Annotated in this window: 43 protein-coding genes and 5 pseudogenes; 28 read left to right on the forward strand and 20 right to left on the reverse strand. The window is 66.4% G+C overall.

The window, feature by feature from the left end; all coding sequences use genetic code 11:
• The first annotated feature begins 292 nt into the window (after positions 1-292).
• The gene (locus tag ACFPQ9_RS43355) at positions 293-1,162 is read left to right on the forward strand and encodes an IS5 family transposase (protein WP_380865739.1); all 870 of its coding nucleotides are present in this window, start codon (positions 293-295) and stop codon (positions 1,160-1,162) included.
• 45 nt (positions 1,163-1,207) lie between these two features.
• On the opposite strand, the gene ACFPQ9_RS43360 is transcribed toward ACFPQ9_RS43355, so the two are convergent.
• Complete coding sequence (locus ACFPQ9_RS43360) at positions 1,208-2,053, reverse strand: IS5 family transposase (protein WP_380865742.1); 846 nt, start codon at positions 2,051-2,053, stop codon at positions 1,208-1,210.
• Positions 2,054-2,213: 160 nt separating this feature from the next.
• Between ACFPQ9_RS43360 and ACFPQ9_RS43365 the strand changes: the two are divergent.
• Positions 2,214-4,422: pseudogene (locus tag ACFPQ9_RS43365) on the forward strand (MMPL family transporter).
• Positions 4,419-4,652, forward strand: coding sequence for a ferredoxin (locus ACFPQ9_RS43370; protein ID WP_380865744.1), 234 nt, complete (start codon positions 4,419-4,421; stop codon positions 4,650-4,652). Before ACFPQ9_RS43365 ends, ACFPQ9_RS43370 begins: the two are co-directional and overlap by 4 nt.
• Before the next feature lie 136 nt (positions 4,653-4,788).
• Here ACFPQ9_RS43370 and ACFPQ9_RS43375 read toward each other — a convergent pair whose 3' ends face one another.
• From ACFPQ9_RS43375 to ACFPQ9_RS43395, 5 genes are all read right to left on the reverse strand, one after another.
• Complete coding sequence (locus ACFPQ9_RS43375; RefSeq protein WP_380865747.1) at positions 4,789-5,994, reverse strand: ROK family transcriptional regulator; 1,206 nt, start codon at positions 5,992-5,994, stop codon at positions 4,789-4,791.
• Between the two features lie 578 nt (positions 5,995-6,572).
• Positions 6,573-7,862 carry an alpha-L-fucosidase gene (locus ACFPQ9_RS43380; RefSeq protein WP_380865748.1) on the reverse strand — a complete coding sequence of 430 codons (1,290 nt, stop codon included), beginning with the start codon at positions 7,860-7,862 and terminating at the stop codon, positions 6,573-6,575.
• Positions 7,859-8,698, reverse strand: a complete 840-nt coding sequence (locus tag ACFPQ9_RS43385; protein WP_380865751.1) for a carbohydrate ABC transporter permease — start codon at positions 8,696-8,698, stop codon at positions 7,859-7,861. The genes ACFPQ9_RS43380 and ACFPQ9_RS43385 overlap by 4 nt, the downstream gene beginning before the upstream one ends.
• Positions 8,695-9,660 (reverse strand): carbohydrate ABC transporter permease, encoded by a 966-nt coding sequence (locus ACFPQ9_RS43390; protein WP_380865754.1) that lies wholly within the window; start codon positions 9,658-9,660, stop codon positions 8,695-8,697. Before ACFPQ9_RS43390 ends, ACFPQ9_RS43385 begins: the two co-directional genes overlap by 4 nt.
• Positions 9,657-11,003 (reverse strand): ABC transporter substrate-binding protein, encoded by a 1,347-nt coding sequence (locus ACFPQ9_RS43395; RefSeq protein ID WP_380865757.1) that lies wholly within the window; start codon positions 11,001-11,003, stop codon positions 9,657-9,659. The genes ACFPQ9_RS43390 and ACFPQ9_RS43395 overlap by 4 nt, the downstream gene beginning before the upstream one ends.
• Before the next feature lie 1,092 nt (positions 11,004-12,095).
• Between ACFPQ9_RS43395 and ACFPQ9_RS43400 the strand changes: the two genes are divergently transcribed.
• The 5 genes and pseudogenes from ACFPQ9_RS43400 to ACFPQ9_RS43420 all read left to right on the forward strand — a co-directional run bounded on the left by ACFPQ9_RS43400 (position 12,096) and on the right by ACFPQ9_RS43420 (position 16,895).
• Positions 12,096-14,345: an alpha-L-fucosidase gene (locus tag ACFPQ9_RS43400; protein ID WP_380865759.1), complete on the forward strand. Its 2,250-nt coding sequence runs from the start codon at positions 12,096-12,098 to the stop codon at positions 14,343-14,345.
• Between the two features lie 54 nt (positions 14,346-14,399).
• Positions 14,400-14,557, forward strand: a pseudogene (locus tag ACFPQ9_RS43405) (fumarylacetoacetate hydrolase family protein); the annotation flags it as partial.
• A 279-nt stretch (positions 14,558-14,836) separates the two neighbouring features.
• Positions 14,837-15,010, forward strand: coding sequence for a hypothetical protein (locus tag ACFPQ9_RS43410; protein WP_380865762.1), 174 nt, complete (start codon positions 14,837-14,839; stop codon positions 15,008-15,010).
• Between the two features lie 12 nt (positions 15,011-15,022).
• Positions 15,023-15,334: an L-rhamnose mutarotase gene (locus tag ACFPQ9_RS43415; RefSeq protein ID WP_380865764.1), complete on the forward strand. Its 312-nt coding sequence runs from the start codon at positions 15,023-15,025 to the stop codon at positions 15,332-15,334.
• Between the two features lie 853 nt (positions 15,335-16,187).
• Positions 16,188-16,895, forward strand: a complete 708-nt coding sequence (locus ACFPQ9_RS43420) for a FadR/GntR family transcriptional regulator (RefSeq protein WP_380865766.1) — start codon at positions 16,188-16,190, stop codon at positions 16,893-16,895.
• A 34-nt stretch (positions 16,896-16,929) separates the two neighbouring features.
• Here ACFPQ9_RS43420 and ACFPQ9_RS43425 read toward each other — a convergent pair whose 3' ends face one another.
• The 8 genes and pseudogenes from ACFPQ9_RS43425 to ACFPQ9_RS43460 form a co-directional block, all read right to left on the reverse strand.
• Positions 16,930-17,577, reverse strand: a complete 648-nt coding sequence (locus tag ACFPQ9_RS43425; RefSeq protein ID WP_380865769.1) for an RICIN domain-containing protein — start codon at positions 17,575-17,577, stop codon at positions 16,930-16,932.
• Positions 17,578-17,622: 45 nt separating this feature from the next.
• Positions 17,623-18,933: a Gfo/Idh/MocA family protein gene (locus ACFPQ9_RS43430; RefSeq protein ID WP_380865772.1), complete on the reverse strand. Its 1,311-nt coding sequence runs from the start codon at positions 18,931-18,933 to the stop codon at positions 17,623-17,625.
• Between the two features lie 75 nt (positions 18,934-19,008).
• Positions 19,009-19,176 (reverse strand): annotated as a pseudogene (locus ACFPQ9_RS43435) (carbohydrate ABC transporter permease); the annotation flags it as partial.
• Between the two features lie 200 nt (positions 19,177-19,376).
• Positions 19,377-21,545, reverse strand: coding sequence for a hypothetical protein (locus ACFPQ9_RS43440; protein WP_380865775.1), 2,169 nt, complete (start codon positions 21,543-21,545; stop codon positions 19,377-19,379).
• 255 nt (positions 21,546-21,800) lie between these two features.
• Positions 21,801-23,627: an alpha-L-fucosidase gene (locus ACFPQ9_RS43445; protein WP_380865834.1), complete on the reverse strand. Its 1,827-nt coding sequence runs from the start codon at positions 23,625-23,627 to the stop codon at positions 21,801-21,803.
• 1,555 nt (positions 23,628-25,182) lie between these two features.
• Positions 25,183-26,334, reverse strand: a complete 1,152-nt coding sequence (locus ACFPQ9_RS43450) for an ROK family transcriptional regulator (protein WP_380865778.1) — start codon at positions 26,332-26,334, stop codon at positions 25,183-25,185.
• Positions 26,335-26,636: 302 nt separating this feature from the next.
• Entirely contained in the window at positions 26,637-29,495 is a 2,859-nt protein-coding gene (locus ACFPQ9_RS43455; protein WP_380865780.1) for a glycoside hydrolase family 2 TIM barrel-domain containing protein, read from the reverse strand.
• A 350-nt stretch (positions 29,496-29,845) separates the two neighbouring features.
• A complete protein-coding gene (locus ACFPQ9_RS43460) occupies positions 29,846-31,756 on the reverse strand; it encodes an RICIN domain-containing protein (RefSeq protein ID WP_380865783.1) in 1,911 nt (636 codons plus the stop codon).
• 473 nt (positions 31,757-32,229) lie between these two features.
• Here ACFPQ9_RS43460 and ACFPQ9_RS43465 point away from each other — a divergent pair, with 473 nt between their 5' ends.
• The 6 genes from ACFPQ9_RS43465 (at position 32,230) to ACFPQ9_RS43490 (ending at position 38,954) form a co-directional block, all read left to right on the forward strand.
• Positions 32,230-32,991, forward strand: a complete 762-nt coding sequence (locus ACFPQ9_RS43465; protein WP_380865836.1) for a sugar isomerase domain-containing protein — start codon at positions 32,230-32,232, stop codon at positions 32,989-32,991.
• Positions 32,992-33,029: 38 nt separating this feature from the next.
• Positions 33,030-34,016 carry an N-acetylglucosamine kinase gene (locus ACFPQ9_RS43470; RefSeq protein WP_380865839.1) on the forward strand — a complete coding sequence of 329 codons (987 nt, stop codon included), beginning with the start codon at positions 33,030-33,032 and terminating at the stop codon, positions 34,014-34,016.
• 171 nt (positions 34,017-34,187) lie between these two features.
• The gene (locus ACFPQ9_RS43475) at positions 34,188-35,501 is read left to right on the forward strand and encodes an ABC transporter substrate-binding protein (protein WP_380865786.1); all 1,314 of its coding nucleotides are present in this window, start codon (positions 34,188-34,190) and stop codon (positions 35,499-35,501) included.
• 119 nt (positions 35,502-35,620) lie between these two features.
• The gene (locus ACFPQ9_RS43480) at positions 35,621-36,445 is read left to right on the forward strand and encodes a carbohydrate ABC transporter permease (protein WP_380865788.1); all 825 of its coding nucleotides are present in this window, start codon (positions 35,621-35,623) and stop codon (positions 36,443-36,445) included.
• Complete coding sequence (locus ACFPQ9_RS43485; protein ID WP_380865790.1) at positions 36,442-37,350, forward strand: carbohydrate ABC transporter permease; 909 nt, start codon at positions 36,442-36,444, stop codon at positions 37,348-37,350. Before ACFPQ9_RS43480 ends, ACFPQ9_RS43485 begins: the two co-directional genes overlap by 4 nt.
• A 290-nt stretch (positions 37,351-37,640) precedes the next feature.
• Entirely contained in the window at positions 37,641-38,954 is a 1,314-nt protein-coding gene (locus ACFPQ9_RS43490) for an alpha-L-fucosidase (RefSeq protein ID WP_380865792.1), read from the forward strand.
• A 77-nt stretch (positions 38,955-39,031) separates the two neighbouring features.
• Here the strand turns inward: ACFPQ9_RS43490 and ACFPQ9_RS43495 are convergent, their stop codons facing one another.
• Together ACFPQ9_RS43495 and ACFPQ9_RS43500 are read right to left on the reverse strand one after the other, a co-directional pair.
• Positions 39,032-39,169 carry a hypothetical protein gene (locus ACFPQ9_RS43495; protein WP_380865843.1) on the reverse strand — a complete coding sequence of 46 codons (138 nt, stop codon included), beginning with the start codon at positions 39,167-39,169 and terminating at the stop codon, positions 39,032-39,034.
• A gap of 95 nt (positions 39,170-39,264) precedes the next feature.
• Positions 39,265-39,447 (reverse strand): annotated as a pseudogene (locus tag ACFPQ9_RS43500) (LPXTG cell wall anchor domain-containing protein); the annotation flags it as partial.
• Between the two features lie 624 nt (positions 39,448-40,071).
• Here ACFPQ9_RS43500 and ACFPQ9_RS43505 point away from each other — a divergent pair.
• The 13 genes from ACFPQ9_RS43505 (at position 40,072) to ACFPQ9_RS43565 (ending at position 53,811) form a co-directional block, all read left to right on the forward strand.
• A complete protein-coding gene (locus ACFPQ9_RS43505; RefSeq protein ID WP_380865795.1) occupies positions 40,072-41,133 on the forward strand; it encodes a sugar ABC transporter substrate-binding protein in 1,062 nt (353 codons plus the stop codon).
• Positions 41,130-42,644: a sugar ABC transporter ATP-binding protein gene (locus ACFPQ9_RS43510; RefSeq protein ID WP_380865797.1), complete on the forward strand. Its 1,515-nt coding sequence runs from the start codon at positions 41,130-41,132 to the stop codon at positions 42,642-42,644. The genes ACFPQ9_RS43505 and ACFPQ9_RS43510 overlap by 4 nt, the downstream gene beginning before the upstream one ends.
• The gene (locus tag ACFPQ9_RS43515; RefSeq protein ID WP_380865799.1) at positions 42,637-43,677 is read left to right on the forward strand and encodes an ABC transporter permease; all 1,041 of its coding nucleotides are present in this window, start codon (positions 42,637-42,639) and stop codon (positions 43,675-43,677) included. The genes ACFPQ9_RS43510 and ACFPQ9_RS43515 overlap by 8 nt, the downstream gene beginning before the upstream one ends.
• A 113-nt stretch (positions 43,678-43,790) precedes the next feature.
• Positions 43,791-44,642 carry a fumarylacetoacetate hydrolase family protein gene (locus ACFPQ9_RS43520; protein ID WP_380865800.1) on the forward strand — a complete coding sequence of 284 codons (852 nt, stop codon included), beginning with the start codon at positions 43,791-43,793 and terminating at the stop codon, positions 44,640-44,642.
• 68 nt (positions 44,643-44,710) lie between these two features.
• Positions 44,711-46,054: an enolase C-terminal domain-like protein gene (locus ACFPQ9_RS43525; protein ID WP_380865802.1), complete on the forward strand. Its 1,344-nt coding sequence runs from the start codon at positions 44,711-44,713 to the stop codon at positions 46,052-46,054.
• Positions 46,051-46,839: an SDR family NAD(P)-dependent oxidoreductase gene (locus ACFPQ9_RS43530; RefSeq protein ID WP_380865804.1), complete on the forward strand. Its 789-nt coding sequence runs from the start codon at positions 46,051-46,053 to the stop codon at positions 46,837-46,839. Before ACFPQ9_RS43525 ends, ACFPQ9_RS43530 begins: the two co-directional genes overlap by 4 nt.
• Positions 46,840-46,900: 61 nt before the next feature.
• Positions 46,901-47,884 (forward strand): aldo/keto reductase, encoded by a 984-nt coding sequence (locus ACFPQ9_RS43535; protein WP_380865841.1) that lies wholly within the window; start codon positions 46,901-46,903, stop codon positions 47,882-47,884.
• 2 nt (positions 47,885-47,886) lie between these two features.
• Positions 47,887-48,627, forward strand: coding sequence for a (Fe-S)-binding protein (locus ACFPQ9_RS43540; RefSeq protein WP_380865806.1), 741 nt, complete (start codon positions 47,887-47,889; stop codon positions 48,625-48,627).
• Positions 48,624-50,081, forward strand: coding sequence for a lactate utilization protein B (locus ACFPQ9_RS43545; RefSeq protein WP_380865808.1), 1,458 nt, complete (start codon positions 48,624-48,626; stop codon positions 50,079-50,081). The genes ACFPQ9_RS43540 and ACFPQ9_RS43545 overlap by 4 nt, the downstream gene beginning before the upstream one ends.
• Positions 50,078-50,725, forward strand: a complete 648-nt coding sequence (locus ACFPQ9_RS43550) for a LutC/YkgG family protein (RefSeq protein WP_380865810.1) — start codon at positions 50,078-50,080, stop codon at positions 50,723-50,725. Before ACFPQ9_RS43545 ends, ACFPQ9_RS43550 begins: the two co-directional genes overlap by 4 nt.
• 40 nt (positions 50,726-50,765) lie before the next feature.
• A complete protein-coding gene (locus tag ACFPQ9_RS43555; RefSeq protein ID WP_380865813.1) occupies positions 50,766-51,077 on the forward strand; it encodes an L-rhamnose mutarotase in 312 nt (103 codons plus the stop codon).
• A gap of 5 nt (positions 51,078-51,082) precedes the next feature.
• Complete coding sequence (locus ACFPQ9_RS43560; protein ID WP_380865815.1) at positions 51,083-51,925, forward strand: amidohydrolase family protein; 843 nt, start codon at positions 51,083-51,085, stop codon at positions 51,923-51,925.
• Positions 51,926-52,431: 506 nt separating this feature from the next.
• Entirely contained in the window at positions 52,432-53,811 is a 1,380-nt protein-coding gene (locus ACFPQ9_RS43565; protein WP_380865818.1) for an alpha-L-fucosidase, read from the forward strand.
• A 382-nt stretch (positions 53,812-54,193) separates the two neighbouring features.
• Here ACFPQ9_RS43565 and ACFPQ9_RS43570 read toward each other — a convergent pair whose 3' ends face one another.
• Genes ACFPQ9_RS43570 through ACFPQ9_RS43580 form a run of 3 tightly spaced genes read right to left on the reverse strand, consistent with a single transcriptional unit; the run spans position 54,194 to position 56,599 of the window.
• A complete protein-coding gene (locus ACFPQ9_RS43570) occupies positions 54,194-55,858 on the reverse strand; it encodes a right-handed parallel beta-helix repeat-containing protein (protein ID WP_380865820.1) in 1,665 nt (554 codons plus the stop codon).
• A 10-nt stretch (positions 55,859-55,868) separates the two neighbouring features.
• On the reverse strand, positions 55,869-56,414 hold the full coding sequence (locus ACFPQ9_RS43575; protein ID WP_380865823.1) for a hypothetical protein: 546 nt from the start codon (positions 56,412-56,414) through the stop codon (positions 55,869-55,871).
• Complete coding sequence (locus ACFPQ9_RS43580; RefSeq protein WP_380865825.1) at positions 56,411-56,599, reverse strand: hypothetical protein; 189 nt, start codon at positions 56,597-56,599, stop codon at positions 56,411-56,413. Before ACFPQ9_RS43580 ends, ACFPQ9_RS43575 begins: the two co-directional genes overlap by 4 nt.
• Here ACFPQ9_RS43580 and ACFPQ9_RS43585 point away from each other — a divergent pair.
• On the forward strand, positions 56,598-56,963 hold the full coding sequence (locus ACFPQ9_RS43585; RefSeq protein ID WP_380865827.1) for a hypothetical protein: 366 nt from the start codon (positions 56,598-56,600) through the stop codon (positions 56,961-56,963). The genes ACFPQ9_RS43580 and ACFPQ9_RS43585 overlap by 2 nt on opposite strands.
• Before the next feature lie 379 nt (positions 56,964-57,342).
• On the opposite strand, the pseudogene ACFPQ9_RS43590 reads toward ACFPQ9_RS43585, so the two are convergent.
• A pseudogene (locus ACFPQ9_RS43590) lies at positions 57,343-57,537 on the reverse strand (transposase family protein); the annotation flags it as partial.
• Positions 57,538-57,671: the final 134 nt, after the last annotated feature.

Below are 57,671 nucleotides of genomic sequence, written 5' to 3' on the forward strand. Positions count from 1 at the left end.
AGATCACCAGTGGGCGCAAAACTAGAGATAAAACCGCACTACAGATGAAAACGACCTCTAAGAGGTCGTTTTCATCTCGTCTGATGGGTTATCAACATGTTTTGACTCTCCAGCAGACTGATGCTGGTGAGGCTGCCAGGCTGGTGGTGGCTGTCGAGACGAATGGTGTGACACCTGGGGCCGAGGATGGCTTACGCCTGTCTCATTCCAGGACGCCCAGATCCGTCCCGTGCTTCGATACGGCCGCACGCACGCCTGGGCGCACGCCCCCACGTGGCGGTATCTCCAGGTCATGACTGACCGTCGCCCGTATCCGAGTGATCTGTCCGATGCCCGCTGGGAGTTGATCGAGCCGGTGCTGTCCGCCTGGCGCTACGAGCGCCACGGCCGGGCACTGGGCTTCGGCCGACCCGCCGAGCTCGACCTGCGCGAGATCATGAACGCGATCTTGTACGTGGACCGCACCGGGGTGCAGTGGCGCTACCTGCCGCACGACTTCCCCCACTGGAACTCCGTCTACGGCTACTTCGCCAAGTGGCAGAAGGACGGCATCTTCACCCAGCTCAACGGCCTGTTACGGGAGTTGGTCCGTGAACAGGAGGGCCACGGCGCCGAACCCTCGGCGTGCGTGATCGACGCACAGAGCGTGAAGACCTCCACCAGCGTCCCCGCCGCCAGCCAGGGCACGGACAACGCCAAGAAGATCGTAGGCCGCAAGCGGAGCATCGTGACCGACACGCTCGGCCTCCTGCTCGCGGTCCTGGTCACCGCGGCCAGCGTCCAGGACTCCACCGCCGGCACCCGCGTGCTCGACCAGGTCGCCGCCGACCACCCCACGATCCGCAAGACCTGGGTGGACGGCGGCTACCGCAAGCACTTCGTCGAGCACGCCGCGGCCCTCGGCATCGACATGGAAATCACCGCCCGCCCTCCCGGGAGCAGGGGCTTCACCCCCATCCCGAAGCGCTGGACGGTCGAGCGGACCTACGGCTGGCTCATGCTGAACCGGCGCCTGGCGCGCGACTACGAGGCCCTCCCGGCCCGTTCCGAGGCCATGATCCATCTCGCCATGGCCGACTTGATGGCCCGCCGTCTCACCGGCGAGGCCACCGTCTCCTGGCGCGACCCGACATCAGCGGATCAAATACGCATCCCAGGATGAAACAACAGGAGAAAACGACCTCTTAGAGGGCGTCTGAAAAGCCTGTCAGTGGGCTGGTCTTGCGAGGCGGCGCACGAGGAGCATGGCCATGGTTAGGTAGATGGCGTTCTCCGAGCAGACGCGCAGGTACTCGTAGTCCTTCGACAGGCGGCGACACCGTCCCAACCAGGCAAATGTCCGCTCTACCACCCAACGCCGTGGTACCACCGCGAAGAGGGGTACTGCCGGAGGCGGTGTGTCTACCTTCGCCCAGGTCGAGCGGAATCCTCCGTCGCGGCGCTGCACGACCTCCACGGTGATGCCGGTGACTTCCCGGGCCCAGGCATGGAAGTCGGCGCCGCGGTAGCCCTGGTCCGCCCACAAGTGCCGAAGGCGCGGAAAGGCGTCGGCAGCCCGGGAGAACAGCACCACTGCGCCGTCGCGGTCGCCGACGCTCGCCGGGCTCACGCAGGCCACCAGGACGGTGCCGCGGGTATCGACAAGCAGGTGGCGCTTGATGCCGCTGACCTTCTTGCCGCCGTCGTAGCCGTGCAGGCCACCGCGCTCACTGGCCCGGACGCTCTGACTGTCCACGATGGCCGCGCTGGGCGTGGGATGACGGCCGAGCTGCACCCGCTCGCGTTCGCGAAGAGCCGTCAACATCCGCTCCCACACGCCTTCTTGATGCCATCGCCGCCAGTAGTGGTAGACGGTCTGCCACGGTGGCAGGTCATGCGGCAGCAGTCTCCAGGCACAGCCGGCCTGCAGCCAGTACGTCAACGCGTTGAGGATCTCCCGCCGCGTCTGTTTCGCCGGTCTTCCACCGGGCTTGACCGCCGGAACCAGCGGACGGAGGATCGCCCATTCCGGATCGGACAGATCCGTCGAGTAACGGGTACGCAGCCCGCACACCCCAGCCCCCGAAAGTGCGCCACCACCCCGCTACCAGGCAACTTGCCCGCTGATAGGCTTTTCAGACGCCCTCTGGGCCTCGGCCGGTCCAGCTTCGACACCACGCCGGAATCACTGCACCGGGCCTGAGCTGCCCGACCGCCCACTCGAGGGGACCATCATGTTCGAGCGTCTGGCCAGGCTGACCACGGCACGGCCACGACTCATCCTGTTACTGGCGTTGCTGTTCGCGGCAGCCGCAGTCGTCCTCGGCGGCGGCGTGGCCGAACGACTGCAGGGTGGCGGAACCACCGACCCCGGCGCTGAATCCTCCCAGGCGGCTGATCTTCTGGGACCGGGAGTTCGCCGCGGGACGTCCCAACCTCGCGCTGCTCGTGAAGACGGACGCGGGAGTGGACTCCCCGGATGCCGCCGCAGAAGCCGAGCGGCTTGTCCGCCGGTTGAGTGGTGAAGAATCCGTGCAGGGGGTCACCTCCTACTGGCAGGACGAATCCCCTGCACTGCGCAGCACCGACGGCACGTACGGGCTGATCGTCGCCCGGATCACCGGCACTGAGACCCAGGCCGACGACACGCTCGCCGAGCTCGCACCGGACTACCGCGGAGCGCACGGCCCGCTCGATGTGAGTATCGGCGGTGCAGCCCAGATCCGCTCCGAGGTGCAGGAGCAGAGCCGTGAAGACCTCGCTGCGGCAGAACTGATCGCGCTCCCACTGACCTTGTTGATCCTGGTCCTTGTCTTCCGCAGTGCGATCGCTGCACTGCTTCCGATCGTCATCGGCCTGATCGCGATCGTGGGTACGAACGCATCCCTGCGCTCAATCACCAGCTTTACCGATGTCTCGGTGTTCGCACTCAACCTAACCACCGCACTCGGCCTCGGACTCGCCGTGGACTACGGGCTGTTCATCGTGCGCCGCTAACGGGAAGAGCTGCACGGCGGGGCCGATGCCAGGACTGCCGTCCGTACCACCTTGGCCACAGCCGGCCGTACCGTCGCCTTTTCCGCGCTCACAGTGGCCGTCGCGCTCTCCGCAATGCTCATCTTCCCCATGTACTACCTGCGTTCGTTCGCCTACGCGGGCATCTCGGTCGTCCTCATTGCGGCGGCCTCGGCGCTCCTGGTGTTGCCTGCTCTGCTTCTCGTCCTTGGTCGCCGGATCGACTCCCTTGATCTGACCCGACTTCTGGGCCGACGCGAGCGGGGCGTCCATGCCGACGCTTCGGGCAGGCGCTGGCGACGTATCGGCGAGGCCGTTGTCAAACGACCTGTGATCTTCCTCGTCACCGCGGTCGTCGCCCTCGTCGCGCTCGGACTGCCGTTCCTTGGAGTCACCTTCGGCAACATCGATGACCGCCAACTGCCCAAGAGCGCCGAAGCCCATCAGGTGCACCAAGTCATCCGCGACCACTTCGAGTCCCGGCCCACTGGCGTACTCGATGTGGTGACGGCGACCCCTGCGCAGGACGGTGATATCGCCGCGTACGCGACCAAGCTCTCGGCCCTCGACGGCGTGGCGCGGGTCGACTCCTCCGCCGGCGTCTATGAGGCAGGCCGGCAACTCCAGCCCCCGGGCCTGCGCAACAGCGCTACACGGCACAGGGAGGCGAGGCCTCATATCTCTCCGTCGTACCCTCCCTCGAGGACGTCTCCCCGGAGAGCCAGGAGCTTGTACGCAAGATTCGCGACGTGCCCGCGCCCTTCCCCATCCTGGTGGGCGGCGGCGCGGCCGAACTCGTCGACACCCAGGACACCCTCGCCGAGCGGCTGCCGTACGCCTTGCTGGCCATGGTCGACGTCACCATGGTGCTGCTGTTCCTCATGACCGGCAGCGTGATCGTTCCGCTCAAGGCCGTGGTGCTCAACGTCCTCAGTCTCACCGCCACCTTCGGAGCGCTCGTCTGGGTCTTCCAGGATGGTCATCACAGCGGCCTCCTCGGAGATTTCACCGTCACCGGGTTCATTCCCGCGACCCTGCCGGTGCTGATGTTCTGCGTCGCCTTCGGACTCTCCATGGACTACGAGGTATTCGTCCTCTCCCGTATCAAGGAGGAGTACGACCGAACCGGCGACAACACCCGCGCGATCGTGTTCGGCCTGCAGCGCAGCGGGGGAGTGGTGACCGCTGCGGCCGCCGTACTGTCCATCGTGCTTGTGGCCATCGGCACGTCACAGATCACCAACATGAAGATGCTCGGCCTCGGTCTCGCCCTCGCGGTCCTGATGGACGCGATCGTCGTACGAGGAGTCCTGGTGGGCACCCGGACCGTTGCGCCGTATCCACGGCAGGTTCGGCATCACGGAGAGCGCCCCGGAGCCGGAACCCGTCTCGGCGGCTGCGGCTGTGAAGGCAGGCGAACCGGCATGACTGAGTCAACGGACCGCTGGACAGTCGAGATAGAGAGCAGCATCTGCGTCGGGTCCGGTCTGTGCGCCGCCACCGCCCCGGACTGCTTCACGCTCGACACAGCGGGGCGTGCGGTCTCGGCGCACCGGATCGTGGAGCCGGCCGACGAGATTCTCGAAGCGGCGGAGAACTGTCCCGCCACGGCCATCTCCCTCCACTCGGGAGACGGCAAGGAGATCTTCGCGGCCTGAATCCCCTTCAGTGGCGCGAACCCCCTGTCCCGGTCCGGCACTTGCGTGCTGGACCGGGACAGGGTTCTGTTCAGCGACAGCAAGGACCCTTGTCTGACGCCTGACGCAATTGGGTCGCACACGGCCCACCCGGACGTCAGGGCAGGGCTTGCACGCCCTCGGCCATGGAGATCAGAGCGGCCAAGGCAGCGCCCTCGACCGGCGCCCATGCGTCCAGGCCCGAGACCTCGAGCTCGTCGTAATCGGAGGCAGGCATGAGCAGTGCAGTACGGAAGGCTTCGCGCGCCGGCTCCGTCATCCAAGGCGCCAGCCGCGCATAGTGCCCGCCCAGAACGACGACTCTCGGGTCGAGAATGGCCGCGACCAGGGCGGCACCGCGGCCGAGCCAGGTTCCGGCTTCTCTCAGCGCGTCGACGACTCCGTCGTCACCGGCCTGGGCGAGCGCGACCAACCGGTCGACGCCCTCAGCCACACCGTCCGGCTCGACTCCGGCCCGGCGCTTCGCCGTTGCCCGCTCGAGACCTACGGCGATGATGGCGGACATGCTGGCCCGGGTGTCCAGACAACCGCGCCTGCCACAGACGCATGCACGTCCGTCGGGATCGACGATCAGATGGCCGACCTCGCCTGCCAGACCTCGCTCACCGCGCCAGAGCCGCTCGCCGGTGATGATCCCGGCCGAGATGCCGTATGTTCCGGAGAGGTAGACGAGGCTGGTGGCGGCCAGGCCGTCGCGTCGGCGTTGGCGCTGCTCGGCCAGCGCGGCGAAGTTCGCGTCGTTGTCCAGCAACACCGGAACGCCCCCGCCGAAGGCCTCGGCCACCCCCGCCCGTAGTGCGACGTCCCGCCAGCCGAGGATCGGTGCGTACTTGATCGTCCCGCTGGTCGCGTCGACGAGTCCGCCGACGCTGACCCCGACTCCGAGCAGCCTGCGTCCTTCCTGGCCGACCGTGTCCAGCGCCTCATGCAGCGCCGCGGCCGCGTGGCGCAGTAGGCCTCGGGGGTTGGCGGCGTCGAACTCGACAGTGCGTTCGTTACGCAGCAGCAGACGGCCTCGCAGTGTGTACACACCGGCGAGCACGCGTTCCGAGCCGATCTCCAAGCCCGCGACGGCGAAGTTCTCGTCGTCGAGATCGAGCAGTGCCACTGGCCGCCCACGGCCGCCACGGGGCGCGGTGGAGACCTCGGCGACCAGGCCGCGACGCACGAGGTCGTTGACAATCGGAGAGGTGGATGCCCGTGACAGCCCGAGAGCAGTCCCCAGCTCAGGGCGGGTGAGCGGACCATGACCGATCAGCCGACGCAGCATTGCCAGGGCGCCCGGATCGATCTCGCCGGTCACACAGCCTCCTTCTCGACGTCGGCAGATCTTCCCACGGCCTGCGCCGTGGCGACCAGGCGGGCTGCCCTCCCTTCACGTACGAAATAGGTGTTGATGGGTGGCGTTCCGTCCTGAGGATGGCCACGCCACCGGTTACGCACCGGTATGCGCGTGCTCGACCGATCGTCGGACGCATGACTCTCGTGTATGTGCCGGACCCGGTTGCCGTACTCCGGACGCAGGCCGAACGTCTGCATCCGGGCGGCGTGGTGGCTCCCGTGGAGACAGACCTGATGACGGCCGGCCCACGCCCCGCGACACCCCTGGCCACCCAGGTGGTGTCCTGGACGGCTGCGCCCTTCGTGGGCACTGACCTCTTCTCCCGCTCGCTGGGCCGGGAGCTCTGGGATGTCCTGCGGAAGGCGAGTGTTCGACCCCTCAGGTTCCGCGGAGATCTCACCGTTCCCGCGTCTCGGCTGCCTCAGAGGTCATCGCACGCACAGGCTTCCCGTCCTCGTACGGTGTCGCCGTTGGGGCGGTGGGAGGAATCTCGCGAGCGATTCCTCCCACCGACTGGTGAGCCGCCCCGCCCGCCTGGCTCACTGCTCCGCGTTCAGATCCACCGCCACCACCGTGCACAGGTCGTCCAGTTTCGCCGAGGGGATCGTGACCCGCAGTTCCCCGGTCGGGTCGGTGGAGGCGGCGTGGATGTCCTGCAAGGCGGCCTTGGTCGACCAGGACAGCGGCTCACCTGTGGCGAGGAGCGTGACGTCGCGGACGCGGTCCACCGGGATACCGCGGACGGTGATCTCCTCGTACGGTCGCATCGTCAGATGCAGAAAGAGGCGGCTGCTGCCATCAGGGTGGACGCGTCGCGTCGAGGGACCCTGGAACTGCCACAGGTTCAGGCCGGCCTGTGTACCGCGGATGCTCTCCCCGTGCCGCTCCATCCAGCTGGCCAGTGCCTGAAGCCGCTGCACCGCCTGGGGAGGGAAGGTGCCCTCGGCAGTGGGGCCGACGTTCAGCAGCAGGTTGCCTCCCATCGACGCGGTTTCCACGAGGGTGTGCAACAGGGCCCGGGGGGACTTCCAGGTGTCGTCGGAGGGGACGTGGCCCCAGGTGGAGTTCATCGTCATGCATGCTTCCCACGGGCCGTCCGGGGCCATTACGGGCAGCTGCTGCTCGGGGGTGGTGAAGTCACCGTGGCCTACGCAGCGGTCGTTGACCAGTGCGGCGGGCTGGTGGCTGCGTATCAGCTCACGGATGCCGGCGAAGTCCCATTCCTCGGGACTGTGCTCGAACTCGCCGTCGAGCCAGACGATGTCGAGGTCGCCGTAGCCCGTGAGGATCTCCTCCAACTGGCCGAGCATGAAGCGGCGGTAGTGCGCCCACTGGTCGGCGGTGCCTCGGCGGTAGACACCGACGCGGTACGGCTTGGCTATGGCGTCGTCGGTCAGGCGTGGGTAATCCTCGTGATGCCAATCCACGATCGAGAAGTACAGGCCGATGCGAAAGCCGCGGGCGCGGAAGGCGTCGACGAGTTCGCCGGTGATGTCCCGGCCCCAGGTCTTGGTGACGGAGTAGTCCGACAGCTTGGTGTCGAACATGGCGAAGCCGTCGTGGTGTTTGGTGGTGAAGACCACGTACCGGGCGCCGGCCTGCCATGCCTGTTCGGCCCAGTCCGTGGGGTCGAAACGCTCGGGGCGGAAGGACGGCGCGTTGTCGAAGTAGGTGCGGACCGGGACCGGGTCCAGTGCCGGTTCCTGCAGATGGACGCCGCCGGTCGCCTGCCAGCTAAGTTCCCAGCCGCGAGTGCTGGCGTGACCCCAGTGCAGGAACAGGCCGAGGCCCAGCCCGCGGAACCAGGAGGCGTGGGTGTTGGCGGTCACTCTTTGTTTCCTCCTGCGGTGATGCCCTGGGTGATGAACCTGAGCCCGGCGACGACCAGTACGACCGCCGGTACGGCAAGTAGCACGAGGGCGGCGAAGTACTGCGAGGTCTGCTCGGGGGTGGGCCCGAAGGCGCTCTGGATGGTCTGGACAGCCTGGGCCGCGGTGGTCGTGTCGGCGTTCTTCAGCACCATGGACGGGAAGACGAAGTCCTGCAGTGACCACATGACCGAGAGCGCGGCCAGGTTGACCAGTGCGGGGCGGGCGGCCGGCAGGAAGATGTGCCAGAAGATCCGGGCATGGCCGGCCCGGTCGATCCGGGCGGCCTCGATGATCGAGTCCGGAATGCCGTCGGCGTAGTTGCGCAGCAACAGGACTGCGAACGGAAGGGTGAGAGCCGCTTCGGGAAGGGCCACGCCCAGCGGGGAGTTGAACAGGCCGAACTGACCGGTGATGTAGTAGACGGGGACGATCACTGCCACGGCCGGGACTGCCAGGAAGATCAGCACCAGATGGTAGAGCGTCTCCCTGCCGGGGAAGGTGATCTTGGCGAAGGCGTACGCGGCCATCGCGCCGACTGCACAGACGAACAACGCGTGCAGCGCGGCGATGACGAGGCTGTTGCCGAACGCGCGGACCAGGCTGACCTGGTTGAACTCGCCGGTGAGGACGGTGAGGTAGTTGCCGAAGCCTCCGTGGGCCACGGACTGGCGGACCGCGGTGATGAGCGGGAACGCCCAGAGCAGGCCGCCTACCACCAGGACCGTGTAGACGGCCACGTTGTCGCGTGGGCGCTGGCGCAGCCGGGCGAGCGGGTTGTCGATTGCGGTGCTCAACGGGACCTCCGCTCGAGCAGGATCTGGACGGCGGAGACGGCGAGCGCGATCAGCAGCACGATGACCGCCGCGGCGGAGGCGTAGCCCACCCGGCCGCTGCCCATCATCGTGTTGTAGAGGTAGGTGCCGGTGATCTGGGTGCGGCCGCCGGGCTGGCCGTTGGAGGAGAAGTAGACGACGTCGAAGGCGCGGAAGCTGCCGAGGAGTACGGACAGGATCACGGTGCGGTGGGTGCCGCGCAGCATGGGGAACAGGATCAGCCGGTACATCTGGCCGGCCTTCGCCCCGTCGATCATCGCGGCTTCGAGCACCGAGGTGTTCAGGGTGGACAGATCCGAGGTGTAGTACATGACAGGCAGCCCCACCAGATACACCAGCAGGACGAACAGCGCCGTGTACGCGGGTCCTGTGCTGCCCAACCAGTCCTGGGTCAGACTTCCGAGGCCCACGCTGCGCAGCATGGCGTTGACCGCACCGTCGTCGGTCTCCAGCATCCGCCCGAAGACCGTCGCAAAGAGCGACAGCGGGATCAGGGAAGGCAGCAGGAAGACGGCGTAGAACAGGCGCCTGAAGCGCACTCCGCTGGCCAAGCTCACGGCAAGGAAGAAGCCGATGGTGAGCGCAGCACCGATGGACACCGCGGCAAAGATCAGGTTGTTCAGCAGCGCCGTGTGGAAGGCGGGGTCTGTGAGCACCAGGCGGAAGTTCTCCAGGCCGACGTCGGTGACGTCGGTGAAGGACAGCGAGGTCTGCTTGGTGCTCATGTCGGCGAGGAAGCCGAAGGCGTAGAGGTAGTAGATGGCGTAGAAGACAGCAAGCGGGGCCAGGAAGATCGCCGCGGCGAGGAGGGCCCGGCGGGTGCGGCTGCGCCGGCCCGCCGTATGGGCGGGGCCTGGGCTGGGGCGCGCCGCCGGGCGTGAGGCCGTAGCCTCACGCCGGGCGGTGGTGGTGAAGGCGCTCACTGGGTGTCGTACCGTCCGCTCGCCCACTCCTTCTGCATCTTGTCGGCCGCCGCCTGGGGGGTGGACTGGCCGCGCAGCACGTCGAGGATGGCGTTGCCCTCGACCTGGTTGAGGAAGGACTGGTTGGAATTGCGTGCCGAGCCGGCGCTTCCGATCGCCTCGGACACGGCCGCATAGCCGTCGCGGGCCGCCTGGCTGGTCAGCACGTTTTCGTCCGGCTTGAAGCCGTCCTTGGCGGGAACCAGGACCAGGTCCTTCGACCACGTGTCGACGCCCGCGCCGAGCGTCATGAACTCGATGAACTTGGCGGCCTCGGCGACGTGCTTCGACGCCTTGGGGATGGCCAGGCCGCCTTCGGCATAGCCGCGCGCCGCCGGGCTGCCGCCGCTCCCGACCACTGGGAAGGCACCGGCGCCGACATCCGTCAGTCCGATCTTGTTGGCCTCGCGGTAGTTCTCAGAGAGCATGGAGCTCTGCCAGGAACCGTCGACCAGGAACGCCGCCTTGCCAGAGGTGAACTGCTCGGTGGGACGAGTGCCCTTCAGGCTCAGCACGGACTTGCTGACGATGCCCTTGTCGAAGAGGGACTTGTACTCCTTGAGGGCGTTGACCAGCTCGGGGTCGTTCCACTTTTTCTTGCCGGCGAAGATGTCGTCGGAGAGCGAGGGGGACGTCTGGCCGGCGATGGTGAACAGCATCTCCTCCTGCCAGTAGGGCTCGCCGGTGAAGACGACCGGGGTGACGCCTGACTTCGCCTTCTTGATCTTGTCCACGGCGGCCTGCAGCTCGTCAGCCGTCTTCGGGAACGGTATGCCGAGTTGCTTGAGCATCGCGGCGTTGGAGAGCATCACGGCGCTGCCGATGGAGCCCATGGGTACGGAGTAGAGCTTGCCGTCCTTGGCAGCCTTCTCGGTCTGGGCGACCATCGTCGGGTTGAGCTGGTCGCGCCAACCTGAGGGGAGCTCGTCCTGCCAGTCGGCGACGGGGCGCAGCTGTTCGCGGACGGTGTTGGTCATGGCCGAGATCTGCACGCCGACCAGGTCGAGGGACTGGCCCCCGTTCAGGGCGAGCGGCAGCTGCTTCTGATAGTCAGCGGCCTCGAACTCGCGGAGGTTGATCTTGATGCCCGGGTTGGCCTTCTCGAAAGCGCTGATGGCCTCCTTGAGAGTGGCTTCGAGGGGAAACCAGGTCCAGTAGTTCAGCGTGACCGTCTCACCGGGTTTGGTCTTGTCCTGCTGGGCCTCGTCCGTGCCGCCCACACCTCCGCTGTCGCCGCAGGCGGCGGTGAATCCGAGGGTCAGGACGATTGCCGCCGCACCGAGTGCACGGATGCGTCCGCGCATGCTTGCCTCCTGAAGAGTTGCTGACCACGCCATCGTGGTGAATTAACGTCTACATAGACGACATAAATCAACCCCTCGTTGCCATTCTGTTTCCTGGGGGCTGCGGACTGGCCGCCTTCTTGGGCGAGCTCAGCAGCGTCACGAGAAGCCCGTGGCGTCGCAAGACGGCGGACGCGGCCGGTGTCCGGCGGCACCGACTCAATGCACGGCGGGACGCCGGCGACCCTGCTTGACCTCGATGATGAGTATTGCGCGGTGGGCGGCCTGGCGTTAGGCGTCGACCGGGTGCCTCTGCTGTATACACCCTGGTCGGGTGGGAGTTACTGCCCGCTGAGAGGGTTGTGGACTCCGATTGCGTCAACCCGTGTCGCGCTGCGCGCCGAGGTGGAAGAAGCACTGGGGTGCCCTGGTACTGATTGACGCCAACTTCCTTGCGCTGGACGAGCGCCGCCACTGACTACGGGCCGGCCAGGAGGCCTCCCGTCTGGTCAATCTCACCGGTCCGGACGCAATCAGCGATGGCATCCCGGGGTGGACCCGTCTGTGGGTAGGGCGGCGCGGCTGTTTCGATGTGCGGGCCGGGCTGTCGGAGATCGCAGCCGAGGTGCTGGCACAGAGCACCCGACGCGACGGCCACGGCGACCTCTCCGACGCGATGGATGAGCTGGTCACACGGGCGCGTTCAGTCGATGAGCAGGTCGTCGCACGCCGGCTCGTTCGCAGAAGTCCAGCTGGTCCCGGGCGGCGACGTGCCTTGTTCGGGGGGTGTCGGCCGTGGCCGACTGGGCCACACACGAGGGCGCAGCCCTGGCGGGGCTCAAGTCACTCGCGGAGGGCGAAGGGGCGTTCACAGATGGCCCGACCGAGCGGCCCAAGGCGGGAGATGGTTGCCCGGTATTTATGTCTTCCATCGCGACATAACTCTTGACCCCAGTCAACTCCGCCCCATAGCTTGACGCCGCTGCCGGGCTCCGGGATTTCGGCACTTGCCCCCTCGGGCTGCCGAACCCCGCCGACGTGAGCCGCGCCGACATGCCTTGAGAGGCAGACCTGGCGGCCTTCCCCTCCCCTCTGTCCGAGAGGACGTGTCCAATGACCCCACTCTCCCGCCGGCAGTTCGTCGGCATCGGTGCCTCAGCGACCGCCGGTGCGCTACTGGCGCTCGACGCCTCGCCCGCCTTCGCCGCGACCGTCCCGCAGGCCGGCCCCGTCCCCGTCGTCTTGGAGACGGGCACTGGAACGGACGCCGACCTCACAGTCCTTATGGCCGCCGCCGCGGAGCGCAGCGACGCCCTGAGCGTGTACGTTGCCGACCCCGCCAAGAACTTTTGGGTGGACAACTTCCGCACTGCGGACGATTTCCTGGCCTGGACCGTCTCCGCCCCCGCCGTCGGCACGTACCGCGTCACGGTGCTTCTCAGCGCCGCCGCCGGTCAGCAGTTCAAAGTCGCCGTTCGTGGCGGGGGCCCGTCCTTCACCTTCACTGCCGCCGCCGGATGGCAGCGCGTTGACGTGGGCACACTGGTCCTCCCTAAGGGTGCATCCACGATCGAGCTCACCCGTACTGGGACGCTGAGCGGCGACGTCCGTGTCAAGTCACTCGAGGTACTGCTCGACGCCGACGAGGCTCCGCGCCGGCAGCGGATAGCCGCCGCCCGTGCAGCGGCCGACACCTCGTGGCTGCACAACGCCGTTTACGGCCTGATGTTCCAGTACGGCGCCTGGGGCTTCCCCGACAACGTCGGCCCCGCCAAGTCCCTCGAACAGCAGGCCGCCGACTTCGACGTCCCCCGCTTCGTCAAGACCGTCGAGGAAACGGGCGCCGCCTTCGTCATCTGGTCCTACAGCTGGTGGGGATTCCGCCCCGACGGACCCAACGCGGCCATCGACACGATCATGGGCAGCGGCGACTACACCGCCACCCGCGACCTGATTGGTGAGGTGGCCAAGGCCCTCAAGGCCAAGGGCATCCGCTTCGCGCTCTACTACCACGAGGGCAAGGAGGAGGCCGGGTGGTGGAACAAGCAGAACTTCCCAGCCACCTTCCCGCGCGCAGGTGCTGGCGACCGCAGCACGTTCCTCGCCAACTGGAAGGCCGTCGTCACCGATATCGGGAGCCGGTACGGCACAGACCTCGACGGCTTCTTCTTCGACGACGGCATCGTCTACTACCCCGCCCCCTTCGAGGAATTCGAACGCGTCGCCCGCACCGGCAACCCGCATCGGGTCGTCTCCTGGAACAGTTGGGAACTGCCGCGGCTCACCGAGTTCCAGGACGTGTACTTCGGCGAGGGCCACCAAGGCTCGTCGATGACCGGCAGCGGACCGGACGGCGTCTTCACCTCCGGCCCGTACGAGGGCCTGGTGGAGCACGGCATGTTCACCATGGAGAACGACTGGGGCGTCCACGTCCAGAACCAGAAGATCACCACCTCCGTGACCAGCGCCGAGGCCATCGGTTGGGTCGGCGCCGCCAGCCGACGCAAGGTGCCGCTCTCCTTCAACCTCATGATGTACGAGGACGGCACGATGGCGGAGTCCAGCCTGGCTGTCCTGAACGACCTGCGCCAGGCCGTACGGGGCACCGCTCCCGCCCTGCCAACCGGCACCACCACGGTCAACGACAATGAGACCACCGCCGTATACAGCGGTTCGTGGTCCCGCTCGACCGGCCGCGGCGCGGGCGACTACGGCGACGACGTCTCCTACACCACAGCCGATGGCTCCTACGTCGACTTCACTTTCACCGGCACCGGTGTCGACGTCCTCGCGCCCTTCGCGTCCAACGGGGCATCCGGCCAGATCACCGTTGACGGCAAGGCGATCGGCACCTTCAGCGAGTCCGCCACCGCGTACCGTCCCCAGCAGGTGGTCTACTCCGCCCGCCATCTGCCCTCCGGCGCTCACACCGTGCGCCTTGCCAAGACCTCCGGCACGTACTGGCAGATCGACGCCTTCCGTACGGTGCCGAACCGGGTGACGTACAACAACGACGCCTCACTCATCGCCTACCACGGCACCTGGAGCCGGGCCGCGAACCGCGGAGTTGGCGATTACGGCGACGACGTGTGCTGGACGAAGACGAACGGCGACTCCTTCACCGTCACCTTCACCGGCACCGGCCTCGTGCTCAGTGGCCCGATGTCCAGCGCCGACGGCAATGCGTCCGTCAGTGTGGACGGCGCCGGCGGCGGCACGCTGAGCGCCACCTACGGTGGTAACTACAAACCCCAGCAGACCTTGTGGACCATGGACCACCTCACGCCGGGACAACACACGGTGACGGTGACCAAGACTGGTGGCACCTATCTGCAACTCGACTCGGTCACCGTCATTCCGTGACCGGACTGACTGCGGGTCGGCCCGAACAGGCCTTTGGAGGCTGTAGATCGACCGATCGGCGACGACGTGCCCGAGCGGGAATTCCAGCTCGGACACTCGCCGCAGTGGGACCTCGGCAAGTCGTGCGAAACGCTGAACCCGCTCGGTCCCTGGCTGGTCCGCGCCGACGAAATCACCACCCGCAGCAGCTCGGGCTGAGGCTCTCCGCCAGCCGCTCCGCGGTCGCGAGCGTTCTCCTTGGCGCCCGCACCAGCGCGCAGGTACAGGACGCTGTGGCGCGGCACTCGCAACCTCTGCCCGACGCCTTGTGGTAGGAGCTGAAGATAGTGGGCCTGCTGCGCATGAAGGTTCCCCCGCCGTGCGCATCGCTCTGTTGCTCAGCTGCTGACCACCTGCGCCCTGTCAATCGCCGACTTCGGCACGCTCACCCTCGACGCGGCAGCAGGGTCAGGGCCGCCGCGCCCTGACCCTGCTGCCCGACTGCCACCTGTTTGTATGCGGCGGCCGACGTCAGCGGCGACGTCCCCGAGGCGCTCGAACGCCTCTGTTCGTGCCGCCCGCTGATCTTCGTTTCCGGTCCGTCCGCAACCAGTGGCAACGAGCTGGAGAGAGTCGAGGGCGTGCCCGGGCCGCGCACCCTGGACATCCTGATCATCGAAGACTGAGGAGATGTGACCATGAGAGTCGCCCTGCACACCAAGGTCCGCGCGGACTGCATCGAGGAGTACGAGGCCGCCCACCGCGCAGTTCCCGCGGAACTGACCAAGGCGATCCGGGCTGCCGGGGCCACCCAGTGGACCATCTGGCGCAGCGGCACCGACCTCTTCCACGTCATCGACGTCGACGGGTACGAGGGGATGATCACCGAGTTGGGCAGGCTGCCCGTCAACGCCGCCTGGCAGACCCGGATGGCCGGCCTGGTGGAGGTGGCCCACGACTATTCCGCCGGTGGCGCCGACACACCGCTGCCCGTGGTCTGGGAGCTCTGAGCCGATCGGATGGGTATCGTCGACGCCCACCACCATGTGTGGGACCTCGCCGTCTGTCGCAACCACGGTCCTCGTCCAGACCGTCGCCGCGCCGGGGGAGACCTGGAGTTCCTCTGGCTGTCTCCCGGTGCTGCCAGCTCTGTGCGCTTTCGGCAGCCAGCACACTGTCGGGCAGCGCGGACGAACGCACACCATGCGCAATCCACTTGGGCGAGAAGGTCTCACCGATGATCTGGAGCCACCGGGGCATTGCTGGTCACCGGGAAGAACGCACCTGAGATAAACGGCAGCCCGAACACGGGCAACATCACCCAGGCCAGCGCCTGGCGGGGTTGGGGAACAGCGCTCCGACGGCCGCGCCGCGCAGGCAAGGGCGATCAGGCCGAGCGTCACCACCCAAGAGCGTGAGCCATCGGGCGACGGTGTGGGGGAAGCCGGAGCGGGGGAAGGGACCCGCTCGCGAGACGTCGACAACCTGGGCTGCTGCCAGGCTCGTTGAAGCGGTGCCGCCCGACAGGCGACGGCCATCGGATGGCGGAGCCGCGGCCTGTACGGAACAAACGGATCGCCATCGGCTGTCGGCTGTCGGCTGTCGTACGGAGGCTTTGCCGGCGAGCCTTCGTATATGACAGCTGTGCACCCGCCGATGGGACCTCGCTGGCTGAAATCTGGCAGCCGGGCCCGGTGCGGATGCCGAGCATTGTCCGTACGGCGATCCATCTGGCACGAGTGCTCATCTGACCACTTCCATCATGTCTCACCTATGCGGCACATTTCCTCGATCAAGTCGAAGCATTGGTCTGATGACTTCGCTGAGTAGACTGCCGCGACAAAGTCATCACAGAGGGGCACCATGGGCGCCACGGAGGTTGCGACTCCTGCCAAGGGGACCGTCACGCAGCGAGCCATCGCGCAGATCAAGGAGATGATCGCCGATGGCACGCTCGAGCCAGGGCAGCGGTTGCCCACTGAGCGCGATCTCGCGGAACACCTCGGCCTCTCGCGCAGCTCGATGCGTGAGGCGGTCCGGGCGCTGACCGTCCTCGGTGTCCTCGAGGCGCGGCACGGCTCAGGCGTCTACGTGACTCAGCTGGCGGTCGGCGATCTCCTGGAGACCTTCGGCCTGGTTGCTGAGGTCTCCCCGAAGGCGCGCCTCGTCGAGCTGCTCGAAGTGCGCAGGATCCTGGAGTCCGCCGCCACAGCACAGGCGGCTGCCCGCATCGATGAAGACCAACTGTCCTCCGTGGCACGCCACTTGGCGGCGATGAACGAGACGGCCGACACCGAGGAGTTCATCACCGCCGACATGGCGTTCCACCAGACGATCGCGCGGGCGGCAGGCAACGAGGTGCTCGCGGCGATCATCGAACAGCTCTCCTCCCGGACGTTCCGGGCCCGCGTCCGGCGCGGCCATCAGGACACGGCCGCCCTCGATCAGGCCCGCGAGGAGCACAGGCGGATCCACCGCGCGCTCGAGGCGCGTGACCCGGAAGCCGCACGTACGGCCGCGGCTGCCCATGTGCGCGCGGTGGAGGAGTGGCTGCGTTCTCAACTTGACTGAGTTTGCAGCGGAGTTGAGTGGCCGTCGCTGGGCGTCAGAAGATGTTGAACTCCTGACGCCCAGTGCCGTCGAGCGGACGTTGCTCGAACTGATCGCCCTGGGTTCCGCCCGCGGTCAGGTACAGGCCACTGAAGCTGTTGGCGATCCGGAACCGGCCGATGCCCGCGTCCTCGACCAGCCATTCATCGTTGGTGTTCGCCCCGGCCTCGTACTGGTATTGGATGACCTTGGCTCCAGAGTCACGGGAAGCTCCGTGCACGACGACGGCCTTGCCGCTGCCCTGATTGACGATCCGCACGTAGCCGTCGTTCAGTGATTCGAAGGCGAAGCGCGGGTTCTGGCCGTCGTTGCTAGGCCAGCGCACGATCTCTGCACCGTCTCCGACGCTGGCCCACTTCACTTCGAGGACGTGGTCACTTCCCGCCACGGTCACCTTGTGCTGGCCGCTCGGCACGGACGCGGCCCGGGTCAGCTTCACGACGTGACCGCCGCCTGATGCCGCAGGGACCTTGATGATGTCTCCGGCGCTGATGACCTGCCTGGTGCGGACCAGACCGGCGGGTCCATCGGTGGTGATCTCCGCGTGCCAGAGGCCGGAACCCAGGAAACTCGTCGCATGCTCACCATGGCCTGCCCCCGCGTCTGAGGCTGCACGCCGATGCCGTCGGAACGTGCCTTTCACGTACGTTACGTCGGGTTGAGGAAGGATGAATCCGTGCCGGAGGGTTCAGAGCTGGACCACGGTGCCGGTGTGGCGGGCCCGCTCGGCGGCGAAGACCGCGCGGTGGCTCGCCAGGCTGACGTCGATGCCGGAGACGATGAGCTCGGGACGCCCACCGTGCAGGGCGTCGAGGTAGGCATTGATCAGCGCTTCGTCGCCGCCCGCGTGCCCTTCGGCCGCGGACGAGCCGTCGAGCGAGGTGTCGTGCACGGTGCGGGTCTCGGTACGGAAGTCGTAGACCTCGATGTGGCGGCCGTCGCCTGTGAGCTGTCCACGGGTGCCGAAGATCTTGGTGTGCCGGTTCTCCAGCGGGGTGAACGCCGTCAGGGTGAACGAGGCGGTCACCCCGCCGTCGAATTCCAGGCTGACGACCTGGTGGTCGGGGACGTCGTTGTCGCTGTGGTAGACGCAGCGGCCGTAGGGGCCCGTGGTGAGCGCGGTGGTCACGGCCTCCTCGGTCAGCTCGCCGGCGGTCATGACCCGGGTGAAGTACTGCTTGGTCCCGCCGTTGCGCAGCCCGTCCCGGTAGAGCGTGGTGGCCGAGTACGCGCAGGTGTCCCGCAGCGGGCAGGTGATGCAGCGGTCGGTGGCGCCCTCGGGCGCGGCCTCGGACCGGAAGTGGGTCAGGGATCCGAAGGAACTCACTCGCGCCACCGGTCGGCCGACGATGTGCGAGATCCAGTCGATGTCGTGGCAGGACTTCGCCAGCAGCAGCGGCGAGGAGTCGTCCTCCCGCCGCCAGTTGCCGCGGACGAAGGAGTGGGCGAAGTGGTAGTGGCCGATCGGCTCCAGGTGCTGGAGCGAGACGACGTCGCCGATCGCGCCTTCCGGCAGGAGTTGCCCCAGCTTGACGGTGTACGGGGTGTAGCGCATCACGTGGCAGATCGCCAGGGCGGTGCCGTTGCGTCGCGCGGCGTCGGCGATCTTCTCGCAGTCCGCCTCAGTGGTCGCCATGGGCTTCTCCAGCAGCAGCTGGTAGCCGAGGTCGGCGAGGCCGATCGCAGCGGCGAGGTGGTCGGAATCGGGGACGGCGATCACCGCCACGTCGGCGATCCGCGGCCGGGCCAGCAACTGGTGCCAGCCGTCGAACCGGTACTCGGGGGTGATGTGGTGCTTGGCTGCGAACGCCTCGCGGATCCGGCTTCGCGGTTCTGCGACCGCCACCACCCGGGCGACGTCCGGCCGCTTGGCGGCGAGGTCGGCGTACGCGCCGCCACGGGCGCCAGCGCCGACGATCACGAGCGAGAGTGCTCGTTGCAGCGGACTGTCCGGCTCTCCGGTGATGAACGTCGTGGGTTCGGATCTTGCCAGAGTCAACACGGCTTCCTTAGAACGGGGTTGGCTGTGCGGGGGAGGAGGGAGCGTGCGACGGTCGATGCTGCCGCCGAGGGGTCATCCCTTGGTGGCTCCACCGGTCAGGCCCTTGACGAAGTGCCTTTGGGAGGCGAGGTAGAAGACGAGGATCGGCAGGGTGGCCAGGAACATCAGTGAGAAGACCGCCCCGAAGCCGCTCTGGTGCTCACCGATCGCGCGGTAGATGCCGACGGTGACTGTCCGGCCCGGGTCTTCGAGCCGGACACCTTGCGCCCGGTGGACCTATTGCGACTCCAGCCAGCTCGCGCCCGGCTTCGCCTTCGGCGGATCACCTGGCCGGTGGCCGGTCCAGGATTGGCTGTGATCAAGGTGTGCCTGGGGCGAGGTGCGTCACGGCGGCGTCGTGGTGGGCGGGGTTGGGGCCGTACCCGCCGATGCCAGTACCTCTAGGTGACCTGCAGGGCGTCGAGGGTGACCCAGGCGCCACTCCTGGTGACGACCTTGAAGGTGTGATCGCCGGGCGGGAGACCAGTCTTGGTGTAGACGGGGGTGAGGACAGTCCGGCTCGGGGCGGTGAGGTTGACGGTGGCGTCGAGGGCGCCGTCGATGTAGACGTCGGCCTGGCCCTGGTCGCTGCCCTTGATGCCGTACCAGGTGACGCCCTTGCCGGTGAACGACACGGTTGCGGTGGAGCCGGCACTGTTGGAGTTGTGGCAGGTTCCGGCATAGCAGCCGCCGGGGTTGTAGCCGCTGAAGGAGCCGGTGTAGGTGATGCCCGACTGGGCGTCGTCGACGATGCTGCCGAGCAGGGGCGTGGTGACGAACCGGTCCACGGTCACCCAGCCGGCGTTCTGGGTGGTGATCTTGATGGTGTGCTCGCCCCGCCTGCTGTCGAGAGGGAGTTCGGGGCTCGTGTAGACCGGGACGTTGACGCTGCGGGTGGGTGCCGCGAGATTGACGGTGGTGGGGGGGCCGCCGTCGATCGACACGGTGGCAACGCCCTGGTCGGGGCCGGTGATGCCGTGCCAGCTGATCCTGGATCCGTTGAACCGGTAGGTCGCGGTGGAGCCGGAGGCGTTGGCGTTGTGGCAGGTGTTGTCGAAGCAGCCGCCGGGGTTGTAGCTGCCGAAGGAGCCGGTGTAGGTGACGAGTGGGTTGCTGTCGTCCACGTCGGAGGTTCCGACCTCGAACCCGTCGATCGTGACCTCTGCTGCCGACTGGGGCGTGACGGTGATGGTGTGGCTGCCTTGGGCCAGGCCCTGTCGAGAGAAGACCACGTCGTTGCCTGTGGCCGGGGACGAGGCGAGGTCCACGGTGGCGACGAACTGTCCGTCGACGGACACGTCGGCCTTGCCGGACGCCTCGGAGCGAGCGCCGATCCACTTGACCGAGGGACCGGTGAACCGGAAGGTGGCTGAGCCCCCCGGCGACGAGGACACGCGCGCTGCTCCGCCGGAGTACTGGCTACCGGATGACGTACCCCAACTGCCGCTGTAGGTGATCGTCGATGCGGATTCCTCTGACCGGATGCCTGCAGCGGGGATGTTGCCGACCGCTTCGCCGACTGCTCTCAGACTGGCCATCGCAGATGCGGAGATGTGGCCGTTGGCGCGGTCGTAGCCGACGTCCCACGTGATGGCTCCGCCGGCGTTGGTGACGCCGAGGGTGCGCCACGCCATCAAATCGCCGCTGGTGGCCATGGGTGCGTCCGGGGGGTTGCCCCAGTATGTCTGGGCCACCGCGAAGTAGGTCTTCTGGGCCTTCGTGCCGAGGGAGGTGTCGAACCGGGCGGTGGTCTGCGGCCATTCGTCGGAGTCGATCTCACCTGCGGTGAAGTCGGCGTTGGGCGAGTTGGGCCCCCACTTGTTCAACCCGGGGTTGAGCGCGACGACGCTCTGGGCGTTGCCGGTGCGGGCGGCGCTGATCATGTTGTCGAAGTACGTGGTGTGCCCGAGCCAGCCGCCGTCGATCCACCACCCGGACACCAGGTTCCCCCACTGCTGGGACCAGTGGCTGACGACGTCGACCCAGTTGGCCTGGAACTCCGGCTTGTAGGTGCCCCCTTCGCCGTCCGTGCCCTTGGGATCTCCGCCCAGGCCGACGGTGGCGTAGGAGTCGTAGCGGGGCGCGGTCGCGGGCACGTACACCATGAGCTTGATGCCGGTGCCCTGCAGTGCGAGGCCGATGTCACGGATCAGTTCACGCTGAGCAAGCCTGCTCGGGTGTTCCGGGGTGGGTGGCACCAGCCCTTCGTAGACCGAGTTGGGTGAGGCCCAGTACCCGGAGATCTGGCCGACGGAGATCTGGAACCATTTCGCGCCGACGGACTGGAGCTGCTGGACCAGTCCCGGCACGTCGAAGGAGTTGACCCGGTTGTTCCAGTCGGCCGCCGACGGCCACTCGCCGGTGACGTACGAGCCGGTGGAACAGCCGGGCGGGCATCCCTCGGCGAGGTAGTGCATACCCACGCCGAACTTGCCCTGGTTCATCCAGTCGGTGGCACTGCCGCCGACGGCGAAGGCCGGCTCGGGAGCGGCGATCGCGGCGGCCGCCGCGATGAGAGCCGCCGCGCAGACGGCAGCTGCCCGCGCACGCAGTCTCGTCAGGAGTTGCATCGTGGTCCCTTCGAATGGGGCGAGATGAGACGGACATCTGTGGACGACTCAGCTGGTGCGACGGGCGGAGGTGGGGGCGGCACCTATGCCGCCCGCCAGTACAGCGAGCACGGTTGCCGCGGCTTGCACACGGTGCCGTTCGGGCAGCGTCATGAGGTTCTCCTTTGTGGAGAGGGCCTAGGGAGAACGTGCCAAGCGAAAGCAGGGGTGCGTCCGCGCCACGGCCGGCGGTGAGGACGCACCCCTGCGGATCGGTCAGTTCGGAGACAGCTGGCTCTTCGGCACAATCTGCTGGGACGTGTTCGGGCTAGACCACAGCAGCTTCATAAACGCCTCGCCGGTCTGCTCGGTGTGCTCGACCTTGATCGAGTACTTCTTGCCCGCCTCAAGTTCGATGGCTCCCTTGTCGACGGCCCCATCGTGCGGCGTCATGTTCTCGATGATGAGCTTTCCATCGATCCACACCCGCACGGTGTCGTCGGACACGGTCGTGAACTGGTACTTCTCGGAGTAGCGCGGCTCGATCGTGCCGGTCCAGCGGGTGCCGAAGTGCTCCGTGGGGATGTTTTCGGCGGGCGAGCCACCAAATCGCCAGGCGTAGTTGATGGTCGGATCGGTGCGGGTGACCTTCGGGCTGCCCGTCAGCTGGTCGTTGTCGAAGATCTCTGCCTTGAGGCCGGTGCCGTTCCCTTCGGCAGTGGGTGCAGCAGGGGTGATCGACAACTTGATGACTGTGGCGGTCGGGTTCGTGGCGTCGCCTGCGGGTGTGATGTCGTAACCGTCGCCCGCCTTGGTGACCGTGACCTTCTGGTCGCTGCCGAGCACGCTCGCTCCGTTCACCGTGAACCCGGTGTTCGCAGTCAAGTGAAGCGGCTTGCCCGCCCCGGGCCACTGATAGACCGAGGCGTACAGGTCGTTGCCTGACTGGCTGACCACGCCCCAGTTCGGCTGGCTGACGACGCCGGGGAAGCCCGCCTTGTAGACCGCGGCGCTCTGTCCGGAACTGCGCAGCCAGTCGCCCATCTCCTTCAGTGCGGCGGTGGAGGGGGCGGGAACGCGTCCGCGCTTGTCCGGGCCGATGTTGAGGAGGTAGTTGCCGTTGCGGCTCGACGTGTGCAGCAAGTTCCGCGTGAGTTGTGCGCCCGACTTCCAGCCGTTGTCGTCGTAGACGTAGCCCCAGTTGTTGTTGATGGTCATGCAGCTTTCCCAGAGCTGGCCCTCCCCGGAGCCCTGGGGGATCTCCTGCTCCGGCGTGCCGTAGTCGCCGTCGGTCACCCGCCGCTTGCCGACCCGGTTGTTGATGACCAGATCCGGGTTCAGGTCATGCAGATAGGTCTGCAGCTCCTCGCCGTCGCGCGAGGTCCAGGGGTTGGTGGGGCGGTCGGCGTCCCACTCACCGTCGAACCACATCAGCGCCGGGTCGTAGTTGTCGATCAGCTCCTTGAGCTGCCCGTACATCCGTTCCTTGTACTTCGGGAATGAGCTGCTGGTGAAGTCGGGGTCGTGCCAGTCCCAGATGGAATAGTAGAGCCCCAGCTTGATGCCTTCGGCTTCGGCGGCCTGCTTCAGTTCGGCGATGATGTCGCGGTTCTTGTCGAAGGAGGAGTGGTCGCGCAGGTTCCAGCTGTTCTGCTTGGTCGGCCACATCGCATAGCCGTCGTGGTGCTTGGAAGTGAGGACGATGTACTTCTGGCCCGCGCTCTTGGCTGCCGCAACGATGGCCTTGGCGTCGAAGTCCTGGGGGTTGAAGGTCGCTGCCTGCTTCTCGTACTCGTCCTTCGGGATCCTGCACTCGCGCATGATCCACTCTGCGTTCCGGCAGACCGAACCGTCCGGGTTCTTGTACTCGCCCTCGAGGTTCGAATAGGCACCGAAGTGGATGAACATGCCGAACCTGTCATCGCGAAACCAGGCCGCGCGCTCGGACGTGAACGGGTCGTCGGTCGCATAGTTCGTCCCCGGGCCAGGCGCGGCGGCAGCAGCAGCGGGCGGTGCGGCGGTTGCCCCTTCCGCAGGGACGAGTAGGAGTGGTCCGGTGGCGAGCGCGACAGTCAGGGCGACAGCCCTGCCTCGTGTGGCCATCTTGCGCATTTGAGGCTCCTCTGGCGATGGAATGGTGGTTGACGGGGGCAAGGGGTAACTCGCCACTGCTGGTTGGCTCGGCCATGGACGTCAATTGACCTGCGCATGACAGTCATCGCCGTAGCCGGCGCGACGCCGGCCGGTGGGCCTGTCGGGGATATAGACCGACAGAGCTCGAGCTTCACGGTCGAACAGAACTTGAACGCCGGACGACATGGGTGGCCCCCGCGAGGTCGTACGACTCGCAAGCGGGCGACATCCATGGTCTTGGCTGCCGAGCTTCCAGTGAGCGGAAGCGGTTCGCGCGGAGGGCTCGTGACCCTTGACCTCGCCGGTGACATCCCTCCTGGGTCAGGCACGGGGTTCCTGAGCCCAGAAAGGCTGCTGGCGGTGCCACCGTAAGCGAGACGAGACATCGGAGCAATAGTTTGAACAGCGGGAGATGTAATGAGACTTTTCGCAAGGAACGCGCCGCTGAACCGCCGACTATCACCTGAAGTGATCGGATCTCTTGCTCTGCTGTTGAAGCTGCGTCTGGAAAAGGAACTCGCCCGGGTATGAGCCGACAATGCCCCCGCCGTCCCGCGACTTTGCCAAGTCGTGACACGGTCCCTTGGTTCCAGCAGCCGGAGTTGACGCGCCAGGGCATCGCGGGGGGTGCGTCGCGACGCGACGCCGGCGAACCTCCAACCGCCCGACCGAGCCTAGGTGTTGGACATGAGGGTGCCCGGCTCTCCCGAGATCTGGCGGCCGCGACGGGACGCGGGAACGTGCATATCAACCATGCGTAGGTAGCAAGTAGTTGCCGCACGTCACGGCTATCACGCGGTGGCTACTCAACGGGATTCTGCGGTTGCGTCCAGGAGGGTGGTGTATGCGTTCGACTTGATCCGGAGGTTTGTTCCGGCACCGTGATGGGCTCCGAATAGACGAACAGCAGCCGGTTGATCTTTCGAGTCGACCAGATCTGTGAAAGAGAGATCGCGGCGAATACACCTGGCTGTGTGCCCCTGTGTGCCCCTGTGCGCCCCGTGAGCCTCGGGTCACAGAGTTTGGTCGACCGTCCAGTCGCCGAGGCCGAAGCATGCCACTCTGGCGCGCGCCGCAAGTTGGGTAACAACGGCATAACGTCGCGGGATGACCGTCTGGAGGCAGGCTCTTTGATGGCGTGTGAGCCTCCAGGAACAGCCGGCCACGTCACGCGGCCGCGGCGCGTTCCTCCTGTTGCCGGGAGTCGTCCATGGCGCGTGAACATCGTCGCGTGCGCGGTCGTTTGAACGCCACGTCCCCTGCGGTATTGGAGGAATCGTGAGGGTGCGCTGGACGACCACCGACGCTGCGGTGTGCCGCTTCGCCAAGTCGAACGGTCACGCCCGATTCCCGTCGGTCTTTCGCGTCACTCCAGGCGTGGTCCCTGGCAGGCCAGTTGACGAAGCTCGGTCGTGTCTCATGGCGCCGTCGCCCGGGCTGTTCCAGTGACAGGAAGCAGCCAGGGTGATGTTCCTCCAGGCAACTCCATGCGATCCAGGGCCTGCACATTGCCCGGAGCGGGTGCTCAGGTCGCAGGTCCCCAAGCGGCTTCACGGCCGTGTTCGGTGGCAAGTAGGAGGGCGGCGCGGAGCATGGCTTCCTCCCCGTGCGCGTACATGGCCGGAAGGATCCGTACACGTTGCCAGGTTCGGCGAGCCAGGGCTGTTTCGACGCGTTCTGCCAGATCAGCGCCGCCTGCTGCCGCGGTGGTTCCGGAGAGCACGACATTGCCTGGGTCGATCACTGTTGCGATCGAATGCAGTCCGAGGGCAATACGGTCCGCCAACTCGTCGAGGAAGGCATCGTTCCCCCGCGCGATGGCGGTACGAACGGCGTCCGCGGCCGTCTGGTCCGTCAGGTTGTGGGCATGAGCGAGCGCTCGCACTGCGCTGTTGCCGGCCAAGTCCTGGAAGGTGAGTGGAGGCGCCGGATCCGAATCAACGGAAGGCAAGGGCAGGTAGCCGATCTCACCGGCGGCGCCCCAGAAGCCGCGGAAGGGGGCTCCCTGATCGATACAGGAGATTCCGAGTCCGTCGCCGACCCAAAGCAGGGTGAAGCGCTCAGGGGTCTGATCGCCGCCGAACCTGTCCTCCGCTACGGCGGCCAGGGTGATCTCGCGTTCGAGGTGCACAGGGCAGCCGAGCCGGTCTCGTACAGGCGCTACGAAGTGCGCCTGCCATTGCTGCAGGCCGGGGGCATGCCCGATGTCGCCTGTGCTGAGGTCGATGGCGCCGCCGGTACCGATCACTACCGCGGTCAGTGGCTGCTTGGGTAGTCCTGCTGCCGCGAATGCGGCGTCGATTACGGCCTCGACCTGCGGCGCGGGATCATCGTGCAGTCGAGGATCCCGTACTGAGACCGTCGGTGAAGTCCATCCGGACACGTCACCGACCACTGCGTGAATGGCTCCGGCGCTGCCATGGACGCCTGCGACGTAGGCGCGTTCGCCGGCGATGGCGTACAACTGCGGACGGGGCCCCCGGGTGCGTTCGTCCGATTCCCCGGCGACCCTGATCAGCTTGGCATCGAGTAGCCGGTTGACGAGCTCGATCACCGACGGCTGCGCGAGCCCGATCTGCTCGCGTAGCTGGGTACGGGACATGCGGCCTGCGGCGGCGATCAGGTCGAGCGCCGTTCGGTCATTGATGCGTCTGGCCAGCCGGGAATCAGCCGCCATGAATCCTCCTGAACGTGTCGCGCGCCCCAGGGCGGAGCGTCGCGTGCCCCGGTGTGCCCAGGTGCAGAAAATGGTTTAGAGCTTAACAGGTAGCCTACCGACCCAAGCTGGCGGCAAGCGGCCTGCCGGTTGCCGCAGGATGGCAGTGATGGCGGCGAGGTGCCAGTCAGGCGCCTGGCGCCATGTCAGAACCACCTGAACTCTGGGTGGTTGCACTCAACCGACCGACTGGCGTCGCCTCACCGGCGGCGTGAACCGCGCCGGGAGGCCATTACGCCGACTGATGTGCCCTCGCAGAGCTGTCAGCAGCTCCGAAATCGCAGTGAGAGCGAAGCCTTGCCGGGGCGTACCTGGTAGCGCTCCGGAAGCACCGGCCCAGTCCAGTTCACGCCTGCATGCGCGATGTCGAGCGTCACATAGGTCGTGTCCCCGGCCAAGAGTTCATTGGGGTGCTTGGCCTCATCGACTGCCTGAGTGGACCAATGGCGCACCGTCAGGCCGAACAGGGTCGGTGCGGATTCGATCCGCAGGCCGGTTCCGTCGGCGCCGACCAGCTCGGCCCAGCGAGTACCCGCGCGGTGACCGTTCTCCTGGGGCCGCACGTACGGCGTCTGCAGCTCGTCCACAGTCATGGTCCAGCGCCCGACGGCCGCAGCCGCCTGGCTGTCGGGATAGGCCTCCCCAGGTCCACGGCCGAACCAGGTGACCGTCTCGATCCGTGGCAGCTCGAACGTGATTCCCAGCCGCGGCAACGTCTTGGGCAGGCCTGCACCGTCCGGTCGAATCGCGAGATCAAGGCCGATCGACCCGTCGGAGTATGCCGTCCAGTTCCACGCGGACAGAAGGCCCCATTGCTTGTCGGGTGCCGCCGTGCGTACCAGCGTGACACGTTCGCCGACATCCACGATCCGGTGCTGTACGCGGTGCAACCCGCGCTTGCGCCACCCGTCCGCGACGCGGTCGCTTCCCAGCTCATCGTTGTCGATCGCCGCTCGCCACACGTCGAGACATATGTTGCTCACCGGCATGCCTGCCAGCTGGAGCGGCTGCCCCTTCGCGCCGCGTATGTCGACCGCCTTGGGTTCGGCGTGCATGGGAAGGCGATCCGGTTCTGTCGAGAGCCTGCCCTGCCCCCACGCGACGAGGTGTCCCTCGCGCGCCCAAATAGTCGGTGCGGCCAGCTCCGCGCGGATCGTCAACCACGATTCACCAGGGGCCAGTTCCGGCAGTACCGGCAGGTCGAGCTTCACTGATTCGCCGGCCTTGATGACTGGCACATCGAGCATGCCGTCGATCTCAGCGCCTTCGTTGTCGAGGACCCAACGGAACCGCAGATGCCCGGTGTCGAGCACCTCGTACCCGTTCTGCACCGTAATCTCAGCGGCCTCGACCATGATCCGGACAGGCTCGATCACCTTGGCGAACTCGAGCATGCCGGGGGAGGGCGTACGGTCGGGGAACAGCAGCCCGTCGCAGACGAAGTTCCCGTCATGGATCGACTCACCGAAGTCGCCGCCGTAGCCGAAGAACTCCCTGCCCCTGTCATCCTTCGTCCGGATCCCCTGGTCGATCCACTCCCAGATGAAACCGCCTTGGCAGCGCGGGTAGGTCTCGAACAGCCTCTGGTAGTCGGACAGTCCACCCGGGCCGTTGCCCATCGCATGCGCGTACTCGCACAGGATGAAGGGGAGTCCCAGGTACGAAGTGCTGTCCTGGCCGATTTCGGCAACCTGGTCGGTCGTGAGATACATCCGGGAGTACACATCCACGAACTCGGCCTCGTGGTCCCGCTCGTAGTGCACCGGCCGGGAGGGATCCCTGTCGCGAACCCAGTCGTACATGACCCTCAGGTTCGCACCCATCCCGCACTCGTTGGCGATCGACCACAGCACGATGCTGGGGTGATTCTTGTCCCGCTCCACCGTGCGGCGTATGCGGTCCACCATGGCCTCACGCCAGCGCGGATCCCGCACCGGATTCAGCGCCGGAACTGGTTGCGGTGCTTCCTCGCCGCCTTCATGCGCCTCCAACTCTTCCTTGTCGAGCATGTACAGGCCGTCCGGCTGCGGGCCGACCTCACCGAAGCCCTGCGTCTCCAGGTCGCACTCGTCGACGACATAGAGCCCGTACTCGTCGCACAGGTCGAGGAAGTGCGGGTGTGGCGGATAGTGGCTTGTGCGGACTGCGTTGATCCCGTACCGCTTCATCATCAGGACGTCGGCCAGCATGTCCTGTTCCGTGAGGGCCCGGCCGCGGTCGGGGTGGAACTCATGGCGATTCACACCGTTGAACAGCACCCTGTTCCCATTGACCGTGAGCAGACCGTCGCGGATCGCGATGGTACGAAAGCCGACACGCAGCGTGACGAAACCCGCGGGGGTGGTCACCACAGCGTCGTACAGCCTCGGCACCTCGGCGCTCCACGGTTCCACCTGCGGTATCGCCACTGTGCGTCCCGTCGGGAAAGTGAGCCCGAGCTCGGACACCTCCACCGTGCCGGGCACGTCGGATTCCACCCTCAGTGTCCCGCCGGGCCCCTCGTAGGTGGCCTGCACGAATACGTCCGTCGCTGACCCGGGTTGCATGGCCAGCAGGGTGACGTCGCGAAAGATGCCCGACAGCCACCACATGTCCTGGTCTTCCAGGTAGGTGCCGGCTGACCACTGGTGCACCCGCACAGCAATGACCGCATCCTGGCCCGGCGACACATATGGCGTCACGTCGAACTCGCTCGGCAGCCGGCTTCCGGACGACCAACCCACCTCGGAGCCGTTCACCCGTACCGCGAACCGCGAGTCCACACCCTCGAATCGCAGCACGATCCGCGAGCCCGCCCAGCTGTCCGGGATCTCCACGGTTCGGACGTAGTCACCGGACGGATTGTCCGTCGGCACGTGCGGCGGCTCGATGGGAAAGGGGAAGGCGGCGTTGGTGTAAGCGGGCCGCCCGTATCCCTTGAGTTGCCAGTGCGACGGCACCTGGATGCTGTCCCAGCCGGCCGGGTCGAAGTCGTCTGGGGCCTCCGCCAGGGAGGGGGACAACCGGAACGCCCAGTCCCCGTTCAGGGACAGCCGCTTGGCGCTGTCGTGCAGCCAAGCCCTGGCCGCCAGTACCCCCTTGCCTGCCTCGAACGATTCGACGTACGTGTGGTCAATGGGCAAGGTGCACTCCTACAACATCGAGCACAGCAGGACCGATGGTCGGCAGCTGGGCGATCAACAGGAAGGGAACAGCGGGTGGTTGAAGGTCCGACGCCTTGCCGCGGGTTACGCCCGCGGTGTCGAGGGAGGTGCTCGATTGGGCGTCAGCTCCAAGCAGCTGGATCACCTCGGGGCTGGGAAGAGGAACGCTCAATACCTTCAGTCGGTACGGTACCTACTATATGTAGGGCTGCCGCACTCGCTGATAGGCGTTGTTCGGACATCATTCGGGGGCTGGCACGGCAAGGCCCAGTCCAGGCCTGTTCACGGCGAACCTGGACCGGGCTCATGCGTCGCAACCGGCGTATGGATCAACCCACTTGGGTCAGACGCCATTTCTGGTTGTCGCCGGTCCAACACGTCCATTGGGCCAACTGCGCGCCGTTCTCCATGGATGCGTCGGTCACATCAAGGCACTTGCCGCTACTCGCCGAGACGATCCGGTACGTTCCTGAGCCAGCGGGTTCGAACCGCCACTTCTGGTTGTCACCAGTCAAACAGCTCCACTGCGCGACCTTGGCTCCGTTGGCGGTGGAGGCTCCCAGCACGTCCAAGCACTTGCCGCTGTGCGCGGCGGCCAATGTGAAGGTGCCGTTCCCGGCATCCTTGGCTCGCCATCGCTGATTGTCACCTCCCCCTCCCGACCACTGGACCACGGTCGCACCGTTGCTTGTATCTGCGCCGAGGACATCGGCGACCTTGCCGCTGTGGACGGCGGTCAGGGTGTACAGGCCGTTGTTCCGGGGCCCGCTACCGCCGACCGGCGCTCCGTTGTACGCGCCTCGGTGAGGGGCCGCTGAGGCGCTGACGGGGTTGCCGAAGTAGTCACGGCCACCGTTCGCCGCGATCAGCGCTCCGGAGCTGAGTGCCGGCGAGCCTTCCTGTAGTGCATATCCGGAGGCGTCGGTCGGAGATGTCGCCGTGCCCGGAGCGACGAGCAGCGGGTCGCTGGTGAGCTTGGCCGGATCGGATGGCTCGGACGCCGGGTGGTCACCGAAGAAGAGGTTGTTGCTCCAGGTCCCGACAGAGGGGTCGTAGGTGCCGCTGCCGTGATTGACGATGATGTTGTTCCGGAACCTCGCGTTATAGGCGTGACCGCTCTGTTGGTTCCAGAGGATCTTGGAGGTCGATCCAGGCGCACGGTAGATCGTGTTGTTGTAGACCTCGAGGGATTCAGGGCCGGAGTTGTAGAAGCCGAACGTGATGGCGTCGTTCTGGCTGATGTTGTAGCGGACTGTGGCCGTGGATTCCTGGAAGAACTGGATGAAGCCATGCGGGTTGTCGTGGGAGTAGTTGTACTGGAACACCGAGTTGGAGTTCTTCCAGTCCAGGTCGAACGCGAAGCCGTCGTTGACGAGCGTCCTCTGGCCGGAGACTTCGTTGTACTGAAGGACTGAGCCGTCGCTGTACACCGGCCAGATGCCGGCGCAGGCCGTTGAGCGCCCACCGCTCCCGGTGACCTTGTTGTACTCGATCAGGGCGTTGGACGTATTGCCGGCCAGGATTCCGTTCCCGCCCGCGTTGTTGACGCGAACATTGCGGACAACGGTGCCTGTCGCACGTGCGGACTGATTGCGCGGCTGGATGCGGACGCCCGCATCGTCCACGTTGTTGATGGCGACGTTGTCGATCAGCAGATCGTCCACACGTGAGGTCGGGCTGTCGGCGCGCCCGGTAACGATGATGCCGCCGTCGCCGGGATCACTCCAGTCGCCTTGCCCGACGTACGGTCGGCCGGAGACGTCGTGGATCGAGAGATCAGTCAGGCGAATCTGCTTCAGCGGATCGGTGTTGGGGTTGTCCACCAAGATCCCGCTACGGTACGCCTGCTCACTTGAGGTGTTGGTGATTTCCAGGCCGGTGATGTGCAGATACTGCTGGCCCGTGACGTGCACGGTCGCAGGCAGTACCCCGGCACCGTTGATCGCAGGCTTGCTGCCGCCGCCGTAGGCGCCATAGACGATCGGCGCGCTGCTGCTGCCGGATCCGTTCGTGGTGAGTTTGCCGGTCCACGTATCACCTGACCGGAACAGCACCATGTCTCCTGGGCTGAGCTCCGTCGAGTTGACCTTGCTCAGGCTCTGCCAGGGGCTGCCCTCGGAGGTGCCGCTGTTGGAGTCGCTTCCGGATGTCGATACGTAGTAGGTGGTGTTGGCCGCGTACGAGGGCGTTGCCACCGCGGTGATGCCGCCCAGGCTCAGCAGCAATGCGACGAGCAGCACCGCCGCCAGACGGGTCTGTGATCTCCGACTGGAATGTGTGAGTGGCCTCATGGAGTGCCTTTCGGGAGTCCTGACTCTCGAGGTGCCGTAGGAAGTGCTGGTTGTCGCTCCGTACTTGGGCTATAGCTGGCAGGGTCAGGCCCGAGCTTGCGGGCGCGCTGGCCCGATGCCGGAGCACGTGCCGGTGGGGGCAGGGTGGGACGGATCGCGCTGGCAGAGGCAATAGGGAGGGGTTGGCGTCACACTCTGCGTATGCAAGGATCCTCCATTAGTAAGTAGGCTCCCTATATTTTGCTGGACCTTAACCACAGCCTGGTGGGGCGTCAAGGCTGAGAGGCAGGGAGCCTCGCGATCGTCCAGCAGGTTGCCGGGCGTGGAGCGCGACCTGACAACGCCGAGCGGCAGCAGGTCAGTTGTTGAGTCGCCGCAGTTTCTGCGCTGCGCGCAGTCCATCCGGGTTCACCCAGGAGGAGATTCAGGTGTCCACACCATCAGCGGCGGCGTTTGCGGCCGCAGCACTTGAAGTGATTGAGCGAGTCAGCAGGAATCAAGCCGAGGGGGTGGCGCGGTCCGCCATGCTGATCACCGAGGCACTCGCCGCCGGCGGCATCATCCAGGCGTTCGGCACCGGCCACTCCGAGGCATTCGCCATGGAAATCTCTGGTCGTGCCGGGGGACTTGTCCCCAGTAACAAGATCGCCCTGCGCGACGTAGTCATGTACGGCGGGCGGCCGTTGGAGGTTCTGAACGGTGCGGACCTGGAGCGCAGCACCGAGTCCGCAGGACTGTTGTACGAGCTGACGGCGCCGCACTCGGCCGACGTGTTCGTGCTCGCTTCCAACTCGGGTGTCAATGGCTGTGTTGTTGAGCTCGCGCTGCTGGCCAAAGAGAAGGGGCATCGCGTTATCGGAATCACCTCCGCTGAGCACACTGCCGGCGTCCCGCCCAAGCACCCGTCGGGGCTGCGGCTCCGTGACGTCGTCGATGTCGCGCTCGACAACGGTGCTCCGTACGGCGACGCGTTGTTGCCCATGGCAGGTGGAGGCAACGCGTGCGGTATCTCGTCCATAACCACCGCCCTGCTCGCTCAGCAGATGGTCGCGGAGGTGATCCGGCGCATTGAGGACGCGGGCGACGTGCCGCCCGTCTACCTGTCGGCCAACATTCCCGGAGGTGACGAGCACAACCGGGAGTTGGAGGCGCGCTACGTGGGGCGTATCCGGCGGACGGCATGACGGGCCTTTCTCGGGACGACGACCATGGCGTGTTGACTATGGGCCTTGACGTCGGCGGGACCACCACCCGGGTCATGGTGGCCGACCTTGCCGGCCGGATCATCGGCACGGCGCATGGCGGGGGAGGCAATCCAATCCCGCACGGCGAGGCTGTCGCCGTGCGGCACATCGCCGAGGCACTGCGCCACGCGCTCGCCGACGTCGACCCAGCTCGGGTCGGGGCGGGCGTGATGGGCCTGGCGGGTGGGCCGTTCGCCGACGAGGTGCTGGGCAAGGTGTGGCAGGAAGCTGAGCTGTCGATCGTGCCTCGCGTGCTTGGCGACCTCGAACTCGCGTATGCGTCCGGCACGGGAAGCCCGGGTGGGTCAGTGGTTCTCAGCGGGACTGGCGCCGTCGCCGGCGAGTGCAGAGATTTCGATTTGACGCGACGTGCAGACGGCCACGGCTGGCTGCTGGGCGATCGCGGTTCCGGCTACTGGCTGGGGCGCGCAGCTGTCGAGATGACACTCGACGCCATCGATTGTGCTCACGGCTGCCGGCAGACCTCCCATACGTCGGCCCGGAGTGGCTCTGGTCCTCCAGGGCGGATCGCGGGGCTGGCGGCGTCTGTGATCGAGGAGCTGGTCGGTGACGTGCCACTCGGCCCCCACTTGGTGGAGTCGATTTGCGACGCCGTCTACGGCGACAGTCCGATACGTCTCGCGCGGCTCGCTCCTCTGGTTCTGGCCGCAGCTGCGGAGGATGACCCGGACGCGTGCGGTTTGGTCGACGAAGCGGCTGACCATCTGCTCGCCACCCTCAGTACCGTCCGTACCGCAGGTTCGACGCTCCCGGTCGTGCTCGCGGGAGGAATTCTCAGCCCAGGATCTCCAGTTGCATCTGCGGTGCGTAGCCGCGTTGCCGCCCGCTGGCCTGGTGCTTCCATCTCTTATGCAGGGAGCACGGCTGGCGCCGCCGCGTGGCTTGCCGCCCGTGATCTCGGCCTGGCCGACGAGGAGTTGCGCACGCGCCTCACAGTGTTGTGACCGGAGTGCCTTGCGCCGGGCGCGGCAGGCCTAGGAGACGACAACGTCTCCATCCATTGCCTAATAGGTAACCAACCGACTAATATCTCGGCACTCCCTCAACCCCCTTTAGCTGGATGTGAGGACGGCAGGCCCATGAGACATGCACGAACCCGTGCCGCGACTGCGGGCATGATGCTGATAGCCCTGGCTGGATGCGGAGTCGGAGGCGGCGAAAAGGACAGCGCTTCGAAAATCGCCGGCTGCGACATCCCTGAAGCCAGCCAGAAGTCCGGCCCCATCGACGGTCCGATCAAGGGTGAGATCACCTTCGAGACCCTCGGCCTGAAGGGTGCGTTCAAAGAGTTCTTCACCGCACAGATCAAGCGTTTCGAAGACGCGCATCCAGCAGTCAAGATCAACTGGGTCGACGACACCGGCGGCGCGGAGTACATCACGCGCCTCACCACCAACGTCAAGGTCTGCAAGATCCCCGATGTGATCAATACGGACATCCAGGGTGTCTCGCTGCTGTCGGGCCTTGACTTGGCGATGGATATGGGTGACCGGCTCCCCAAGGTTGGCGACAACTACACGCCGGAAACATGGAAGGCCGTTGTGCCCCCGGGCAAGACCGGGCACGTGTCCCTTCCGTGGTACACCGGCTATCCGTCCATGCTCTACAACAAGGACCTCATGAAGAAGGTCGGTCTGAGCAAGGTCCCGACCACGTACGACGAATACTTCGCCGCACTGAAGACCATCGCAGAGAAGGCCGACGGAAAGTTCTACGGCGACTGGGGCAGCCCGCAGTACATGCTGCCGGATGCCTTCGCCGCGCGCGACGTGAAGATCATGAACTCGGCGCACACCGAATTCACCTTCGCATCAGATCCGGCCGCGCTGGATTGGCTGTCGAACCTGGCCGATGCATACAAGGCGGGCGCCTTCCCCAAGGATTCGATTACCGGGGACCCCAACGCGAGCGAGGCCTTCGCCGCGGGCAAGATCGTCTTCGGCCAGGCGCACTCGCGGACCGTACGGGAGAACGCGCCCGACGTCTACAAAGTGACTGGCTATGCGCGGCTCATGGACGACCAGGGCGGTGGTCCGTTGATCAGCGGGCAGCACATCACCGTGCCCAAGACGACTAAGAACCCCGCGGCAGCACTGGCGTTCGCCGAGTTTGTGACGAGCACCAAGGAGCAGGAGGCGTTGTGCAGCGACAACGGAGTGACGGCCATCCCGCCCATGTCGATTCTCCCCGCGTCCGCCAAGTGCTATACGGACCCCGCCTACGACGCGCTGGAGAGGGCGGGCATGGCAGGGCATCGTGAAGCTCAGCAGAAGGCCCAGTACGACCCGGTCGTCTGGTTCTGGAACGGCGCGGTTTCCGAGGCTGTGGTTCCCCAACTTCAGTTGGCCATGCAGGGCAAGAAGAGCCCGCAAGAGGCGCTGCAGGCGGCCGAGGACGCTGCGAACAAGGTCATCCCGAAGGCGCCGTGATGACGACTGTGCGGACCCCTGCCTCCGCGACGCCTCGGCGAGGCTCGCGGCGCGCAGGCGCCACCCGGATTCGCCCATGGTGGGCTTCCTACCTGTGGCTACTGCCGGCACTGATTGGCGTGGTCTGGTTCGGGGCCTACCCGTTCGCGAACACGATTCTTCTGTCCTTCACGGACGCCCCACCGCTCGGCGGCGGCTCGTCGTTCGTCGGATTCGACAACTACACCGCGATGCTGGGCGACGAGGCATTCTGGGACGCGGCCCTGAACAGCGTGCTCTACATGGTGATCGCCACGCCGCTGCTGGTAGTGCTTCCCCTGCTGCTGGCCGTTCTTGTGGAACGGAAGGTCCCGCTGATCGGCATCTTCCGTACCGCGTTCTACGTCCCGGTGCTGACCTCGGTGGTTGTTGCCGGCATCGCTTGGCAGTTTCTACTCAAGGATGACGGCCTAGTCAATGGTGTCCTCCAGAAAGTTCAAGTACTCGAGGAGCCGCTGCCCTTCCTGACCGACCGGTGGTTGTTGCTGCTTTCCTGCGTGGCAGTCACTGTCTGGAAAGGCCTCGGCTGGTACATGGTTCTCTATCTGGCGGCTCTGGCGAACGTGGACAAGTCCCAGAACGAAGCGGCGACGCTGGACGGCGCTTCCGCGGCGCAACGCCTCTGGCACATAACCGTCCCGGCCATCAAGCCAGTGATCCTGCTTGTGGCCACACTGTCCGCTGCCGGCTCCCTGCGAGTCTTCACGGAGATCTACATGCTCGGCGGCTCATCCGGCGGGCCGGGCGGGTCAGTTCGTACGCTGCCGTTCCTCATCCGGGATGCGGGTCTGGACCCGGTGTCGGGTAATGCCGGGTACGGTGCCGCGCTCAGTACAGCGCTCTTTCTGCTCACCTTCGCAGTCGCCCTCTTGAGCAGGATGATCGTCAGGGAGGAGCAACCATGACCGTAGATACCGCGGCCCCCGCCCCCGTGAGGCCCCAAGAACCGGGTCGCAGGGAAGTGTTCCAGAAGCGGGGGCGCCCAGTTGCCCGCCCACTGCGGCGGGTTGCGCACTACACGCTGCTGGTCGCCGTGCTGATCCTGGTGATCCTGCCCATGGCATGGATGGTCATCACGTCGTTGCGTGGCACTGGTGAGAACATCTATGGTGCGGCCTCGCCATTGCCCCAGCAGCCGACCCTTGGTGCATATCAATCGGTGTTCGACTCGCTCCCGATCGGCACGTACATACTCAACACCACTGTTGTGGAAGTGCTCGCCATTACATCCGAGTGCCTGTTCAGTGCCTTTGCGGGATATGCGCTGTCACGCAAAGGATGGTTCGGTCGCCGTGCCGCGTTGACGATCATCCTGGTCGCGTTGTTGATTCCGTTTGAAGCGATCATGGTTTCCCTGTTCGTCATCGTCAACGACATCGGCCTGGTCGACTCGTTGTGGGGTGTTTGGCTTCCCGCATTCGTGACCCCCGTCAACGTTTTGATCATGCGGGCAGCATTCATGGCCATCCCTGACGAACTCGAGGAAGCGGCAGTGCTGGATGGGGCGAACGACTGGCTCCGTTTCTGGCGAGTCTTCCTCCCGTCGGCACGGGGAGCAGTGGCTGTGGTGGCCGTAACGACCTTTGTTGCCACGTGGGACAACTTTCTCTGGCCGTTGCTGGTGTTGCGTTCGGACACCAAGTACACCCTGACTCTCGGCCTGGCCCAACTCTCCAACTCTGAATTCGGATATGACGAGCGACTCGTCATGGCCGGGGCAACGATTGCGATGATCCCCGTGCTCGTCCTGTTCGGCTTTGCCCAGCGGTACTTCTTCCGGGGCGTCGGCGAGGGAGCCTTGAAGATGTGAGGCTGCTTACCCTGCGACGGGTCACCATGACGGTCGCGACAGGTTTCCGTATCGGGCCCTGCAGCTGAGCGGGGCCCGATCTGACGCCGTCTCGCAGGGCATGGGGGCCTCAACTCCGTCCCGCCTCCGACGTTTTCGTGTGACTCGACAGTCCGCAACCCGAGCCGTCATCCGTATGACATGCACGGACTAGCGATTGCTACGCCTGCGTTGGGTTCATGGGCGGTCGCAGCAAGGGCGATCCCTTCATTCCGACAGCCTGACGATCTTGAGAAAGGTACTTCCCTGCGATGGCTGTTCCCACTTGGTTCACCCGTGATCGTTTCGGCATGTTCATCCACTGGGGCCTGTACTCCCTGCCCGCGCGGCACGAGTGGGTGATGCACAACGAGCGCAGGGCGGTGGAGGATTACGAGCGATACTTGCGCCACTTCGAACCTGACCTGTACGACCCGCGCTCCTGGGCGCGCACGGCCCGCCGGGCGGGCATGCGCTACATGGTGCTCACCACCAAGCACCATGACGGCTTTTGCCTGTGGGACTCCAAGCTCACCGACTACACCAGCATGCACGCGCCGAGCGGCAGGGACCTCGTACGGGAGTTCACCGAGGCAGTGCGAGCGGAAGGTCTGAGGGTCGGCTTCTATCACTCGCTCATCGACTGGCACCACCCCGACTTCACCATCGACGTCACCCACCCGCGCCGTGATGATTTGCGGGAGGTGATCGAGCAGCTCAACGCCGACCGCGACATGGCTCGCTACCGTGCCTACCTGCGCGGGCAAGTCGAGGAACTGCTGACGAACTACGGGACCATCGACTATCTCTTCTACGACTTCTCCTACCCGGAGCAGGACGACGACCAGCGGGGCTTCAAGGGGAAGGGCGCCGCGGACTGGTGCTCCGAGGATTTGTTGGCGCTCACCCGCCGCCTCCAGCCGGGGATCGTCGTCAACGACCGGCTTGACCTGCCCGGTGACTTCGTGACGCCGGAGCAGTACCAGCCCCACAAACCCATGGAACGCGACGGCAGGCCGATCGCCTGGGAAGCGTGCCAGACCATCAATGGCAGCTGGGGTTACGACCGCGACAACCACCAGGCCAAAAGCGCCGAGTTGCTGGTGCGGATGCTCATCGACGGGGTGTCGAAGAACGGCAACATGCTCCTGAACGTCGGACCGACCGGTCGTGGCGAATTCGACCCCGTCGCCTTGTCCACGCTGGAGGGGATCGGCGAGTGGATGCGGCAACACGAGCGGTCGATCCGTGGCGCCGGCCCCGCCGCGCTACGGCCGCCGGCCGACGCCCGCTACACCCAGCGCGGCAACCGCCTCTATCTCCACCTGTTCGCCTGGCCGTTCGAGCACGTGCATCTGCCCGGGCTGGCAGGCAAGGTCGAGTATGCCCAGCTTCTGCACGACGCTTCCGAGATTGCCCAGGTTGTGACCGACCCGTCGACCACAGCGGCGAACATGAACATGGGCGGGCAGCCGGCCGGCACACTGACGCTCAAGCTGCCGGTCGTCCGGCCCGCTGTGGCCGTCCCAGTAGTAGAGCTCTTCCTGACGGACGACGCGTCGGTCGGGACGGAACCACTGGAGTGACCTGCAACGACACGACGCACCCCACGTCTCTGACGTTGCGAGAGGGCCGTCCGGCGCTCAGGTGGCTATGTAACTGTTCACTGTCTGGGGCGCCGCGGTGTTATGGGCAAGAGCGCCTGGAGGCCGATGTTGTGGGCGTCGAGTTCCCGGGAGAGTTCGAGGGCCAGGAATTCGGCGCCCTCGGGTGAGGTGCGACGGATGGCGAACCGGTCCATGTGAAGGGCCCCTGTGGTGCGGGGCTATGCCTCGACTTTTCGAACGGGATGGGCCGGATCGACCGTGGCGCGGTAGAGGTCCGCATGCGGCGTGACCTGAGCAGGAAGGTGCCATTGACCGCAAGGAGCGCACTGCCGCCGAGCATGACCGGCAGTGTGGAGGAGGAGTCGGTGCCCGTCGCTGCGAGGGTGTCCTCCTGCAAGCCTTCATTGCCGTCATCGGACTCGACGGGCATGGAGTCCTCGGACTGGGCGCGCCGGTGCTGGCGGCGGACCATCCCCACCGAGTGATTGAGCGGAGCCCTGCAGGCGGGGCGATCCGCTTCAGCGTGCCAGTCGACCAGTAGGGGCACGTCGCGGTCATTCAGGTGCAGACCCCAGGTGCGTGCCCGATGTGCGGCGATGTTCCTTTCGCGCCATCGATCCAGGCGCAAGCCCGTCCGTCTTGGGCGCCCCCCATCGCGTAGACGGCGGCGCCGGGCGCTCGCTTCGAGGTCATGTCACGAACTCATCAAGAGGCGGGACGGCTTGGTGGGTGCCCGCTCTTAGCACCGAGTGCATCTCGTGCTGCTCACAGACAAGGGCGCACGAAGGCTGGGCAGTAGGCCGCACGGCTTCAGTATGCCCTCGCCGGTCATTGACTTGATTTGGCTGATGGCCCGCTAGGTCGCCGTCTCCTTCGGCGTTGTCGCCTCGCTCCGCGCGCCGGAGCGCAGCCCTGCAAGTGATCCGATCACTAGGGCTGAAACTGGTGAAAAGTTCGGTCCAGGCCTATTGACCTCCCCAAGAGATCCGATGAATAGTGGTGCCCGGTCGGTGAAGCCGCCCGGCCGTCCCTCTTCCTTGCGCATCGCAGCAACCTTCTTGATGCAGCGCAGCGCCATCGGTTAGGAGCCGCAGCAATGGCCGAAAAGCATCTGGGAACTTCGTCGCGGGCAGTCCGGTCGGCGGCCGTGGCCGTATGCGCCGCTCTCGCCCTGACGGCGTGCGGAAGCACCAAGGACAACGCCTCAGAAGGAGGCACCGGTGGGGACGGCAAGGTCGGGGTCGTCCTGCCGCTGCTCACCTCGCCGTTCTGGCAGGCCTACAACGACTACGTGCCGAAGATGGCGAAGGCCGAAGACGTGGACGCCATGAAGACGGTCAACTCCGACAGCGATCCGGCGAAGCAGATCACCGACATCAACAACCAGCTCAACCAGGGCGTCAAGGGCCTGGTTGTGGCTCCGCTCGACAGCGCCGCCATCTCCGCGGGCCTGGACCAGGCCGAGCGCAAGGGCGTCCCTGTGGTCGCCGTGGACGTCGCGCCCGAGAAGGGCAAGGTCGCGATGGTGGTCCGCGCCAACAACAAGGCGTACGGCCAGCAGGCTTGTGAGTTTCTCGGTGGCCAGGTGAAGAGCGGCAAGGTCGTGCAGATCATGGGCGATCTGGCGTCCGTGAACGGCCGGGAGCGCGGGGAGGCCTTCCGTACCTGCGTGAAGGAGAAGTTCCCGAAGCTGAAGGTCCTGGAGATCCCGGCCAAGTGGGAGTCGGACGCTGCCGCTTCCCAGCTGGGCACACTGCTCAATTCCCACCCGGACATCAAGGGGATCTACATGCACGCCGGCGGCGTGTACCTGGCGCCGACCCTGCAGACGCTTAAGTCCAAGGGCATGCTGAAGAAGGTGGGCGAGGCGGGGCATATCTCGATCGTCTCCAACGACGGCATCCCGCAGGAGTTCGATGCCATCCGCAAGGGCGAGATCGATGCCACCGTCTCGCAGCCGGCGGACGCGTACGCGAAGTACGGCATGTACTACATCAAGGCCGCAATGGCAGGGAAGACCTTCAAGCCCGGCCCGACCGACCACAACTCGACGATCGTCGAGCTGCCCAACGGCAACCTCGAGGACCAGCTGGCCGCCCCGCTGGTCACCAAGGACAACGTCGACGACCCCGAGCTGTGGGGAAACACGGTCAAGTGAGCGTCGTCGACATTGCCCCCCGCCCTCTGGTCGCGGCCGAAGGCATCGTCAAGCGCTACGGCCCCACCACCGCCCTGCGTGACGGCCGGCTGACCGTCATCCCCGGCGAATCGCACGCGCTCGTCGGCCGCAACGGCGCCGGGAAGTCCACCCTCGTCTCCATCCTGACCGGTCTGCAGGCTCCCGACGAAGGCACAGTGACCTTCGACGGCGAGCCCGCGCCGCCCCTCACGGACCGTGACGCCTGGCGAACCAAGGCCGCCTGCGTCTACCAGAAGCCCACTGTCGTTCCCCAGCTCACCGTCGCCGAGAACCTGTTCATCAACCGGCAGCCCACCGGCCGCGGCGGCTTCATCAGCTGGCGCCGCATGCAGACCGAGGCCGTCGACCTGCTCGACACCTGGGATGTGCACGTAGCGCCCGACGCCGTCACCTCGGAGCTCTCGGTCGAGGACCGCCAGATGGTAGAGATCGCGCGGGCGCTGAGCTTCGGGGCGCGGTTCATCGTCCTCGACGAGCCCACCGCGCAGCTCGACAACAAGGAGATCGAGCGGCTCTTCGACCGCATGCGCTCCCTCCAGGAGTCGGGCGTCACCTTCCTGTTCATCTCGCACCACCTGCAGGAGGTGTACGAGGTCTGCCAGACCGTGACCGTGCTGCGTGACGCCCAGTGGATCACCACCGCGCCGGTTTCCGAGCTCCCGCGCACCGCGCTGGTGGAAGCCATGGCCGGCGAGGCCATCGCCGACAGGGTGACCATGTCGCGCTCTGCTGTGTCGGACGATGCACCGGTGCTCCTCGATGTACGAGGTCTGAGCAGCGATGTCTACACCGATATCGATCTGACCGTCCGGCAAGGAGAAGTGGTCGGCCTGGCCGGTTCCAGTGGGAGCGGCAAGATCCGGCTGGCCGAGTCGCTTGCCGGGCTGTACAAGCCGCACTCCGGTCATGCGCAATTGGCGGGCAACGACCTGCCCTTCGGCGATGTGACCGCCTCACTGCGGGCCGGAGTCGGCTGTGTGCCCCGCGACCGGCACGAGCAGGGCATGGTCTCCGGGATGACCATCGGCGACAACGCCACCATGAGCGTCCTCGACCGGCTCGGCCGGAGCGGCTTCGTCGGGACGAGCGCCAAGCGCGAGTTCGCCACCGACCTCATCAAGCGCCTTGACATCCACGCCGAAGGACCGGATCAGCCGGTGTCCGACCTGTCCGGCGGCAATGCGCAGAAGGTCGTCATGGCCCGAGCGCTCGCCACGGAGCCACGCCTGCTGGTCCTCATCAATCCGACCGCAGGGGTGGATGTGAGGTCCAAGGAGTCCCTGCTGAGCCGCATGGACAGCGCACGTGACGACGGCACCGCTGTGCTCGTGGTTTCCGACGAGCTTGACGATCTGCGTCGCTGCGACCGGGTCCTGGTCCTCTTCCACGGCCGGATCGTCGCCGAGCATCCGGCGGGCTGGCACGACCGCGAGCTGATCGCATCCATTGAAGGAGTTGACCGTGGCTGACATCAAGACCAAGGCCACCCCTACTGCCTCCGACGTGTCCGTCGCAGCCGGCGCGTCGGGTGCAGCCAAGACCGTACTGCTGCGCAGGGCCCGTGAACTCGCCCTTGTTCCGGCGTTGTTGCTGCTGATGCTGCTGGGCTCGTTGGTCAACGACTCGTTCCTCACCGAGCGCAATCTGATCTCCATCCTCGGTGCGTCAGCAGCACTGGCGATGGTGGTGCTCGCAGAGTCCCTGGTCCTGATCACCGGGAAGTTCGACCTGTCCCTGGAGTCGGTCGTCGGCATAGCGCCCGCGCTCGGCGCCCTGCTCGTGCTGCCGGTCGCCGCTTCCGGCTTCGGCACCGAGTGGCCTGCGGCGTTGGGACTGCTCGCCATCCTGGTGGCCGGAGGACTCGTGGGCGCCTTCAACGGCATCCTCGTCGTGAAGTTCAAGCTCAACGCGTTCATCGTGACGCTTGCCATGCTGATCGTGCTGCGGGGGCTGCTCGTCGGCGCCACCGAGGGCAAGACCCTCTTCGGGTTGCCCGAGGCCTTCTACTCCCTGGCCACGAGCACGTTCCTCAACATCCCCATGTCGGTATGGCTCGCGGCCGCCGCGTTCGGTGCTGCCGGAATCATGCTCAAGTACCACCGCTGGGGCCGGGCCCTGTACGCGATCGGTGGCAACGCGGATGCCGCCCGCGCGGCCGGAATCCGGGTCGAGCGCGTCATGCTCGGGGTCTTCGTGGTCGCCGGCGTGCTCGCGGCGGTAGGCGGTCTGATGCAGACCGGCTACGTCGGAGCCATCAACGCCAACCAAGGCCAGAACATGATCTTCACCGTGTTCGCGGCCGCCGTCATTGGCGGCATCAGCCTGGATGGCGGCAGGGGAACGATGTTCGGCGCCCTCACCGGAGTGCTGCTGCTCGGAGTCGTACAGAACCTGCTCACCCTCGCCCAGGTGCCGTCCTTCTGGATCCAGGCGATCTACGGCGGGATCATCCTCGTCGCCCTGATGATCGCCCGGGTTACCACCGGCCGTGCTCAGGACTAGACGCAAGCCCGGACGCGCTGCCTGGCCCATCGGACCCGCACGCGTCTGCGTATCGCCTGCCCGTGCGGAGCTGCCCTCCATGCCGCACTCCGTACCTTTCTAGGAGAACTACCGTGAAACTGCTGCGCCTTGGCGACAAGGGTAGGGAGCGACCTGCCGTACTCGACCGCAGCGGTCGGCTACTCGACCTGTCGTTCCTCACACCCGACATCGACGGCAACTTCCTCGCATCAGGCGGCCTCGAGCGCGCTCTGGGGGCCGTTGAGGCCGGGGCACTGCCCGAGCTCGACGCCCGCAACCTGCGTATCGGCGCGCCGGTCGCCAGGCCGGGCAAGGTCGTCTGCGTTGGTCTCAACTATCGCGACCACGCAACCGAGACCGGCGCCGCCATCCCCGAGCGGCCCGTGGTGTTCATGAAGGACCCCGGTACGGTCGTCGGGCCCTACGACGTGGTGCTCATCCCACGTCACTCCGCCAGGACCGACTGGGAAGTCGAACTCGCGGTCGTCATCGGCAAGCGAGCCCGCTACCTGGAGAACGCGGCGCAAGCCCTCGCTTGCATCGGTGGGTACGCGATCAGCAACGACGTGTCCGAGCGCGAGTTCCAGCTCGACTTCTCCCCGCAGTGGGACCTCGGCAAGTCCTGCGAAACCTTCAACCCGCTCGGGCCGTGGCTGGTCACTCCTGATGAGGTAGCGGACCCCCAGGCCCTCGGTCTGAATCTCTCGGTGAACGGCCTTGTCCGACAGCACGGCACCACCAAGAACATGATCTTCCCGGTGGCGTATCTCATCCATTACTTGAGCCAGTACATGGTCCTCGAGCCCGGAGATGTCATCAACACCGGTACACCGGCCGGCGTTGCCCTGGGACTTCCCGGACGTCCTTACCTGCGCCCCGGCGACACCGTTGAGCTGTCGATCGATGGCCTCGGCAGCCAGCGCCAGGCCTTCGCCGCGGCATGACACCGCTGCAGCGCGCCCTACCAATGAAAGAGACCTCCGCCGCCGTGACAGCCAGTTCCTCAGCACCCATGCCCTCCGACGTCTCGAGGATCACCTCCGTCGACACGTACGACATCCGCTTCCCGACCTCGCGTGAGCTCGACGGCTCCGACGCCATGAACCCGGACCCCGACTACTCCGCCGCCTACGTCGTGCTGCGCACAGACGCAGATGATGAGCACGAAGGACATGGGTTCACCTTCACCATCGGACGTGGCAACGACGTCCAGGTCGCCGCCATCGACGCGCTCAAACACCATGTGATCGGCCGCCCGGTCGGCGACCTGTGCGCCGATCCGGGCTCGCTCAGCCGGACCCTGATCGGGGACAGCCAGCTGCGCTGGCTGGGCCCGGAGAAGGGCGTGATGCACATGGCGATCGGCGCCGTGGTCAACGCCGTGTGGGATCTCGCGGCCAAGCGCGAGGACAAGCCCCTGTGGCAGCTGCTCGCCGACGCCGCCCCCGAGTGGCTGGCGGGCCAGGTCGACTACCGGTACATCGCGGATGTTCTGACCCCCGACGAAGCCCTCACCCTCCTCAAGCGCGGCCGCGACGGCGCCGCCCAGCGGGCGGTCAACCTGCGCGCCACGGGCTATCCCGGCTACACCACCTCGCCCGGCTGGCTCGGCTACTCCGACGAAAAGCTCACGCGCCTCGCCCGACAGGCGGTCGCCGACGGCTTCACCCAGATCAAGCTGAAGGTCGGCGCCGACCTCGAGGACGACGTCCGCCGCTGCCGCGCGGCCCGTGCCGCCGTCGGCGACGGCATCCGCGTCGCCATCGACGCCAATCAGCGGTGGAACGTCGATGAGGCAGTCGAATGGACGCGAGCGCTGGCCGAGTTCGACCCGTACTGGATCGAGGAGCCCACCAGCCCGGACGACATCCTCGGGCACGCGGCGATACGCCAGGCCGTCGCCCCGACCAAGGTCGCCACCGGCGAACACGTGCAGAACCGCATCGTCTTCAAGCAGCTCCTGCAGGCCGGCGCGATCGACATCCTGCAGATCGACGCGGCCCGCGTCGGCGGCGTCAACGAGAATCTCGCCGTGCTGCTGCTTGCCGCCAAGTACGGCGTGCCGGTCTGCCCGCACGCCGGTGGAGTCGGCTTGTGTGAACTGGTCCAGCACCTGTCGATGTTCGATTACGTCGCCCTGTCCGGGACCACCGCCGACCGGGTCATCGAGTACGTCGACCACTTGCACGACCACTTCGCCGACCCGGTCCGCATCGTGAACGGACACTACGTAGCGCCGTCCGCCCCTGGCTTCTCGGCGCAGATGCTGCAGGAGTCCATCGACACCTACTCCTACCCCGACGGTGCCTTTTGGACCGCCGACCGGGCTGCACAGGAGCAGGAGGCACGAGCATGAGCGACCCGCAAGAGGTCATTTCGGGCGGAATTGGCGACCTCCACAGTCTGAAGGCCATTGTCACCGGCGGAGGCTCCGGCATCGGCCTGGCCACGGCCCAGCTCTTGGCCGCTCGAGGGGCCGACGTCGCGGTCCTCGACCTTAATCCGGCGGCCGTGCAAGCGCCCCTGCGCAGATACACGATGAACGTCATGGACGCCGCCGTGGTCGATGCCGCGGTACGGATCGCCGTGCGGGACCTCGGAGGTCTCGACATCCTCGTGAACAACGCGGGGATCGGCGCGATCGGCACTGTTGAGGACAATGACGACGCCGAGTGGATGCGGGTCCTGGACATCAACGTCCTCGGCATGGTGCGCACCAGCCGCGCGGCCCTGCCCCATCTGCGCAAGTCGGTGCATGCCTCGATCGTCAACACCTGCTCCATCGCTGCCACGGCGGGGCTGCCGCAGCGGGCCTTGTACAGCGCCAGCAAGGGGGCGGTGCAGGCGCTCACGATGGCCATGGCCGCCGACCACGTGGCCGAGGGAGTGCGCGTGAACTGCGTGAACCCCGGTACCGCCGACACTCCTTGGATCGGCCGACTCCTGGAGCAGGCTCCGGACCCGGCCGCGGAACGTGCTGCGCTGAACGCCCGGCAACCGTTGGGCCGTCTGGTCACGGCAGATGAAGTGGCCGCGGCCATCGTCTACTTGGCAGGCCCCTCCGCGGCTTCGGTGACAGGAACGGCCTTGGCCGTCGACGGCGGCATGCAGGGGCTGCGGCTCCGCCCGAAGGGACGGTGATCCGATCGTGGTCCACCAGAACAGGGAGCTCGACGCGGGTTCCGAAGCCGCAGATTCGGGACTGGCACGGCACACTCTCGGCCGCAGCGGCATCGAAGTCACCGAGATCGGTCTAGGCGGAGCGGCCGTGGCAGGCCTCTATCGTCCAGTCAGCGAGTCGGCCGCCGCTGAGACCATCGAGACGGCCTGGGCTGAAGGCATCCGGTACTTCGATACCGCCCCACACTACGGCCTCGGCCTGTCCGAGCGACGCATCGGCGCCGGCCTGCAGGGCAAGCCCCGCGCGGAGTACGTCATCTCCACCAAGGTGGGCCGTCTCCTTGAGCCCTCCGCCGCCGGCGGTGACGACCTCGAGCACGGCTTCGCAGTGCCGGCAACACACCGCCGTGTATGGGACTTCAGCGCCGACGGCATGCGGCGCTCGTTGGAAGAAAGCCTGGCCCGACTGGGGCTCGACCACATCGACATCGCGCTGCTGCACGACCCCGACGACCACGGCGAGCAGGCCTTCCACGAGGCCTACCCGGAACTGGAGCGGCTGCGCGCCGAGGGTGTCGTACGCGCGATCGGCGCCGGCATGAACCAGACCGCGATGCTCACCCGCTTCCTGATCGACACGGACGTGGACGTGGTGCTCTGCGCCGGGCGCTACACGCTCCTTGAGCAATCGGCACTGGCCGAGCTGCTGCCCGCCGCACTGGACCGTGGCAAGAGCGTGATTGTCGGCGGCGTGTTCAATTCAGGCCTGCTCGCCGACCCCAAACCCGGCGCCACATATGACTACGGTGCCGCGCCCGAGGAGTTGCTGAGGCGGGCCCTTCGGATGAGAGAGATCACCGAAGCCGGCGGGTCTCCGCTTCGGGCTGCGGCGATGCAGTTCCCGTTCGGCCACCCCGCGGTGGCGAGCGTGCTGACCGGTGCACGGTCCGCGGCAGAGGTACGAGACGCGGTGCAGATGCTGAACAGCCCTGTGGCGGCCGACGTCTGGGAGAAGCTGCGCGCCGAAGGTCTGACCGGCAGTGCGCCGGTGCCGGAGGCGGGGTGAGCATGCGCATCGCTCTGTTCATCACGTGCTTCAACGACACGATGTTCCCGGACACGGGCAAGGCGGTCGTCAAGCTCCTGGAGCGCCTCGGCCATACGGTCCACTTCCCGCAGGCACAGACCTGCTGTGGCCAGATGCACTTCAACACCGGCTACCGGCCCGAGGCAACCCCTCTGGTGCGGCGATTCGCCGACGTCTTCTCGGGTTACGACGCGATCGTCACGCCGTCCGGCTCGTGCGCGGGGATGGTTCGCGAGCATCACGCCACGCTGGCCGCCGACTACGGGGACGCGCCACTGCGGACCCGAGTTGGCGAAGTTGCTCCCCGTGTTTACGAACTGTCGGAGTTTCTCGTGGACGTCCTCCAAGTCACCGATGTGGGCGCCTACTTCCCGCACCGGGTCACCTATCACCCCACCTGTCACTCCCTGCGCATGCTGCGGGTAGCTGATCGCCCGCTGCAACTCCTGCGTGCAGTCAAGGGAATTGACCTTGTCGAACTTCCGCAGGGTGACAGCTGCTGCGGCTTTGGCGGCACCTTCGCCCTGAAGAACCCCGATGTGTCGAACGCGATGCTCGCCGACAAGGTCCGCGCCATACAGGACACCGGAGCCGAGGTGCTGTGTGCCGGCGACAACTCTTGCCTGATGCACATCGGCGGCGGCCTTAGCCGGCTCCGCACCGGGGTGGGCACACTGCACCTGGCGGAGATCCTGGCCGCTTCGGAAGGGGACGCCGCATGAGCACCGGCGCGGACAACGTGGTCTGGCTCGGCAGCCCGGCCTTCCCTCAGGCCGCGAAGGACGCCGTCGCCGACACCCGGCTCAGGGCCAACCTGCGCAAGGCCACCGGCACCATCCGCGAGAAGCGGCTCGCAGTATCAGGTGAACTCGACGACTGGGAGGAACTTCGCACCGCTGCCGCCGCCATCAAGGACGCCACACTCCGCCACCTCGACACGCACCTCCTGAGCCTGGAGGAGTCGGTCACCGCCGCCGGCGGCACCGTGCACTGGGCCGCGGACGCCGCCGAGGCGAACCGCATCGTCACCCAGCTGGTCCAGGCGACGGGGGAGACGGAGGTCGTCAAGGTCAAGTCCATGGCGACCCAGGAGATCGGCCTCAACGAAGCCCTGGAGACTGCGGGCATCCGCGCGTACGAGACGGACCTCGCCGAACTCATCGTTCAGCTCGGCAACGACCGGCCGTCGCACATCCTCGTCCCCGCGATCCACAAGGGCCGCGCCGAGATCCGTGACGTCTTCCGTGACGCGATGGGGAAGTGGGGGAGACCTGCCCCCGACGACCTCACCGACGACCCCCGTGACCTGGCCGAGGCAGCGCGGCTCCACCTGCGGGAGAAGTTCCTGCGCGCCAAGGTGGCCGTATCCGGAGCCAACTTCGCCGCCGCCGACACCGGGACCGTGGCCGTGGTCGAGTCGGAGGGCAACGGCCGCATGTGCCTGACCCTCCCCGACACCCTGATCACCGTGATGGGCATCGAGAAGGTCCTGCCGGCCTTCAAGGACCTGGAGGTCTTCCTCCAACTCCTGCCGCGTTCCTCGACGGGCGAGCGCATGAACCCGTACACGAGCATGTGGACGGGAGTCACCGAAGGCGACGGCCCGCAGAACTTCCACCTGATCCTGCTCGACAACGGTCGCACCGCCACCCTGCGCGACACCGTCGGCCGCCAAGCCCTGGGGTGCATCCGCTGTTCGGCGTGCCTGAACGTCTGCCCGGTGTACGAGCGGACAGGCGGCCACGCCTACGGCTCCGTCTATCCCGGGCCGATCGGCGCCGTACTGACCCCGCAGCTGGTCGGTGTCGAACAGGCGGCGTCGCTGCCGTACGCCTCCACGCTCTGCGGGGCCTGTTACGACGCCTGCCCCGTCAAGATCGACATTCCGACCGTCCTCGTCCACCTGCGCGCGCAGGCGGTCGACGCCAAGCGCAAGGGACCTGTGCCCACGCCGGAGGCCCTGGTGATGAAGGCGGCCGCCGCAACGCTCGTCTCGCCTCGACGGCTTGGGCTGGCCCAGCGGGTGGCGGGATTCGGCGGCCGTGTGCTCGCCAGACGCGGAGTGCTCCGTCGTCTCCCCGGTCCGCTCCACCGCTGGTCTGACACCCGCGATACGCCCGCGCCGCCACGCGAGACATTCCGCGTGTGGTGGCACCGTGAAAGGAGGTCGGAATGACCCACAGGATCCGACCAGGCAGCCGCACGACCGTCCTCGACCGGATTCGTTCCGCGCTGACGGACGTTCCCACCGCCGAGCAGTACGACGCCGGACGCATTGCCCGCACCTACCGCAGTAGCCATGCCGAAGGGGACCTCGTCGACTTGTTCGCAGACGTCGCCGCCGACTACCGGGCCACCGTCACGCGCACCGACGACCCCCGCGCGGCAATTGCCACCGCGCTGCTCGACCGGGGTGTCGCCGGCGCGCTCTTGGTCCCCGAAGGTTTCCCCACCGCCTGGTTGCCGGAGGGCGACTGGACCCGCCGCATCGACACCCCGGCGCTCGACGTGCACGAGTTGAACACGGCGAGCGGCGTGCTCACGACCTGCGCGCTTGCCATTGCGACCACCGGCACGATCGTCCTCGACGCGGGACCGGGCCAAGGCCGCCGCGTCCTCACACTCCTGCCCGACTACCACCTGTGCGTCGTACGGTCCGGTCAGATTGCCGGCGACGTACCGGAGGCCGTGCAGCGGCTCGTACCGCATCGACCGTTGACCCTCATCTCGGGCCCGTCGGCCACCAGCGACATCGAGTTGGAACGGGTTGAGGGCGTACACGGCCCGCGCACCCTGGACATCGTCATCGTCGACGAGTGAAGCGAATGCCCAAGTCAGAGCCGCAAGCCGAGGAGCCGCTATGCGCATCGCCCTGCACACCAAGGTCCGTTCGGACCGCATCGATGAGTACGACAAGGCCCACCGCGAAGTACCCGAGGAGCTGACGGCCGCGATCCGGGCCGCCGGTGCCTCCTCCTGGACGATCTGGCGCAGCGGCACGGACCTCTTCCATGTCATCGAATGCGAGGACTACGCCGGCCTCCTGGCAGCCCTGGAGCAATTGCCCGTGAATATCGCGTGGCAGGCACGCATGGCCGAGCTCCTTGACGTCGCCCACGACTACTCCGAGGCGGGTGCCGACGCCGGACTTCCCATCGTCTGGGAGCTGTGACTGCCGTGGCCATCATCGACGCCCACCATCATGTGTGGGACCTCTCCATCCGTGACCAGAGCTGGATCACCGGGCCTGAACTCTCCCCCCTGCGCCGGAACTTCGCGCTCGCAGACCTTGAGCCGCACACCCGCGCCGCAGGCGTCGACCGCACCATCGTCGTTCAGACGATCACGGTCGACGAGGAGACCCCGGAGCTCCTGGCGCTCGCGGCCGGCAGCGAGTTGGTCGCAGGCGTGGTGGGTTGGACGGATCTGACCGCTCGCGACATCAGCGACGAGCTGGCCTGGCTCCGCGAGCAGCCGGGTGGTGACTGGCTGCGAGGCATCCGCCATCAGGTGCAGAGTGAGCCCGACCCGAGATGGATTCACGGCCCCGACGTGCTGCGCGGCCTCAGGGCGGTGGCGGCTGCAGGACTCGCGTACGACCTGGTGATCCTTCCGCACCAAATGCCCGCCGCGACCATCGCGGCCCGTCGTGTTCCAGAACTCACCTTCGTTCTGGACCACTTGGGCAAGCCTCCGGTTGCGGCAGAAGAGCTGAAGCCCTGGGCGGAGAAGGTCAGGTCGTTCGCCGCTCGGCCGAACACCGTATGCAAGCTCTCAGGTCTGGTCACCGAGGCCGACTGGCAGACCTGGACCGTCGCCAGCCTGTGGCCGTACGTCGACACGGTGCTCGAAGCCTTCGGTCCACAGCGCCTGATGTTCGGCTCCGACTGGCCCGTGTGCACCCTGGCTGCCGAATACGCAGAAGTGGTGGAGACGACGAACACGCTCCTCACCGGACTCTCCGACGACGAACGGCGCGATATCTGGTCGGGCACTGCGGCGCGGGTTTACGGGTTGTGAATCGCGCTCCCGCTCACCTGGCTCAGCGTCAGATCGTAGGTGCTTGTGGGTAGTCGACGCGATGCTGCAGGCGACCACTCATGGGATATTCATCGGTTGTTTGGCGGTATCTGAGCCGCCCATCTCGGATCTTTGTAATCCCAACACACTGGAATCTAAAGAGTCATCCGAGGTTTTACCCTCCGGTTCTGCCTGAATCGTTGACGGCCCATCGGCGAACCGGGACGATATTCCCGAGGCGAGGAATTCACTGCACGCCGCAATGAAGCACCTTCAAGGGTGTCTGTGGTCTGCATTCCGCTAGTGACGCGGCTGGCGCGGGTCGGCGTCGAGTCGGAGGACGATTCCGGCTGTTCGCGCACGGCACGCCGCGTGCCCAATGGCAATTCCGTGTTCGCCACCCCCCATCACGAAGGGAAATCGGCATGTCCGAATTCGAGCCGCACGCTGCCCGAACAACCGTCTCCCCATCCCCACGTCTTGGGCGTCGAAGCCTGCTCGCGGCCATGGCAGCACTGCCGGCCGCCGCGGCGCTGAGCTCACCTGCGTACGCACTCGGCGGGCTTCAGTCAGCCGTGGCGGGGCCCGCTGCCGGCCTGGCAGCGCAGGATCCCGGCGCTGTCCTCGCCTCGCTGCGCTTCGGTATGTTCGTCCACTTCAATCCGTCATCCGTGGTGGGTCGGGAGATCGGCTGGGGCCGCAACGCCTTTCGCCCTGGTGAAGCGCCCGGAAACCAGTACCACGACCCGTCAGTGAAGTCCGATCCTGTGTACGACGCGGCCTACCGCGACTTCCTGCCCGCGGAGGACTGGGCGCCTCGACTGGCCGCCAAGGCCAAGGCTGTGGGCATGAACTACCTGGTCTTCACGACCAAGCACCACGACGGATACCCGAACTTCCGCGCCGACAACGTCACGCGCTCGGCCTACCCCGACTACGCCGACACCCCGATGGGAAGGTCGGGGCGTGACCTGACCCGGGAGATCGCCGAGGCGGCCAGGTCCGCCGGCCTCAAGATCGGCTTCTACTACTCGCAGCGGGACTGGACCCAACCGGACTACGGCAAGGCCGACTACGCCACGTACAACGGCTACATGAGGCAGCACCTCGATCAGCTGCTCACGCAGTACGGGAAGATCGACTTCATGTGGTACGACAGCATCCCGTACGCGGACAGGGCCGTGTTCCAGCCACCGTCGCTCTACGACGTTCCACGGAGCCTTCAGCCCGGCATCCTCGTCAACGACCGTGCCTACACCAACATGGGCTACCAGCCGTTGCCGGCGGAACTTGCCGGGGACTTTGACACTCCCGAGGGACACGTAGGCAGCTTCAACGTGCACCGGCCATGGGAGTCCTGCATCTCGGTCACCCCGAACGGCTGGTCATGGCAGCCAAACGCTGCCCTGACCGACTACCCGACGGCACTGAGGATGGTTTCCGGAACTGCCGTCGGCGGCGGCAACCTGTTGCTTAACGTGCCGCCGATGAAGACCGGTTACCTGGAGGACCGGGTCAACTCGGTCCTGGACCAGGTCGGCAGCTGGATGAACTACCACGAGCGCGCTGTCGTCGACACTCGCGGTGGGCCGTACCGCTCCAACCAGGTCGCAGGGGCGACCTACCGTGACGACTATCTCTACCTCCACATCTTCGACGACTTCCGTACGTCGAAGCTGCGGCTGCCGCGTCTCGGTGCCAAGGTGACCTCGGCCGCCTGCCTGGACGGCAGGCGCCTGCCGTTCACCGAGACTGCGACGGGCGAAGTGCTGCTCGACTTGAGCGGGTACTCGAGGGGGGCGCCCGTTTTCGTCGTCGAGCTCAGGGTCGACCGGAACCTGACCATCGACGATGTGACGTCCGATGGGGCCGCCTGGGCCTCGTAGCGGCTGTTGGTCGTCAGGCCTGCCGGCTGCGACGGCGGCACCGTGACCTTGGTGCCGCCGTCGCGGAGGGTTGAGACGGCTGATCCGGACAGCAGTATCAGGCGCGCAGGAATACCTGACTGCGGAGATCGGTGGATCGGCACGAATAGAGCTTGATCCGTGATCCGTTGCTGGTCGGGTCGTCCCCTACCTGCAGGCACTTGCCCGATTGCCGGCCGACGATCTGGTCGCTGGCGTTGACGGCCCAGCCGCAGGTCGAACAGCACCGTCGAGCCGACCATCACCGCGAGCCCGACGATGTGGGCGGATTCGGTGAGCGGGTAACCCCACCTGCTGTCCCGCATCGCGCTCACCGGCCAGAACTCCTGCAGTCAGGCGAGCATCAGCGGATCCGGCGGGTGCGCAGACGGATCAGCAGCAGGACGAGCGCCGTGGCGGCCGCCGCTCCCGCGCCGACGGCCACCAGTGCCCCGCCTCCCTGAACCCCGCCGCCGCAGGAACCGGCGGTTGTTCGCTGGTGCGCGCCGATGTCGGGTGCGCAGTTGGCGGGCACCTGGTTGCCCCAGAAGTCACGGCCGCCGTTGTCGCTGATCACGACTCCGGCACCGAGAGCCGGTGAACCGTCCTTCAGCTTGTAACCGCCGAGCGACCCGAGTCCGGTCGAGCCGGTGCCGGGTGCGGTGAGCTTCGGATCGGCGGTGATCTGCCCGGACGGCCCACCCGGATGGTTGCCGTTCAGGATGTTGTTACTGAAGGTGAGATCGCTGCTGCGGTCGTATCCGCCGGAGCCCTTATTGACGATGATGTTGTTTGAGAGGTTGATCTGTGTACGGTATTCCTTGTCAAGCTCGATGATTTTCGTCTTGGAGCCGGGTCCCAGATAGATGGTGTTGTTGTAGAACTTTCCGTTCTCGGCACCGGCGCCGAAGATGATGCGGTGCTTGTCGTTCTGGCTGACGTTGTAGCGGATGACGGCGTTGACGCTGGCGCCGGGGCAGCCGCAGAACAGCACCATTCCGCCTTCGTTGTTGTGGCTGTAGTTGTACTGGTAGATGGTGCCGTCGGTGCCGTAGTCGGCGTCCCACGCCGTGCCGTCGTTGTTGTCTGGAAGTTTGCGGGTGCGGTAGGCCTCGTTGAACTGGAAGGTGACGTTGTCGGCGTTCCAGGCCCACATGGCGGCATTGTTGCCGTTGGGCCGCATCGCTGTGTCGTAGGCGACGTTGTGTTCGGCCAGTCCGTGGTCGGTGTACTGCAGGACGATGCCGTCGCCGCCGATGTCGTGCACGGTGTTGTTACGCGCCACAAACCGGGTCCACGGATAATAATTGTTAACCTTGCTCGAACACTCGCCCTCCCAGCCTACGGAGGCCCGGCACTTCCAGGACGTCGACATGTTGATCCCGGACCGGTCGACGGAGTAGACCTCGTTGCCGTCGAGGACCACGTCGTCGAACTTGGTCTTGACCGACGAGCCGAGCACGTCGAACTGGATGCCGGAGCTGCCGCCCAGATCCTTGCTGCCGTCGCCGTTGACGTCGTGGACGGTGAGGTTGACGAGCCGGTAGTAGGTTCCGGTGCCGATGTCCCGCAAACTGATGTACACGCCGCGCCGGTTGGCGATCGAAGCCCCCTTGTTGGTGACCTCCAGGTTCCGGATCTCCCAGTACCGCTGGTTGTGCAGACGGACCGCGTCGGGACCGCCATTACCTTTGATGTGCGGCTTGGCTCCGGTTCCGTAGGTGTCGATGACGATCGGCAAGCCTGCGGCACCGCTGCCCTTAGGCGCGAGCCTGCCCTTGCAGGTGGTGCCGCGCTTGAACAGGATCTTGTCGCCGGGGCCGAAGGTGCGATTGGCAACGGTGGACAGCGTGTTCCAAGGACTGGCCTCAGAGCCTGAACCGTTGCGCGACGCCGAACAGTCGACGTGGTAATTCGCGGCGGCCAGTGCGGGGGCGGCGGGCAACGCAAACACGCTCGCCAGCACGGTGAGAACGGCGAGCGCCAGGCCTGCGGCCACCGTTTTTCTCCGGGCGGGTTGGACGGACATGACGAACCTCCTATCGGGGGGATGAGTTGGAGGATGGAGACGGAGTCGGCGAGGCCATCGCCTGCAGGAGCGGGGCGAGTTGCTGCGCGGTGACCACAGTGCCGCGCCACCGCTGCTGAACGGCCCCGCCCGGAGCCAAGAGGACCGTGTCCGGCACGGTGGTCACCCCGTGGGCCGTGGTGTAGGCGGCGGCTTCGTTGGGGGCGGCGACCGTGATGGACGGCGGGTGCAGGTTCCAGTCGTGGGTGAAGTTGGTCAGGCTGTCGGCGCTCGCCCGGCCGGTGGCGTCGACGATGAGGACGCTCAGGCCCGCTGGGCCGTATTGAGTGGCCATGCTCCGCAGGACCGGAATCTGACTGCGCGAGGCGGCACCGACCGGCGCCGCCGGGTCGAGAAACGCGATCAGCAGCGGCCTGTCGGATCTGACCAGCGCCGGAGTTCCGGATTTCACGGATTCGGACGGCGGTGACGTTGCGGGCGTGCCCGCGCACCCGCCGAGGCAGCCGAGCACCATCAGCGACGCCAGCAGCCGGGATCCGGCCTCTCGCGGGCTCATCGGCCGATGCCCACGGTCATGCCCTGGATGATCCTGTTGCCCAGCCAGGAGAACAGGGCGGTCATGGGTGCGAGATGGATGCACATCCCGGCGAACATCGTGCCCCAATCGAGCCCGCTGAACTGCTGGCTCTTGACAAAGCTGACGAGGGCGACGGGAAGGGTGATCTTGTCGTCGCTGCTCATGAGGGTGATCGCGAACAGGGTCTTGTTCCAGTTGAAGATTAACTACATCAGGAACGTGGTGATGATTCCGCCGCGTGCCACGGGCAGGATCACCTGGAAGAAGGCGCGCGGGCCGGTGGCGCCGTCGATTGCCGCCGCCTCCTCCAGTACCGAGGGCACGGCGGCGAAAGAACCCGGTGAGGAGATAAACGGTGAACGGCAGCGCCAGGGCGGTGTAAACGAGGATCAAGCCTGTATAGCTGTTGGTCAGCTCGACTTTGGCGAGACCGATGAACATCGGGACCAGCAGAACCTGGCCGGGGACGCCGAGGCCGAGTACGAACGTCAAAGTGAGCGCGTCGGAGGTCCGGGTGCGTCGTCGTGAGAGCGCGTAAGCCGCCGGAGCCGACAGCACCACCGCCAGGACCGAGGAGACCGTGGCCACCAGCACGCTGCTGAGCGCCGCCGTTGCGAAGCCCCCGCTGTCCAGGGCCTTGGTGTAGTTGGAGATCTTCAGCCCCTCTGGCAGGGCGCCGGGAACGTCTGTGGTGGCGTTAGCTGTTCCTGTGACGCCACCGGCACCGGCACCGGCGGCGGTGAGGGCGAGCACTGCTGCGCCGGTGATCGTACGGCCGAGTCTGTTGCGCAAGAGTCGGGTTTCCCTTCCCCCTGTCATGGGTCCCGGCCGCGTGGTCGCGGATCAGTGCGGCTTCGGGACTAGTTGCCCAGGAGGATGGAGGGGCGGATGTGCAGGTTCCCAGTTGGCCGATTTTGAACCCGGCAGCGAGCTGGGCGTAGGTGTCACCGCAGCGCAGGTGCGCTAGGGCAAGCAGGGCCTGGCGGCCCGAGGTCATACGGCGCCATCGCGTCCCGATCTCCCGCCTTCGGGAGGCGAGTTGCCCGGTCAGGTACCGCAGGGTGCGGCTGGACAGGTCGATTGAGGACGGGTAGACAAGCACGCGAGGCTCCTGGCAGCACGGTGGATCTTGGTCGTGGCACCGTCTACCAGGAGCTTCGTCGATACGCAGACCCGTCCAACTCATGATCCTGGCCGCCAGATTGAAAGAACTCCCTACGTTGTTCTGCGGGAGGC

The sequence above is a fragment of the Streptomyces coerulescens genome, from assembly GCF_042657965.1.
Lineage (GTDB): Bacteria > Actinomycetota > Actinomycetes > Streptomycetales > Streptomycetaceae > Streptomyces > Streptomyces coerulescens.

Bases quoted from the DNA above. Each gene is read 5' to 3' on its own strand.
- ACFPQ9_RS43355 (WP_380865739.1), top strand. From the start codon at position 293: ATGACTGACCGTCGCCCGTATCCGAGTGATCTGTCCGATGCCCGCTGG.
- ACFPQ9_RS43470 (WP_380865839.1), top strand. From the start codon at position 33,030: ATGGGCCTTGACGTCGGCGGGACCACCACCCGGGTCATGGTGGCCGAC.
- ACFPQ9_RS43445 (WP_380865834.1), bottom strand. From the start codon at position 23,627: ATGGCCACACGAGGCAGGGCTGTCGCCCTGACTGTCGCGCTCGCCACC.
- ACFPQ9_RS43545 (WP_380865808.1), top strand. From the start codon at position 48,624: ATGAGCACCGGCGCGGACAACGTGGTCTGGCTCGGCAGCCCGGCCTTC.
- ACFPQ9_RS43555 (WP_380865813.1), top strand. From the start codon at position 50,766: ATGCGCATCGCCCTGCACACCAAGGTCCGTTCGGACCGCATCGATGAG.
- ACFPQ9_RS43565 (WP_380865818.1), top strand. From the start codon at position 52,432: ATGGCAGCACTGCCGGCCGCCGCGGCGCTGAGCTCACCTGCGTACGCA.
- ACFPQ9_RS43575 (WP_380865823.1), bottom strand. From the start codon at position 56,414: ATGAGCCCGCGAGAGGCCGGATCCCGGCTGCTGGCGTCGCTGATGGTG.
- ACFPQ9_RS43505 (WP_380865795.1), top strand. From the start codon at position 40,072: ATGGCCGAAAAGCATCTGGGAACTTCGTCGCGGGCAGTCCGGTCGGCG.
- ACFPQ9_RS43420 (WP_380865766.1), top strand. From the start codon at position 16,188: ATGGGCGCCACGGAGGTTGCGACTCCTGCCAAGGGGACCGTCACGCAG.
- ACFPQ9_RS43485 (WP_380865790.1), top strand. From the start codon at position 36,442: ATGACCGTAGATACCGCGGCCCCCGCCCCCGTGAGGCCCCAAGAACCG.
- ACFPQ9_RS43415 (WP_380865764.1), top strand. From the start codon at position 15,023: ATGAGAGTCGCCCTGCACACCAAGGTCCGCGCGGACTGCATCGAGGAG.
- ACFPQ9_RS43450 (WP_380865778.1), bottom strand. From the start codon at position 26,334: ATGGCGGCTGATTCCCGGCTGGCCAGACGCATCAATGACCGAACGGCG.
- ACFPQ9_RS43525 (WP_380865802.1), top strand. From the start codon at position 44,711: ATGCCCTCCGACGTCTCGAGGATCACCTCCGTCGACACGTACGACATC.
- ACFPQ9_RS43585 (WP_380865827.1), top strand. From the start codon at position 56,598: ATGAGGGTGATCGCGAACAGGGTCTTGTTCCAGTTGAAGATTAACTAC.
- ACFPQ9_RS43370 (WP_380865744.1), top strand. From the start codon at position 4,419: ATGACTGAGTCAACGGACCGCTGGACAGTCGAGATAGAGAGCAGCATC.
- ACFPQ9_RS43550 (WP_380865810.1), top strand. From the start codon at position 50,078: ATGACCCACAGGATCCGACCAGGCAGCCGCACGACCGTCCTCGACCGG.
- ACFPQ9_RS43490 (WP_380865792.1), top strand. From the start codon at position 37,641: ATGGCTGTTCCCACTTGGTTCACCCGTGATCGTTTCGGCATGTTCATC.
- ACFPQ9_RS43495 (WP_380865843.1), bottom strand. From the start codon at position 39,169: ATGGACCGGTTCGCCATCCGTCGCACCTCACCCGAGGGCGCCGAATTC.
- ACFPQ9_RS43440 (WP_380865775.1), bottom strand. From the start codon at position 21,545: ATGCAACTCCTGACGAGACTGCGTGCGCGGGCAGCTGCCGTCTGCGCG.
- ACFPQ9_RS43570 (WP_380865820.1), bottom strand. From the start codon at position 55,858: ATGTCCGTCCAACCCGCCCGGAGAAAAACGGTGGCCGCAGGCCTGGCG.
- ACFPQ9_RS43395 (WP_380865757.1), bottom strand. From the start codon at position 11,003: ATGCGCGGACGCATCCGTGCACTCGGTGCGGCGGCAATCGTCCTGACC.
- ACFPQ9_RS43580 (WP_380865825.1), bottom strand. From the start codon at position 56,599: ATGAGCAGCGACGACAAGATCACCCTTCCCGTCGCCCTCGTCAGCTTT.
- ACFPQ9_RS43530 (WP_380865804.1), top strand. From the start codon at position 46,051: ATGAGCGACCCGCAAGAGGTCATTTCGGGCGGAATTGGCGACCTCCAC.
- ACFPQ9_RS43475 (WP_380865786.1), top strand. From the start codon at position 34,188: ATGATGCTGATAGCCCTGGCTGGATGCGGAGTCGGAGGCGGCGAAAAG.
- ACFPQ9_RS43540 (WP_380865806.1), top strand. From the start codon at position 47,887: ATGCGCATCGCTCTGTTCATCACGTGCTTCAACGACACGATGTTCCCG.
- ACFPQ9_RS43400 (WP_380865759.1), top strand. From the start codon at position 12,096: ATGACCCCACTCTCCCGCCGGCAGTTCGTCGGCATCGGTGCCTCAGCG.